At 60.3% G+C, this 55,837-nt stretch carries 60 protein-coding genes and 1 riboswitch (1 of these 61 running past the window's edge); of the genes, 25 read left to right on the top strand and 35 right to left on the bottom strand.

What is annotated here, in order from left to right:
• The first annotated feature begins 716 nt into the window (after positions 1-716).
• Positions 717-1,415, top strand: coding sequence for a histidine phosphatase family protein (locus FZZ85_RS01575; RefSeq protein ID WP_226411533.1), 699 nt, complete (start codon positions 717-719; stop codon positions 1,413-1,415).
• Positions 1,416-1,982: 567 nt separating this feature from the next.
• Complete coding sequence (locus FZZ85_RS01570) at positions 1,983-3,020, top strand: chlorophyll a/b binding light-harvesting protein (protein ID WP_226411531.1); 1,038 nt, start codon at positions 1,983-1,985, stop codon at positions 3,018-3,020.
• 184 nt (positions 3,021-3,204) lie between these two features.
• Here the strand turns inward: FZZ85_RS01570 and FZZ85_RS01565 are convergent, their stop codons facing one another.
• From FZZ85_RS01565 to FZZ85_RS01525, 9 genes are all read right to left on the bottom strand, one after another.
• Entirely contained in the window at positions 3,205-3,447 is a 243-nt protein-coding gene (locus FZZ85_RS01565) for a hypothetical protein (RefSeq protein ID WP_226411529.1), read from the bottom strand.
• A 47-nt stretch (positions 3,448-3,494) separates the two neighbouring features.
• Positions 3,495-3,701, bottom strand: a complete 207-nt coding sequence (locus FZZ85_RS01560; protein WP_226411527.1) for a hypothetical protein — start codon at positions 3,699-3,701, stop codon at positions 3,495-3,497.
• Positions 3,702-3,864: 163 nt separating this feature from the next.
• Positions 3,865-4,497, bottom strand: a complete 633-nt coding sequence (locus FZZ85_RS01555; RefSeq protein ID WP_226411525.1) for a HupE/UreJ family protein — start codon at positions 4,495-4,497, stop codon at positions 3,865-3,867.
• 7 nt (positions 4,498-4,504) lie between these two features.
• A riboswitch (cobalamin riboswitch) is annotated at positions 4,505-4,654 on the bottom strand.
• A gap of 27 nt (positions 4,655-4,681) precedes the next feature.
• Positions 4,682-4,933: a hypothetical protein gene (locus tag FZZ85_RS01550; protein WP_226411523.1), complete on the bottom strand. Its 252-nt coding sequence runs from the start codon at positions 4,931-4,933 to the stop codon at positions 4,682-4,684.
• A complete protein-coding gene (locus tag FZZ85_RS01545) occupies positions 4,930-5,238 on the bottom strand; it encodes a hypothetical protein (RefSeq protein ID WP_226411521.1) in 309 nt (102 codons plus the stop codon). Before FZZ85_RS01545 ends, FZZ85_RS01550 begins: the two co-directional genes overlap by 4 nt.
• Positions 5,239-5,272: 34 nt before the next feature.
• A complete protein-coding gene (locus FZZ85_RS01540; protein WP_226411519.1) occupies positions 5,273-5,977 on the bottom strand; it encodes a 16S rRNA (uracil(1498)-N(3))-methyltransferase in 705 nt (234 codons plus the stop codon).
• An 81-nt stretch (positions 5,978-6,058) separates the two neighbouring features.
• Entirely contained in the window at positions 6,059-6,364 is a 306-nt protein-coding gene (locus tag FZZ85_RS01535; protein ID WP_226411517.1) for a hypothetical protein, read from the bottom strand.
• 131 nt (positions 6,365-6,495) lie between these two features.
• Entirely contained in the window at positions 6,496-6,780 is a 285-nt protein-coding gene (locus FZZ85_RS01530; RefSeq protein ID WP_226411515.1) for a hypothetical protein, read from the bottom strand.
• A 25-nt stretch (positions 6,781-6,805) separates the two neighbouring features.
• Positions 6,806-10,447 (bottom strand): hydantoinase B/oxoprolinase family protein, encoded by a 3,642-nt coding sequence (locus tag FZZ85_RS01525; protein ID WP_226411513.1) that lies wholly within the window; start codon positions 10,445-10,447, stop codon positions 6,806-6,808.
• A 119-nt stretch (positions 10,448-10,566) separates the two neighbouring features.
• Here FZZ85_RS01525 and FZZ85_RS01520 point away from each other — a divergent pair, with 119 nt between their 5' ends.
• From FZZ85_RS01520 to FZZ85_RS01510, 3 genes are read left to right on the top strand one after another with little or no spacing between them, the layout of a single operon-like run.
• A complete protein-coding gene (locus FZZ85_RS01520; protein ID WP_226411511.1) occupies positions 10,567-11,523 on the top strand; it encodes a permease in 957 nt (318 codons plus the stop codon).
• A 13-nt stretch (positions 11,524-11,536) separates the two neighbouring features.
• Complete coding sequence (locus FZZ85_RS01515) at positions 11,537-12,190, top strand: TIGR03943 family protein (protein ID WP_226411959.1); 654 nt, start codon at positions 11,537-11,539, stop codon at positions 12,188-12,190.
• Complete coding sequence (locus FZZ85_RS01510) at positions 12,187-13,509, top strand: hypothetical protein (protein ID WP_226411509.1); 1,323 nt, start codon at positions 12,187-12,189, stop codon at positions 13,507-13,509. The genes FZZ85_RS01515 and FZZ85_RS01510 overlap by 4 nt, the downstream gene beginning before the upstream one ends.
• Before the next feature lie 80 nt (positions 13,510-13,589).
• Here FZZ85_RS01510 and FZZ85_RS01505 read toward each other — a convergent pair whose 3' ends face one another.
• Together FZZ85_RS01505 and FZZ85_RS01500 are read right to left on the bottom strand one after the other, a co-directional pair.
• A complete protein-coding gene (locus tag FZZ85_RS01505) occupies positions 13,590-14,546 on the bottom strand; it encodes a hypothetical protein (protein ID WP_226411507.1) in 957 nt (318 codons plus the stop codon).
• 41 nt (positions 14,547-14,587) lie between these two features.
• Positions 14,588-15,505, bottom strand: a complete 918-nt coding sequence (locus tag FZZ85_RS01500; protein ID WP_226411505.1) for a metal ABC transporter substrate-binding protein — start codon at positions 15,503-15,505, stop codon at positions 14,588-14,590.
• Positions 15,506-15,610: 105 nt separating this feature from the next.
• Between FZZ85_RS01500 and FZZ85_RS01495 the strand changes: the two genes are divergently transcribed.
• Together FZZ85_RS01495 and FZZ85_RS01490 are read left to right on the top strand one after the other, a co-directional pair.
• Entirely contained in the window at positions 15,611-16,300 is a 690-nt protein-coding gene (locus FZZ85_RS01495; RefSeq protein WP_226411503.1) for a metal ABC transporter ATP-binding protein, read from the top strand.
• Positions 16,293-17,087, top strand: coding sequence for a metal ABC transporter permease (locus tag FZZ85_RS01490; RefSeq protein ID WP_226411501.1), 795 nt, complete (start codon positions 16,293-16,295; stop codon positions 17,085-17,087). The genes FZZ85_RS01495 and FZZ85_RS01490 overlap by 8 nt, the downstream gene beginning before the upstream one ends.
• Positions 17,088-17,281: 194 nt before the next feature.
• On the opposite strand, the gene FZZ85_RS01485 is transcribed toward FZZ85_RS01490, so the two are convergent.
• The 4 genes from FZZ85_RS01485 to FZZ85_RS01470 form a co-directional block, all read right to left on the bottom strand.
• Complete coding sequence (locus FZZ85_RS01485) at positions 17,282-17,515, bottom strand: hypothetical protein (protein WP_226411499.1); 234 nt, start codon at positions 17,513-17,515, stop codon at positions 17,282-17,284.
• Between the two features lie 482 nt (positions 17,516-17,997).
• A complete protein-coding gene (locus tag FZZ85_RS01480) occupies positions 17,998-19,095 on the bottom strand; it encodes a glycoside hydrolase family 10 protein (RefSeq protein ID WP_370631110.1) in 1,098 nt (365 codons plus the stop codon).
• Positions 19,096-19,557: 462 nt separating this feature from the next.
• Entirely contained in the window at positions 19,558-20,007 is a 450-nt protein-coding gene (locus tag FZZ85_RS01475; RefSeq protein ID WP_226411495.1) for a hypothetical protein, read from the bottom strand.
• 21 nt (positions 20,008-20,028) lie between these two features.
• Complete coding sequence (locus FZZ85_RS01470; protein ID WP_226411493.1) at positions 20,029-21,024, bottom strand: ribose-phosphate pyrophosphokinase; 996 nt, start codon at positions 21,022-21,024, stop codon at positions 20,029-20,031.
• 57 nt (positions 21,025-21,081) lie between these two features.
• Between FZZ85_RS01470 and FZZ85_RS01465 the strand changes: the two genes are divergently transcribed.
• Positions 21,082-21,582 (top strand): hypothetical protein, encoded by a 501-nt coding sequence (locus FZZ85_RS01465; protein ID WP_226411491.1) that lies wholly within the window; start codon positions 21,082-21,084, stop codon positions 21,580-21,582.
• Here the strand turns inward: FZZ85_RS01465 and FZZ85_RS01460 are convergent.
• Positions 21,579-22,511 (bottom strand): LCP family protein, encoded by a 933-nt coding sequence (locus tag FZZ85_RS01460; protein WP_226411489.1) that lies wholly within the window; start codon positions 22,509-22,511, stop codon positions 21,579-21,581. The two genes, FZZ85_RS01465 and FZZ85_RS01460, sit on opposite strands and share 4 nt — an antisense overlap.
• A 79-nt stretch (positions 22,512-22,590) precedes the next feature.
• On the opposite strand from FZZ85_RS01460, the gene FZZ85_RS01455 reads away from it, so the two are divergent.
• Together FZZ85_RS01455 and malQ are read left to right on the top strand one after the other, a co-directional pair.
• On the top strand, positions 22,591-23,619 hold the full coding sequence (locus FZZ85_RS01455; RefSeq protein ID WP_226411487.1) for an NAD(P)-dependent oxidoreductase: 1,029 nt from the start codon (positions 22,591-22,593) through the stop codon (positions 23,617-23,619).
• A gap of 32 nt (positions 23,620-23,651) precedes the next feature.
• Positions 23,652-25,220 (top strand): 4-alpha-glucanotransferase, encoded by a 1,569-nt coding sequence (malQ, locus tag FZZ85_RS01450; RefSeq protein ID WP_226411485.1) that lies wholly within the window; start codon positions 23,652-23,654, stop codon positions 25,218-25,220.
• Here malQ and FZZ85_RS01445 read toward each other — a convergent pair.
• The 6 genes from FZZ85_RS01445 to FZZ85_RS01420 form a co-directional block, all read right to left on the bottom strand.
• Entirely contained in the window at positions 25,154-26,074 is a 921-nt protein-coding gene (locus FZZ85_RS01445; RefSeq protein ID WP_226411483.1) for a RodZ family helix-turn-helix domain-containing protein, read from the bottom strand. The genes malQ and FZZ85_RS01445 overlap by 67 nt on opposite strands.
• On the bottom strand, positions 26,065-26,817 hold the full coding sequence (locus tag FZZ85_RS01440; RefSeq protein ID WP_226411481.1) for a pseudouridine synthase: 753 nt from the start codon (positions 26,815-26,817) through the stop codon (positions 26,065-26,067). The genes FZZ85_RS01445 and FZZ85_RS01440 overlap by 10 nt, the downstream gene beginning before the upstream one ends.
• Positions 26,814-27,944 carry a PAS domain-containing sensor histidine kinase gene (locus FZZ85_RS01435; RefSeq protein WP_226411479.1) on the bottom strand — a complete coding sequence of 377 codons (1,131 nt, stop codon included), beginning with the start codon at positions 27,942-27,944 and terminating at the stop codon, positions 26,814-26,816. The genes FZZ85_RS01440 and FZZ85_RS01435 overlap by 4 nt, the downstream gene beginning before the upstream one ends.
• A gap of 7 nt (positions 27,945-27,951) precedes the next feature.
• Positions 27,952-28,698: a response regulator transcription factor gene (locus FZZ85_RS01430; RefSeq protein ID WP_226411477.1), complete on the bottom strand. Its 747-nt coding sequence runs from the start codon at positions 28,696-28,698 to the stop codon at positions 27,952-27,954.
• Positions 28,699-28,786: 88 nt separating this feature from the next.
• Positions 28,787-29,206, bottom strand: a complete 420-nt coding sequence (locus FZZ85_RS01425; protein WP_226411475.1) for a hypothetical protein — start codon at positions 29,204-29,206, stop codon at positions 28,787-28,789.
• A 71-nt stretch (positions 29,207-29,277) separates the two neighbouring features.
• Positions 29,278-30,927: an AarF/ABC1/UbiB kinase family protein gene (locus tag FZZ85_RS01420; RefSeq protein ID WP_226411473.1), complete on the bottom strand. Its 1,650-nt coding sequence runs from the start codon at positions 30,925-30,927 to the stop codon at positions 29,278-29,280.
• 50 nt (positions 30,928-30,977) lie between these two features.
• On the opposite strand from FZZ85_RS01420, the gene FZZ85_RS01415 reads away from it, so the two are divergent.
• The 4 genes from FZZ85_RS01415 to FZZ85_RS01405 all read left to right on the top strand — a co-directional run bounded on the left by FZZ85_RS01415 (position 30,978) and on the right by FZZ85_RS01405 (position 33,827).
• Positions 30,978-32,381, top strand: coding sequence for a lysine decarboxylase (locus FZZ85_RS01415; protein ID WP_226411471.1), 1,404 nt, complete (start codon positions 30,978-30,980; stop codon positions 32,379-32,381).
• 214 nt (positions 32,382-32,595) lie between these two features.
• On the top strand, positions 32,596-32,799 hold the full coding sequence (locus FZZ85_RS12130; RefSeq protein ID WP_370631097.1) for a septal ring lytic transglycosylase RlpA family protein: 204 nt from the start codon (positions 32,596-32,598) through the stop codon (positions 32,797-32,799).
• Positions 32,790-32,930, top strand: coding sequence for a hypothetical protein (locus FZZ85_RS12125; RefSeq protein ID WP_370631096.1), 141 nt, complete (start codon positions 32,790-32,792; stop codon positions 32,928-32,930). Before FZZ85_RS12130 ends, FZZ85_RS12125 begins: the two co-directional genes overlap by 10 nt.
• 30 nt (positions 32,931-32,960) lie before the next feature.
• The gene (locus FZZ85_RS01405) at positions 32,961-33,827 is read left to right on the top strand and encodes a phosphatidate cytidylyltransferase (protein ID WP_226411469.1); all 867 of its coding nucleotides are present in this window, start codon (positions 32,961-32,963) and stop codon (positions 33,825-33,827) included.
• A gap of 6 nt (positions 33,828-33,833) precedes the next feature.
• Here FZZ85_RS01405 and FZZ85_RS01400 read toward each other — a convergent pair whose 3' ends face one another.
• From FZZ85_RS01400 to FZZ85_RS01380, 5 genes are all read right to left on the bottom strand, one after another.
• The gene (locus FZZ85_RS01400) at positions 33,834-34,454 is read right to left on the bottom strand and encodes an LmeA family phospholipid-binding protein (RefSeq protein ID WP_226411467.1); all 621 of its coding nucleotides are present in this window, start codon (positions 34,452-34,454) and stop codon (positions 33,834-33,836) included.
• Complete coding sequence (locus FZZ85_RS01395; RefSeq protein WP_226411465.1) at positions 34,447-35,313, bottom strand: alpha/beta fold hydrolase; 867 nt, start codon at positions 35,311-35,313, stop codon at positions 34,447-34,449. Before FZZ85_RS01395 ends, FZZ85_RS01400 begins: the two co-directional genes overlap by 8 nt.
• Positions 35,310-36,410, bottom strand: a complete 1,101-nt coding sequence (locus tag FZZ85_RS01390; RefSeq protein WP_226411463.1) for an iron-containing alcohol dehydrogenase family protein — start codon at positions 36,408-36,410, stop codon at positions 35,310-35,312. The genes FZZ85_RS01395 and FZZ85_RS01390 overlap by 4 nt, the downstream gene beginning before the upstream one ends.
• Entirely contained in the window at positions 36,410-38,950 is a 2,541-nt protein-coding gene (locus FZZ85_RS01385; RefSeq protein ID WP_226411461.1) for an ATP-dependent Clp protease ATP-binding subunit, read from the bottom strand. Before FZZ85_RS01385 ends, FZZ85_RS01390 begins: the two co-directional genes overlap by 1 nt.
• A 176-nt stretch (positions 38,951-39,126) precedes the next feature.
• On the bottom strand, positions 39,127-39,642 hold the full coding sequence (locus FZZ85_RS01380; protein WP_226411459.1) for a GNAT family N-acetyltransferase: 516 nt from the start codon (positions 39,640-39,642) through the stop codon (positions 39,127-39,129).
• A gap of 3 nt (positions 39,643-39,645) precedes the next feature.
• Between FZZ85_RS01380 and lysA the strand changes: the two genes are divergently transcribed.
• The 8 genes from lysA (at position 39,646) to FZZ85_RS01340 (ending at position 46,668) form a co-directional block, all read left to right on the top strand.
• Positions 39,646-41,025 (top strand): diaminopimelate decarboxylase, encoded by a 1,380-nt coding sequence (gene lysA, locus FZZ85_RS01375; RefSeq protein WP_226411457.1) that lies wholly within the window; start codon positions 39,646-39,648, stop codon positions 41,023-41,025.
• A 22-nt stretch (positions 41,026-41,047) separates the two neighbouring features.
• Positions 41,048-41,878, top strand: coding sequence for a diadenylate cyclase CdaA (cdaA, locus tag FZZ85_RS01370; RefSeq protein ID WP_226411455.1), 831 nt, complete (start codon positions 41,048-41,050; stop codon positions 41,876-41,878).
• Positions 41,875-42,657, top strand: a complete 783-nt coding sequence (locus tag FZZ85_RS01365) for an isoprenyl transferase (RefSeq protein WP_226411453.1) — start codon at positions 41,875-41,877, stop codon at positions 42,655-42,657. The genes cdaA and FZZ85_RS01365 overlap by 4 nt, the downstream gene beginning before the upstream one ends.
• Complete coding sequence (bioB, locus tag FZZ85_RS01360) at positions 42,654-43,649, top strand: biotin synthase BioB (RefSeq protein WP_226411451.1); 996 nt, start codon at positions 42,654-42,656, stop codon at positions 43,647-43,649. Before FZZ85_RS01365 ends, bioB begins: the two co-directional genes overlap by 4 nt.
• Positions 43,650-43,923: 274 nt before the next feature.
• A complete protein-coding gene (locus tag FZZ85_RS01355) occupies positions 43,924-44,094 on the top strand; it encodes a hypothetical protein (protein WP_226411449.1) in 171 nt (56 codons plus the stop codon).
• Positions 44,095-44,161: 67 nt separating this feature from the next.
• Entirely contained in the window at positions 44,162-45,130 is a 969-nt protein-coding gene (locus tag FZZ85_RS01350; RefSeq protein ID WP_226411447.1) for a rhodanese-related sulfurtransferase, read from the top strand.
• A 48-nt stretch (positions 45,131-45,178) separates the two neighbouring features.
• A complete protein-coding gene (locus FZZ85_RS01345) occupies positions 45,179-46,150 on the top strand; it encodes a DUF952 domain-containing protein (RefSeq protein WP_226411445.1) in 972 nt (323 codons plus the stop codon).
• A gap of 20 nt (positions 46,151-46,170) precedes the next feature.
• Positions 46,171-46,668 carry a hypothetical protein gene (locus tag FZZ85_RS01340; protein ID WP_226411957.1) on the top strand — a complete coding sequence of 166 codons (498 nt, stop codon included), beginning with the start codon at positions 46,171-46,173 and terminating at the stop codon, positions 46,666-46,668.
• Here the strand turns inward: FZZ85_RS01340 and lipA are convergent.
• Both lipA and recR read right to left on the bottom strand, forming a co-directional pair.
• Entirely contained in the window at positions 46,653-47,552 is a 900-nt protein-coding gene (lipA, locus tag FZZ85_RS01335) for a lipoyl synthase (RefSeq protein WP_226411443.1), read from the bottom strand. The genes FZZ85_RS01340 and lipA overlap by 16 nt on opposite strands.
• The gene (gene recR / locus FZZ85_RS01330; RefSeq protein ID WP_226411955.1) at positions 47,549-48,160 is read right to left on the bottom strand and encodes a recombination mediator RecR; all 612 of its coding nucleotides are present in this window, start codon (positions 48,158-48,160) and stop codon (positions 47,549-47,551) included. The genes lipA and recR overlap by 4 nt, the downstream gene beginning before the upstream one ends.
• A 71-nt stretch (positions 48,161-48,231) precedes the next feature.
• On the opposite strand from recR, the gene psbP reads away from it, so the two are divergent.
• Positions 48,232-48,813 carry a photosystem II reaction center PsbP gene (gene psbP, locus FZZ85_RS01325; RefSeq protein WP_226411441.1) on the top strand — a complete coding sequence of 194 codons (582 nt, stop codon included), beginning with the start codon at positions 48,232-48,234 and terminating at the stop codon, positions 48,811-48,813.
• Here psbP and FZZ85_RS01320 read toward each other — a convergent pair whose 3' ends face one another.
• The 3 genes from FZZ85_RS01320 to FZZ85_RS01310 all read right to left on the bottom strand — a co-directional run bounded on the left by FZZ85_RS01320 (position 48,814) and on the right by FZZ85_RS01310 (position 53,741).
• A complete protein-coding gene (locus tag FZZ85_RS01320; protein ID WP_226411439.1) occupies positions 48,814-49,755 on the bottom strand; it encodes an LCP family protein in 942 nt (313 codons plus the stop codon).
• A gap of 66 nt (positions 49,756-49,821) precedes the next feature.
• Entirely contained in the window at positions 49,822-51,921 is a 2,100-nt protein-coding gene (locus FZZ85_RS01315) for a cation:proton antiporter (RefSeq protein WP_226411953.1), read from the bottom strand.
• A 62-nt stretch (positions 51,922-51,983) separates the two neighbouring features.
• On the bottom strand, positions 51,984-53,741 hold the full coding sequence (locus FZZ85_RS01310; protein WP_226411437.1) for an ABC transporter ATP-binding protein: 1,758 nt from the start codon (positions 53,739-53,741) through the stop codon (positions 51,984-51,986).
• 101 nt (positions 53,742-53,842) lie between these two features.
• On the opposite strand from FZZ85_RS01310, the gene FZZ85_RS01305 reads away from it, so the two are divergent.
• Entirely contained in the window at positions 53,843-54,082 is a 240-nt protein-coding gene (locus FZZ85_RS01305; protein ID WP_226411435.1) for a hypothetical protein, read from the top strand.
• On the opposite strand, the gene FZZ85_RS01300 is transcribed toward FZZ85_RS01305, so the two are convergent.
• Positions 54,041-54,328, bottom strand: a complete 288-nt coding sequence (locus tag FZZ85_RS01300; protein WP_226411433.1) for an RNA-binding protein — start codon at positions 54,326-54,328, stop codon at positions 54,041-54,043. The two genes, FZZ85_RS01305 and FZZ85_RS01300, sit on opposite strands and share 42 nt — an antisense overlap.
• A gap of 227 nt (positions 54,329-54,555) precedes the next feature.
• On the opposite strand from FZZ85_RS01300, the gene FZZ85_RS01295 reads away from it, so the two are divergent.
• The gene (locus FZZ85_RS01295; protein WP_226411431.1) at positions 54,556-54,720 is read left to right on the top strand and encodes a hypothetical protein; all 165 of its coding nucleotides are present in this window, start codon (positions 54,556-54,558) and stop codon (positions 54,718-54,720) included.
• Between the two features lie 20 nt (positions 54,721-54,740).
• Here FZZ85_RS01295 and FZZ85_RS01290 read toward each other — a convergent pair whose 3' ends face one another.
• Both FZZ85_RS01290 and FZZ85_RS01285 read right to left on the bottom strand, forming a co-directional pair.
• The gene (locus tag FZZ85_RS01290; protein ID WP_226411429.1) at positions 54,741-54,989 is read right to left on the bottom strand and encodes a hypothetical protein; all 249 of its coding nucleotides are present in this window, start codon (positions 54,987-54,989) and stop codon (positions 54,741-54,743) included.
• Positions 54,989-55,837: the end of a DEAD/DEAH box helicase gene (locus FZZ85_RS01285; RefSeq protein WP_226411427.1), read on the bottom strand. Its footprint extends 939 nt past the window's final position; only the last 849 of its 1,788 coding nucleotides appear in the window; its start codon lies beyond the right edge, outside the window; its stop codon occupies positions 54,989-54,991. Before FZZ85_RS01285 ends, FZZ85_RS01290 begins: the two co-directional genes overlap by 1 nt.

The raw sequence follows: 55,837 nt of genomic DNA, 5'->3' as shown, positions 1-55,837 counted from the left end.
GCATCAATTGAAACGTGGTACTGCGGCATGTGAAAGACACGTACTAATGCACAACGCGAAAATTATATTGGTCAGTTCACTCCAGCCGGAGCTGTTCAAACAATGAATCTGACGATGTCAGTTTCATTGGGCGTTAACTGGCTCTTCTTCCGTCCAGGTTCAAGAGCCAGAGTGGCATTTAAACCAAACCAGGACAATTGTTTGGGCTTATCTTTGCCCATCAATAACTGGCGTTGATGCTTTCTACTTCTCACCATCAACACAATGACTCGAAAAACAAGCCGGTTGTCAAAACTTGACGCATCGGTATTAGAAGCGCAAATGCGCTGCGGAACGAAATGGCCGATAGGCCTTGTTGATGCAATTGCAGAAGCCCATCGGACCACAGTTCAAAATGTCATTGAGCGCCAACGTATATTGAGGTCAATAGAAACACATAATCATAAATTAAACATTTATTTTTAGATTACTTCAGTTTCTCCATGTCCTTTTGAGGATTCAAAATTTCTGCAAGTGGAATAACATCTATTCCATCAACAAACAGCTTGGCTCTACATCTTTACAAAACATTTGGTGAAAATGACTGGACGCGAGTAAAATTTAAGATCAAAAAGTAGAAGCCAAAGCCATGCCGTCAACTCCTAAAAAAAAGAAAAAGGTGACAACAAAATCCCAGCTTCACTGAAAGCAAAGTAAGCATTTCAATCACTAATCTCATGTCTAAGATCCTTGTTCCATTGTTTACTGCATTACTATTGAGTGCATGTGGACTCAATAGAGAAAATGGTGCCTCCTCAAAGGGTGGTCAGGCTGTAACCCCAGCAGACCAAAAAACTAAAAAACTAGACGTTGCTCTGTCTCCAGAAGCGAATATTAACAAATCAACGTTACTTGATTCCATCAAGGATGGAGGCTATGTTATTTATTTCCGTCATGCAACGACTGAGAGGGATTATGCAGACCAAGCTGATCCTCTGATGCGCCTTGATGATTGCAGTTCTCAGCGAAAGCTGAGCACTCAAGGCATCAAAGAATCTAACGATATTGGCATGTCATTTGCTTCAAAAGAAATTCCGGTCGGTGAAATTATTGTTAGTGAGTATTGCAGGTCTTGGAAAACAGCAAACCTCGCATTTGGAGAATGGACCCAAAAAGATTCCCGATTAAACTTTTTGCCTTATGAGAATTACACTGAAGATCACATTGAACTGATGAAAAAGAATGTGATGCCTTTATTAACCCGCCCACCACTACCAGGAACCAATACAGTCATTATCGGACATGATGATCCTTTTGAGGCCGCAACAGGAATTTATCCTGAACCACAAGGAATCGCATACATCATTCAGCCCGATGAGGGAAAGGGCTTCAAGCTCATCGCTAGTTTGTTGCCTTCTGAGTGGGCAACACTATGAGCAAGACAGCTACTCTGATCCTTTATCATTTGACTTCAAAGATGTTCAGAATTTAACACTCACTTGATGCGTTGCCAACATCCAAGGCAATACAGAGCAAGATAATTCTCTTGTCGGCCTTGGACGGGTTTCGGCATAAATAAAAGTATCTATCTCTCGTAAGCGATTTCGGGAGATAGATTTTTTTCATAGATTTATAAAGAACAAGCCATGTATGACTGAAACATGGTTTGCCCAAGCCTGCAAAGCATGCGCACTCAAGAGTAATCCAGTTGGTACTACATTATTGTGGTGAGAATGTTTGATACGACATCTGCTATCAATTGGCTGCAATTAAGCATCAAATTGATACCCTTGCCAGAGCAAAAAATTCATTATGCAGCTCAAAGCATTTAAGCCAGAGAATCAAATGATTCCAATCGATAACTCAAAGGATTAAACAAAAAATGTTTCAATCAAATGATTCCATGACCAGTTAAATATGATTGACGCCTGCAAAGCTATGTAAAAGCAGATTTATTCGACAGAGAGCACTCATTATGTTTCTTATGCCGCATCTTTCTGAAAATGCAGTCTTACGGAAGTTCGTCAGTCAGTTATGACTGGTGGGCTGGAAATGCAGGAGTCGCGAAGCGCAGCGGTTCTTTCATTGCAGCCCACGCTGCCCATGCAGGTTTAATCATGTTTTGGGCAGGTGCATTCACCTTGTTTGAGTTGGCCCGTTATGACGGAACACTGCCAATGGGAGAACAAGGGCTGATTTTGATTCCACATCTCGCCGGCCTTGGTTTCGGCGTAGGAGAAGGTGCTGTAATCGTTGACCAGCAACCCCTCATCGCGATCGCAGCTTTCCATTTGGTTTCATCTGCTGTACTTGGAGCAGCTGGAATCTGGCATACGCTTCGAGCTCCCAAAGACCTTTCAGAAGCTGAGGGCCGCGCCCAAAAGTTTCATTTTGAATGGAGTGATAGCAAAAAGCTCACTTTCATCCTGGGTCATCATCTGATTTTTCTCGGCCTAGGAGTGATCGCCTTCGTCGAATGGGCAAAGCGTCATGGCATTTACGACAGCGCAATCGGAGCTGTTCGACGGGTTGAACCAAACATTGACCTCGGCATGGTGTGGGGTTATCAGGCTAATTTCCTTTCCATCAGCAGTCTGGAGGACGTGATGGGTGGCCATGCTGTTTTGGCCTTCATTCTCACGATTGGTGGTGTTTGGCATATCATCTCCACCCCTTTCGGTCCCTTCAAAAAGGTCTTGATCTACAACGGCGAGTCGATCTTGTCCTACTCGCTTGCAGGTATAGCTCTGATGGGTTTTGTGACCGCCATTTGGTGTGCTCAAAACACAACGATTTACCCCGTTGAGCTGTATGGCGATCCATTGAAGTTGAATTTCGCTTTCTCTCCCTACTTCAGCGACGCAACTACTCTTGAGGGTGGTGCCCACTCAGCCCGGGCTTGGCTGGCCAATACGCACTTCTACCTTGCATTCTTCTTCCTGCAAGGACATTTTTGGCATGCCTTGCGCGGCATGGGCTTTAACTTCAAGCGTGTTTCTGATGCGCTTGACAACATGGGGAATGCCAAGATCAGTGCCTGATTGATCTGCTATTTCTGATATACCCCTCATCTCAATCAGGTGGGGGGGTTCATTCTTTGTTTCGTCATTCCGGCAATATCATCCACATCAGCACAGACAAAAAACGGCAAAGGAGCGCAGACAAACAAGCCGATGGCAGCGGTCAGCCTCGATTGAGCTCGGATCTAACAAAAGGACCCTCAGCTCAGAACACAAATGTGGTCTTGATCAGACCGCCCAGTTGCAGAAAGCTTGAACCCCCCGGTGTGAGCTCACCCATTGGTCTCGGCAGATAGAACAGCGCCTGGGTGATCCTGATGTTGTCGGTCACTTGGAACTGATGCCACCACTCCCAGATGAACTGACCATCAGCAGGGGTGTCGACACCACGCAGACCCGACGCGAACACAGGCTGGCCCACAGCCATTCCAGCGTTGTTCCCAGCCATCAATACATAATTTCACTCCAGGCCAGCTCTCCAGGACTGACTGGTGCTCACCTGGCCTTCACGCTGGTTGTCGGATTGATTGATGCCCCACCCAGCGACAGCGAAGGAAGCCAACCACTCTCCAGCGAATGCCAGAACCCACCAAGGGCATAGGCGTGGGTCACGCCCCGATCACTGAAACGATCCGTGAAGAAGGGCGAGGCATACACAATCAGGTCTTGACCGTTCTGAACCTTCGAATAAGGGGGCAGCAACGCCGTTGATGTTCAGCTCGGCGGCATTGGCGCCAGTGGCCAGAAAGCCCAATGGCGGCGGGTGCCACCAGCGGTTGCTGAACAAACTTCATGGCTTGGAAGAGATAAAAAAACCCCAGAGGTGATCTCTGGGGTCAGAAGCCGAGAAACGACGTGGTCGTGATCAATCGATCAGAGCCACCCAGGCAAAGGCCATGCCGATGCCCATCCAAATGCCGGCACCAAGCCGTTGCCCCTGGTAGCCAAGGCGCTCAACCAGGGTCTTGGACCAGTTGCTCACCACCAGCAGCAGTACGCCTTGGCCGATCAGAAGACCCAGGAAATAGGTGAACAGAGGGGTGGGTTCCGCTCCAACGATGGTGCTGCCCAGCAGAAAACCATGCAGGGCTACCAGCGGCAGCAACCAACTGGTGGAGGCCAGCGTGAGAGCCATCAACCCCTCCACAACGAGGCTGAGGGACACCAGTGCTTCCGCCCAGGGAGCCATGGAATCCGGCAGGGGAATGAACTGCGACAAAACACTCCCGCCAAGGCCAGCAGCCACCAGAGGAATTACCCAGGCGCGGGGACGTTGCAGGCCGATGAATGCGATGGCCAGCAGAAACAGGAGGTGGTCAGGACCCAGCAGCGGGTGACCAATGCCACTGAGCAATCCCTGCAGGGGGGTGAGAGCAACGCTGTCGCCCATGCCAAAGGGATGGTGAGCGAACGCCGGACTGGCCAGAAGAAGAACCGCCAGAAACGAAGGGCCGGCGATCTGAAGCGGCCTGCGCAGGGCCAGTGGCAAAGAATGCAAAAGTCGATCCTCGTCGGTTTGATCTGGCGGGCGTTCTGACTGACGTAGGCGGAGGGCCGACGTTTCACAGCTGCGGGACAGCGGCAGATTTTCACTGCTCTTTCCCCGTTTCCTCCAGCGGCTGTTCCCCGCTGAAACCAGAACTCCACCCTACCGAGGCCCGTTCATCCCGTCAGACCAGGACTTATTCAGCCTGTGGTGATGCATCGGCAAGGTCGGTGGCGTGAAAGTTCCAGCGATCACCGTCTTCAAACCAGAGCTCCCAGGCCAGGCGGCGGCGGCTCCGTTTCAGTCGCAGCTGGCCGCCAAAACCAGCCGGAGACGGCTGATAAAGCTCGGTGATGTCGTCAACAAGGGCTCCATCCCGGGTGAACACCTGCTCCACCTGCTCGCCAAGCCGGGCCGTCAGATCGCTGCGCAGCTCATCGACCGTCACGCCTGCTGGTTCGAGAAATCGAGCACCAGATCGCCGACGTCATTACGGCTGATCTGGAACCCGAAGCCATCAACGGTGCCGGTCCACAGGCCTGCATCGAGATCCGCCTCGATCCCATCCAGCTGCTCCACCTTGTGATCAAAGAGCAGGCCGAAGCAATGGGCGGCGACCTGCGCGGCCTGGGACGCATCCATTTCATCCAGTTCGTGGGCTTCCACCGGACACCCATCGAGCAGTTCGGCATCGATGACGTTGCCGGACCCGACGTCCTCCACAAGAGCTTGCAATCCAGCCAGATCGTTCATTGCCGTCGCTGTTGAAGCAACACACGCATCCCCATCATCCCTGGGCCAGAGCGGTGGTGAGGGCCGTGTCCACGCTCAAGGTGCGCGATCCCAGACGAACGGGCTGCGCGATCACCGCCTGGGCCAACTCCAGTTCAAAAGGCACAAAACCGCCCTCCGGCCCAACCATCACCACGGCAGACCCCGGTGGAGTGTCGCGTAACGGGAGGGATGCCCCCATCTGGGCCATCCAGCAGGGCCGTCCGGCACAAAGATCCTTGAGCTGATCTTCAACAAAGGGTCGAAAGCGCCGGTGCTGATGAACCCTGGGCATCAACGTGTCACTGGCGCGTTCCATCCCCGCAAGCAGCGCGTCGTTCACCTTCTCTGGTGCGAGCAAAGGCGACTGCCAATAGCTCTTTTCAACCCGGGCGCAGTTGATCAGGTGAAGGTTGGCCACCCCGTATTCGGCCACGGTGCGGAACAAACGGCGCAGCACCTTGGGCCTCGGCAAAGCCAGAACAATGTCGAACCGATGGCGGGGCGGCGGTGGCTGCTTCAGGTCCACCTCAAGTACCACGGCTTCTGCATCCAGCGCACGGATGCAGCCCTGACCCAGATCGCCGTTCAGCTCACCAACCCTGAGGCTGTCGCCCACCGCAGCCCGAAGCACCGAACGGATGTGATCGGCCCTCCGATCTACAAGACGAACATTCCGTTCATCCAGCCAGTCCGAGGGGTTGAGGACAAGGATGTTCATGGCTGGATCCCTGGGATCAACAGCACGCCACCGCCAACAAATCCGTCAGTTCAGCACAACAATTTCCCAGGCCCACAATCCTCAGCAGTGTTCGAACACCCCGGGGATCAACTCCCGCTCGCGGCGCGCCTGAAACTCAGCGTCAGCAGCACGCAGCTCTGCAGGTTCATCCTGAAACCAGCAGCCATAGAGAAGATTCAGGATCCGATCAACATCGAGATCACGATCAGCCACGTCCTGCCAGAGGCGTTGGCTTAATTCGGCATCAGCCAGCTGAAATTGAGCCTGGGCCAGGCGTCGGGCTGCGTCGAAATGGGCCTGTTGCAACTGCCGCGACGGTGAGTCGTACTGAAGCAACCGTCCCTGGATCGTTTGAAGCAAACCCATGCCATCACCTTTGCTGCATTCAGATTGAATCCGCAAATGCCGTTCGACAATGGGGCGTCATGCTGGTTTTCAAACAGCAGCCCCAAGGTCGATCAGGATAGAGCGATCAAAGGCGCGACCTGTAGAAGTAATCAACACTGATCAAATCCCAACAGGATCCTGTCTTGGAAGGCAGCGTGATTCAGGCCAGGACGGTGCAATTGCAGGGCCGGGAGAAGATCAAGCACGAGATTGTTGGCCCGGCGGGATTCAACGCAAACGCCAACGCGATCCCCCAGGGAACGGGCCAGATGGATCTGATCCATCACCAGCTGCAACTGGAACACCTTCTGGTCGAGGCTTTTGGCGTGGGCAGCCCCGCTGAGGCTGCAGCCAAGCAGCACGCCCAACCACCAACCCTGTGATCGCATCGGCATCACACCACCAGAAGGCATCTCCCCCTCAACGTCCCATGCCGCCTCCCCCTGGGGTGAGCATGCGAATGGCCTCGCCCGCTTGGAGCTCCAGCTGCACGGCACCGGGCAGGGGATGGGCCACACCCTCACGGTCCAGCAGCAGGTTCTGGCCACAAGCACCACTGGCTCCGCCGTTGAGACCGATCGGGGCCACCTGCCGCGAGCCACTGATCAACGAGACACTCATTGGCTCGAGGAAACGGATCGTGCGCTCCAACCCGTCGCCCCCAGGCCATCGGCCCTGGCCGCCACTGCCGGAGCGCACCGCGAAGGATTCCAACCGCACCGGATAACGGCTCTCCAGCACCTCGGGATCCGTCAGCCTCGAGTTGGTCATGTGCGACTGCAGCCCCACCGATCCGGGAAAGCCCTCACCAGCGCCGCCACCACCGGCCACCGTTTCGTAGTACTGACAGCGGCCATTTCCGAAGCTGACGTTGTTCATCGTTCCCTGGCCGGCCGCCTGGGCACCGAAAGCAGCGAACAGCAGATTGCAGAGGGCCTGAGAAACCTCGACGTTGCCGGCCACCACAGCGGCAGGGGGCCGCGGATTCAACAAACAGCCCGCTGGTACGACCAGATCAAGCGGTGCGAAACAGCCCGCGTTTAAAGGGATGTCGCTGTCGAGAAGACAACGAATCACGTAGAGCACGGCCGCCCGCGTCACCGCCAAGGGGGCATTGAAATTGCCCGGCCGTTGCGGCGATGTTCCGCTGAAATCCAAACGCAAGCGTTGGCGTTGCGGGTCGAGGCTCACCTGCACCACCAGGCAGGAGCCGTCATCCAGCGCCAACTGATGCCGGGCGTCCGGTAGGCGCAACAGCAGCCGCTGAACACTGCGGGCTGCATCCTTCTGCAGCAGGGTCATCTGCCGTTGCACCAGGGTCTGCCCCTCCCGCTCCACGAGAGATTGCAGCGCCACAATCCCCGCCTGATTGGCCGCCACCTGCGCCTGCAGGTCGGCCAGCAGTTCCGGAGGGTTGCGGGGGGGCGTCGCCATGCCGCTCCACACCGCTTCCAAATCAGCGGCGAGAACCCGGCCCTGGCGCACGAACAGCTGGTTGCGAAGCAGCAGGCCCTCATCGGCAATGGTCTGACTGAAGGACGGCATCGACCCAGGAGCGATGCCACCCACATCGGCGTGATGGCCACGGCTGGCTACAAAGAAATTGGGATGATCCCCGTTGCAGAACACCGGCGAGATGGCGGTGATGTCGGGCAGGTGAGTGCCGCCATGGAAAGGGTCGTTGCTGAGCAGCGTGTCGCCGGGCTGCAGCGATACGACATCACCGGTCGCCACCTGGGCCAGCAGGTCGCGCACGCTGTCGCCCATCGATCCGAGGTGCACCGGAATGTGGGGGGCATTAGCCATCAGGGCACCCGAGGCATCGAACAACGCACAGGAGAAATCCAGGCGCTCGCGGATGTTCACGGAGCGACTGCTCTGCCGCAGCTGTTCCCCCATCTGTTCAGCGATCGCCATGAAGCGGTGGCGAAACAGTTCCGCCTGCAACGGGTCGTGGGCATCAGCATGTTCCAGCACAGGTGATCCGACCGCGGGTTGCCGGCGCTCCAGCAACAGCGTGCCCTCCTCCGCCACCCGGGCCTGCCAGCCCGGCTCCAGCACCGTGCAGCCAGTGGCTTCAGCGATCAGCGCAGGGCCTTCAATCCGCTGATTCAGCCGCAGGGCACTGCGGTCCAGCAACGGAACCTGCATCCAACCACTCGACTCCAGGTGCATCGACACCTTCGGGGATGTCTCCACCCCTGGCGTTGGTTCGACCATCTCAGCTGTGGCTGTGGCTGTGGCATCAAACTGTTGGGGTGCTGTGACCTCAACATTGAGCTGTTCGACGAGTAGGGCCTGGTCGGCATCAATGCAGTAGCCGTAGCGTTGCTGATGGCTCGCCTGGAAAGCCGAGATCACGGCATCAACGCCTTGCTCGGCGATCCAGGGAAGCACCAGGGTCTGCTCGGCAGATGGATAACGAAGGGCCAAGCTGACCCAAACCTCCGGCGCATCAGCGTTGGTGTCGGTGCCATCCCCCTGGCGACGCAAGGTCTCCTGCGCTTCACACGTCAGCTGCTCAATTTGATCGGGCAGAGCCGCTAACAGATCAGGCGAGAGGGCAGCACCGAGATGCACCTGCCGCCGGCAGCGCTGGCGGGCCTGGCCCATGCCAAAGGCGGAGAGAACTCCGGCCATTGGATGCAACAGCACCGTGTTCAGCCCCAGTTCATCCGCCAGGCGACAGGCGTGCTGACCACCAGCACCTCCGTAGGCCAACAACACCCCGCCGCGAATGTCCTCACCGCGATGCAGCGACACCCGCCGAATCGCAGCGGCCATGATTTCTACCGCCAGTTGCAACGCCCCAGATGCCACCCGCTCCGGGGTCTGCCCCAGCGCTGCCGCGAGATTGGCGAAGCGATGCCGCACCACCTCCACATCCGGTGGCAGATCTCCGGATAGGCCGAACACCGCCGGGAAGCAGTCCACCTGAAGCCTCCCCAGCAGCAGGTTGGCGTCGGTGACGGTGAGCGGTCCGCCGGCGCGATAACAGGCCGGGCCCGGTTGAGCTCCGGCGGAGCGGGGCCCAACCCGCAGCCGCTCCCCCTGCAGCTCCAGCACCGATCCGCCTCCGGCCGCCACGGTTTCAATCGGCAAACGTGGGGCCAGCAACTGCAAGCCGGCGATCTCGGTCTGCTCCTTCACTTGCCGCAAGGCCTGCTCATCGGCGGAAGCCACACAGAACACATCCGTCGACGTGCCGCCCATGTCAAAGCCCAGCACCGGTACCCCGTCAAAGCCGGCCATCCGCGCCGCTGCGATCGCCCCGACCATCCCGGCCGCTGGCCCCGAAAGGATGGTGTCTTTCGCTTGCAGTCTGTCTGGAGCCTGCAACGCTCCGCTGGAGGTCATCACCCGCAGTGGTGTGGCGGCGCCGAGCGCCCCTTGCACCTGCTGCAGGTAGCCATACAACACCGGATGCACAGCCCCCTCAACCAACGCCGTCTGCCCGCGCGGCACCAAGCGGGGCATCACGCTCACCTGATGGGAGCAGACCACGGTGCGAAAGCCAAGCTCCCGCAAGACTGCAGCGCAGCGCTGCTCATGGGCTGCGTTGCGCTGGGCATGCAATAACGCGACCACGGCGACATCCAGGCCGGAACGGCGCAGCTCCTCGAGACGTGACCGCAGCGGCTGATCCAGCACCAAGGGTTCCACCTCCTCACCCCGGGCATCGAGCCGACCGGCCAGCTCCAGCACCGTTTGCGCCAGGAAGGGGCGCTGGGGCTGCTCAAGCGCGAACAGATCGTCGCGATGTTGATCGCCGATCCACAGCTGATCCCTCAGCCCGGCATTGGTGAGCAACAGCAACGGCGCACCAGCCCCCTCGAGCAGCGCATTGGTGGCCACGGTGGTGCCAAGACGCACATCGTCGACGTCCCCCAACTCCACGGGTGGAGAAGCCGACGCCAACATCGCTTCCATGGCCGACACAGCAGGGTCTCCAGCACCGGCCTGCTTCGAGAGCACCTTGCGCACGTGCAGCCGCCCTTCTGGATCGCGACCGATCAGATCGGTGAAGGTGCCACCGCGATCAATCCAGAAGCACCACCCCATCTCAGGCTCTGGTCAACGTCGCCCCAGCCTGCCGCGCAGGTCGATCAACAAACCATGTCGACACCCCCCGATGGGCGAGCTGAACTGAGAACGTTGAAAAGTAACTGCCGCCTGAACGCTTGGACAAGCTCGCCACGGCCTGGGCGATCTTTCAGGGGTTACTGCTGGAAGCCGTTCCGTTTCTGCTGCTCGGCGTTGCCATCGCAGGGCTGGCCCGATGGACCGTGCCACCGGGTACCTGGATCGAGCGGCTCCCAAAAAACCCGGTGCTGGCACCAATCATTGGGGCCCTGATGGGCTTTGCCCTTCCGGCCTGTGAATGCGGCAACGTTCCTGTTGCCCGCCGACTGCTGGCCAGCGGGGCACCGATGGGCACAGCCTTCGGCTTTCTGTTTGCAGCCCCGGTGCTGAATCCCATCGTCCTGGCCAGCACCTGGGCCGCGTTTCCTGATCAGCCCTGGCTGCTGGTGGCCCGGCCATTGGGGGCCTTTCTGCTGGCGATCCTGCTGAGTCTGTTGCTGGTGCAACTGCCCGAGACACAGCTCCTGGCCACTGCGCTTCTGGAGGAACGCCGCATGAGCCAGCCGCTCAGCAATCTGGGGCTGCTGCAGCGCAACAGTGGTGTGATCGGCGGATCACCCAGCACCCCACGATCCATCAGCGGCAGGCGCCCGAAGGCCTGGCAGGTGCTGGACCAGAGCTGCCGCGAATTTCTCGATCTGCTGGCTCTGCTGGTGCTGGGATGTGTGCTTGCGGCCCTGGTGCAAACCTGGCTGCCGCGCAGTTGGCTGTTGGCCGTGGGGGGCGCGCCGACGGCATCGATCCTTGCCTTGATGCTGCTGGCGGTAGTGGTGTCGGTCTGCTCCAGTGTGGATGCCTTTCTTGCTCTGGGGTTTGCCGCTCAGATCACCCCAGGGGCCCTGCTGGCCTTCCTCTTACTGGGGCCCGTTGTGGATCTCAAACTCGCTGGCTTATTCACCGTGCTAATGCGGCCAAGGGCGATCCTGATCACGGCGGTCGGTGCCAGTCTTGGCGTGCTGCTGATCGGTCAGTGGATCAACCTATGGCTGCTGTGAGGGGCCGGTCGTGTTGAAGCGCGGAACCCTGCTACTGCTCTGGGGCCTGACGCTGTTGTGGAGCTTCCACAGCGGTCGGCTCGATCTGCTGCTGCGGGGAGTCTTCCATGGCCTGGTGGGGGTCACCGGCCTGGTCTTGCTGATGCTGGGCGTGTCAATTCTGCTGAAAAGAGAGAAGCAAAACGAACGCTGGCGCTGGCCCTGGCTGCTCAGCGGCGTGATGGCTGCGCTGGTGGTGATCCTTCCGCCGAGCCCCTCCTTCAGCGATCTGGCCAGCAATCGCCCCCAGGGTTTGCCCAATCCACCGGAGTTGGCCTTTGTTCTGCCCCCCGAACAACGCAGCCTCACGGAATGGGTGCGCTTGCTACGAAGCCAACCCGATCCCGATCTTGTGGTGGGCAATCCTGTTCGCATCAGCGGTTTTGTCTGGAGGCAGCCCCAGGGCCCACCGCTAATTGCCAGGCTCACGGTGCGCTGTTGCCTGGCCGACGCCACGCCCGCTGGCCTTGCGGTGGAGTGGCCGTTGTCGTTTACCCCCAAAACCAACCAGTGGTTGGCCATCAACGGAACGATGAGCGTGCAATCCCGGAACAAACGGCGCATCCCCGTCGTGATTCCCCAAAACATCACGCCGATTGCCAGGCCCGAGCGGCCCCTCGAACCATGACGCGACGGCCCTTTCTACTGATGCTCATGGCCTGCGCTGCGGTTCTGGCGCAGCACCAGCTGCTGTTGCGCCGGCCTCCGAGGCTGCTGCGCCTGGTGCCCCAGAGGGTGCAAAGCGGCAGCGCAGCTCTGGACCTGCAGTTCAGTCGCCCGATGGATCGGCCCCGGGTCATCGAAGCCACCCGAATGACTCCGGCCGTGCCCCATCAGTGGCTGGGGGAGACGACACCGCTGCGGATGGTGATCGATGCGGATGTCGTGCTCACGACTCCGCTCGAGCTATCGATCGCAGGGGACGGCCAACGCGGTCTGCCGCTGGGAGAGCAGCAATGGTGGTGGGACCCGAGGCCCTGGCTGATCGCGACGCGGCCTGTGCAGGGAGGCGAGCAGGTTCAACTGCAGACGCGATCGGGAGAGTGGATGCCGATCAGTCAGGTCTGGCACGCCATCCTCAGCGTCGTTCCCCTGGGCAACGGACGGGGTATTGCGCTGGTGGAACGCGATCAGAACGGCACCGAACGGGTGTGGTTGGACCAACTGACGCCCATCAGCACCGCCAACCGCCTGGCGACCTTGGGACCACCAACGCTGAGCAGCACAGAACCCCTGTTGAAAGGGGAGGTGCTCTTCGCACATCTCAGCAGCAATCTCAACGGTGATCTGCTGGTACAGAGTGGTGGGTTTCAGCCGGGCAGCGACCAGGTCCTTTTGCTGCAGGCCGATGGCAAACGGAAAGCTCTTGATCTGAAACCCTCAGGGCCGATGCAGTTGCTGCCGGCTGGAGGAGGCGTGGTGATGCCCAGCTACAACGGCCTGAGCATCCGGCCCCTGAAAGCAACTGAGCAAAAGCCGCAGATGCTGCCGGGGAGCAGGGAGGTTGGGGCCTTCTGCGGTGCCTCAGGGCGGGCCGTGCTGATCCGGCACTGGCCGGATTACAGGCGCTCGATCGAGCTAGTGGTTGCTGGGCAAGCGCCGAAGCAATTGCACCTCGGTGATCAGGCGGTGCTGGGGGTCGCCTGCAACAACCGCGGTACACAAATCTGGGCCGTGCTGGGGCGCTGGAAGCAGCAACGGGGCAATCACGAACTGGTGCTTTTTAGCGACGCGGGAGATGTGACACAACGCAGGGCCCTAGAGCCATGGACGCTTAAGGCGGGCAGCCCCATCCAGTGGAACCCTGTGACCAAGCAGCTGCTGATGACGCTGACGCGACCGAACCAAACCCATGCCCGAGCTGGCCTGATCGATGGCGACAGCTTGAAGCTCATCAAGGTGGTCAACACGCCTGTTAGTGAAGCGCAGTGGCTTTCTGCAGGCTGAATAACAGCCTTATCACCGTCAAAAGCAAGACAATAAAAAACCTCGCCGGTACAACCGGCGAGGCCAAAGTTGCGATCAACTCACAACTTATAGGTAATACCAGTACCTACATGGTGCTGGTAGCCATCTCCCCAGCCTTCAACATCCTCCCATGTATACACAACCTTCCAATGCGCGAAGAAATCAACTTTGTCGCTAACAGGCCTAGATATCATTATCTCACTAGCAAAATCAGTTCGCGAATCTAGATCATTTGCGTAGCTTCCTGGGGTGTAAAAACGAGGGCCAGCTTCTACCCGAAAAGATGTTTCACCATAATTAAAGCCAATTCCAACGCGGGGATCAGTGTAGTTCCCAATATAAACACCATCTACACCCCAACCCTGTCGATGATCTATTGAAAGATATGCTCCATCAATCAAATCAGACAGGGAATCGCCTAGGCCAAAGTCAACATCACCATCTCCAAATGCATAATTTACTTTGGCACCCAACTCATTCTTAATACCTTTTGATTCAAACTTTTCCCATTCATTTTCGTCGGCATGGAATTCCAACTCGTCACTTGTGACAATGTATGGATTCCAATAGGCTTGAATATTAAACCTATCTGAGTGCTTATATCTAGCCTCAAAGAAAGCCTTGAAATCAACTCTTTCACGAGTTGGATGAGCTTCGCTTTCCTCATGCTCGTGTCCCTCTTCCTCTGCGTGCGCATGGATTTCTCCATAAAAATGCTCTGCGCCACCTCTGGTCAAAGTTGGACCTACGAAAGCAGCCAAAGAAAATTGCTTTCCATCCCCAAGGCCCCAAGCAAATTCGCCACCAATCAAAAAGTCAGCCGCATAATGCTTTTCTGGATTTTCAAGATTATCGTCAAATCCAGCATGGCCCTCAACGGTAATAAGGGGAGTAAAATCGAATTCACCAGCCTTCAATTCAGAACCACTTCCATGTGAACCGTGCGCATGGACTGGAGCCATAGAAGCAAAAGGACTCAGAAACAGAGTCAGAAGAAGAAGACGAGAACGGAACATGAAACAGAAAAATTAGACGTGGAATTTGAATTGAGACTTGGTCAACGAATAGATGACCATTGAGAGTTCAATGCGTTGGCACCTGAGATATCACATGAACCACCCTGACCATTGACAATAGTGCAAACATTAAGCGTCGCCGTCGAAACAGCATTGCGACCAGCAGCAATTCCTTCTCCGTAGAGAGGCGTTGTCCAAATCGGCAAACCAGTGCTCTTGCTAATACGCTTCAGAGTTTTGTTGGCAAATGCCGCAGGAGAAAAGATGGTTTTGGCCCCTGATTCTTTAACTTCTTTGGTGATAGTTTTGAGACTGGAGGGCCGCAAAACACCACCGGTTGTGTGGCTATCCAACATCGCAATCTCGACCATTCCGAATCGATCTGCGAGATGACTGTAGGTCTTGTGATCGGTAACCATGACTCGCTGCGCGGAGGGCAAAGAGCTGAACTGATTGGCTTCCCAGGCTTGGAGAGCTTGGAAAACTTCCAAAGCACGCGCCGTGCGTTGCTCCAAGGCCGCACGATCACTGGCCGGCAGAACGGGGGCCAGAGAACTTGAGATGACCCGCACCATCGCAGCGGAATTGGCCGGGTCGTGCCAGACATGGGGGTCGCTGCCGCCATAGGACGGCAGGGCGACTTCACCGACGGCCACCACCGTTCCTGGTGACTTGAGCTTTTTGGCGGAAGGGGTCAGCCCAAAACCGATGTGAAAAACCAGATCACTCTTGGCGATCTGGCTGCGATCACTGGGCTTCAAGCGATAGGAGTGGGGATCACCCCCAGGGGGGATCAGGCAAGTGACCGAGGCAGCACCGGCAGCCAGGGTCTTGGTGAGATCACACAACGTGCCGTCGACGGCCACCACCACAGGTTGAGCCGCATGAGCCGGAACAAGGGCAGCTCCAATGGCCAGCGCAAGACTGACCCCCGCCGATCGAGCCAACACAGGACGCATAGACGACTTTGTGAGAATGATTATCATTTTGCCGAATACTTGATCCCTCGCCAACATGAGGTGTGCAAAGCCTCAAGAGGCCCAAGTCCGGCCACCGAAGAGTTGATGAGCCATTCGTCGTGCGTGCTGAGCACAACAGAGCTGTGCTTCAGCTACGGAGGTCGCAACACCGTCGACCGCGTCAACCTGCAACTCCAAGAGGGAACACTGACGGCGCTAGTGGGGCCCAACGGAGCCGGCAAGTCAACGCTGTTGCATCTGATCGAAGGGCGACTGAAACCCAGCCAAGGAACGGTCAACACCAGCAAGCCAATCGGCCTAATGCCCCAACGGGCAGCCATTGATTGGTCGTTTCCGATCACCGCCCGCGACATGGTGCAGCTGGGGACGCCCAAGAAGGGCAAAGCCACAGCAGCGGACCACTGCGAACAGCTGCTGGAACGCGTCGGCATGGGAGCCATGGGATCACGACGCCTCAACCAGCTCTCCGGCGGCCAGCAACAACGCGTCCTGCTGGCCAGAGGATTGATGCAGCAAACCGACATCCTGCTGCTGGATGAACCCTGCAGCGCCATCGATCCACCGACGCGAGGCCATCTACTCAAGGTGATGCGGGATCAAGCGGAAGCAGGTCAGACGCTGCTGGTGAGCAGCCACGATTGGGGCAGCGCCCTCGACAGCTACGACCAGGTTGTTGTGATGGACGGCCAAATCCTGGCCAACGGATCACCCAACATGGTTCGAGAAAAACTGAGCGACCTGACTTGCATGATGGGGAGCCACTGCTGTGGCTGAACCGGACATCTGGTGGCTTCTGCCTCTAACGATCTCTCTGTTGATCGGAGCAATCTGTCCAGCAACTGGAGCGTTGCTGATCACCCAACGCCGGGTGTTGCTGGCCAACCTGATGGCCCATTCCGTTCTTCCCGGTTTGGTAGTCGCCCTGGCTTTCAGCATCGACCCAAGCATCGGCGGCCTGATCAGTGGACTGCTGGGCGCCCTGGTGGCTGAACGCTTGAACCGGCGATTCAAGGGCAGGGAAGAGGGCGCTATGAACACCGTGCTGGCAGGCTTCACCGCCCTGGGCGTGCTGTTGGTGCCCCTGCTGGAGGCACGAGTGGACCTGGAGACAATTCTATTCGGCGATCTGCTGGCTGCCACCACAACAGATCTGCTGCGTACAACCATCTCAGCCAGTGCCCTGTTGGCAATGTTGGTGTGGGGCTACCGCGACCTGGTGTTCGTTGGCATCGACCCCGAGGGAGCAGCCATCGCCAAACGACCGGTGCTCTTGGTTCGGCTGATCTGCAGCCTAATCACTGCCCTCGTGGTGATCAGCGCCATCACTGCCGTGGGCGTAATTCTGGTAATTGGCCTGCTTTGCGCTCCAGTGCTGATGCACGTAGAGCGCAGCCGAAGCCTGAAAGAACTCATGCTGCGCAGCGCGAGCACGGGCCTACTTCTATGTGGCGGCGGGATGATGCTGGCGATTGCTATTGACCTACCCCCGGGTCCACTGATCGGAACACTGTGCTTGGCACTTCTGTTCACCTACAAGGCCAACACCGCAGAGCAAAGGTGATTGAGAGGCTGATTCATGGCGTTTGCTTTAAGAACATCCGATCAAGGCGTCGCCTCATTCTCCGCATCAATGTGCGCTCTTGCTCCAGGTGGTAGGTACGCCGAAAGGCCAGGAACAAAACTGTCGACGTCGACGCCATCCCCACGCTGAACAGGGCAATCAAGCTTGCATCGCTCATGGCTCCATCCACCGCGCTACTGAACAACGGCAAACCAACCACCAACCAAGGCTGCAATCAAGCCACAGGCGAGTGCTTGAAGAACAAATTGGCCTGAATCTTTTTTTTCCCAACGATCAATGGTCTTCGATGCCATACAGAATGGTTCTTTGTTCCTGATTAGCTTATCGATGTACCGCTCGATAAACTGATCATCGAGATCGAGCCGACGAAGCTTGGAGCGAATCTGGTTGAGCTCAAACTGATTCATTATTCAAATATCCCACAGCTTCACGGTTATCGAATACTGAATAGCTGTTCCGAACAAATTAATGTGGAACACATTAATGTGGAACACATTAATGTGGAACACATTAATCATGAGCCAAAGAGTCAAGCAAGAAATTACAGGCCAATCATCCTAGCGAGGTTGCATTTTTAATGCGGTTCACCTGGGAAAAAACTTGCTGCAGCCAAGTGAATCGATCGAAACTTGATTGATTAACAGCAATTTCATCAAAATCCCTAGAAGCCTTTGGAACTCTTTCTTCGCTTCGGTTGCATCACTTCTATCGTCCTTGGCCTTGTCTTACTGGAAAACCAAACACGTTGTGCTTCGTCATAGCTCTCGACATCCTTGAACGACCCATCGCTCAACCACACGCGGTAGTGGTGACGGTCATAGGGTTCGGAACTGGTTTCGGTGAACTGTTTCATGCAGTCAAAAAAATAGTGTCAAGCAGAATCCGCTGGTCAATCAGATGCAAGCCGGATGAATGCTGCGCGACGAGAATCTCGATACCGCTCCACCACATGCTTGCCCCATAACCCTTCCCAGTAGAAAAAAATCACGCCATGACCGCGCTGGCGGGCCAGGCGAACTTTTTGCTCCAAAACAGCCATCGAGGTAGTGCGCTTTCCGAATCCCGCCAACACACCAATCTGCGAAGGAATGCCCCAGTCGCGGGCTTTGCGCAGAGCCGGCTGATCCAAGTCCTTGGCGAATCCTCGAACGGAATAGGCATAGTTCTGCACCACCAACTCTTCAATCAACCCGCCAAAAGCCCAGAGCTCCCAATCCTGCAGCCAGAGGTTGTAGGCCGAACGGAAGGGGCCTGGAGACAGGCTAATTCTGGTGGAGAGGCGCTCCAGCTTGAGACGTTGCCGCAACTCACGCAAAAGAGACGTGAGTTGATTGCGGCGCCATTTCATCCACTGCCGATTGCTGTGATCCCGAGGAGGTGCCAGTCCCGTCTCCTGCTCGTACAGCGCCACGGTGGTGGGGTCATAACCGAACTGAACCGGCCAGGCGAAGTGATCGTCCAGTTGCAGACCGTCCATTGGACAGCGCTTCAAGGTTTCCACCACCAACCCGATGAAGCGGGCACGAACCTCCGGATGAGACGGATTGAGCCAAGCCATTCGATGGTTGCCGTGCATCGTCATCCAACGCTGGCCATTGGCTTTGGCCAAGACCCAGCTGGGGTTATCGCGCACAACGGATGAATCGGCCGGCTCCATCAGGCCGTACTCAAACCAGGGCATCACCTTGATGCCGAGGCGCCGACCTTCAGCGGCCAGGGTGCAGATGGGGTCAAGACCGATCCCAGCCTTCTGCAGCGTTGGCTCCACTGGAGCGAAGCGGCTGCGATGAAACGTGGTGCCGCGGCTCCAGACATTGGGCACCACGCGATTGAACCCTGCATCCTGCAGTTGCTGCATCGCAGCGCTGATGCGCTTCCGGTCGTAATAGAGCGGACTGGGGCTGTTGGTCAGCCACACCCCCATGGTGCTGCGGTTCCGGAGCAGGCGATCCAATCGAGTGGGGCTGTTGATCAGCCACACCCCCATGGTGCTGCGGTTCCGGAGCAGGCGATCCAATCGAGACTCGGCCATCAGAGGGGCTGGAAGCCCCGCCATCAGGCTGGCCAGAGCACACGCAATTAGAGGCCTCCACCGCTGAACCAACGCCGTTGAAGCATCGGGCCCCAAGGATGACTCGGATCAACCATGATCAAGCCGAAGCAAGCCCGCTCATTCAACAGTCCATGGCCCGCAAGCCAGCGATCAGCGGAACACTACGAGACATTCCAGGGGCAGCTGAGTATTTCAACGACAGCACCCACTTCACTGACGACGACAGGGATATCAGAGATTGGGTTTAGCGACGGTGGGCTTAGTGGGGTCGCTGAATGAAGGGAGGGAAGATCAATGGTTATGCATCTGATCTGAGGCTCAAAAAGGCCACCCAACAGATAAACACGCACACACCCAGAGCCACACGCACGCCCGCGTCAAGGGCGTGATCACTTTTTACCGGCAGCCCTGCACTGAAATGCGATAGCTGAAGCCTGAGGCTTCTGGGTGTGCACTGGAGCCTACTTTGAAGTTCACCTGGCTAACCGCTTTGCCACCTGGTGGTCTGAAAGGGCCAAACATGATGCCGGTACCGATTAGCGGCTTCACGGATTCATTGACCACTTGGAGGTTCGAGCCATCGCTAAACTTGAGGTAAGCCTCAATTGGGTATCTGGCCTGTTTTGATGATTGCGCCGTGAAGAACAGCTTGTAACTGCGAAAGGGCTGATTAACGACGAAATCCGTGTTCCAGTTCGTATGGCCAAGGGCCAGCCGTAAAGGATGCATCCTCGGTCTATCCACTCGCTTGGTCACGGTCGTATTGCCGTCCCCGCCAATTGGGGTTAGGAACTCACAAGAGCCGGAGGCCAAAAGTAGCCCGCTAAGACTCGCGAGAAAGAGCATGGATCTGGCTCATGGGATGGACTAACGGAACATCGAGCTCACGGAGCTCTCTTCATGAATGCGCCAGATAGCCTCACCCAGCATGTTGGCAACGGAGAGAACCTTCAGCTGAGGGAAGACCCGATCCTGTGGGATCGGAATGCTGTTGGTCACCACCACCTGCTCAAACAGCCCCTCGGAGGACAGACGTTCGCTGGCGGGGGGAGAAAACACGGCATGGGTAGCGCAGGCCAGAACCCGTTTAGCCCCTTGCTCCCGCAGCAACCGTGCACCCGCACATATCGTGCCGCCGGTGTCGATCATGTCGTCGATCAGGATCGCCGTCCGCCCCGCCACATCACCAATCACCGTGAGGCTTTCGGCCATGTTGTGACCGGTGCGGCGCTTATCGATGATGGCCAGAGGAGCATCGTTCATCTGCTTGGCAAACGCCCGGGCCCGCGCCACACCCCCCACGTCAGGAGACACCACGACCACATCTCCAAGGTCCTGCGTGGAGAGGTAGTCAACCAGCACGGGGGATCCGTAGATGTGATCACAGGGGATATCGAAGTAGCCCTGAATCTGGGCGGAGTGCAGATCCATCGCCAGCACGCGGTCAACACCGGACTTCACCAGCAGGTTGGCCGTGAGTTTCGCGGTGATTGATTCACGACCGGCGGTCTTGCGATCCGCTCTGGCGTAGCCGTAGTAGGGCACCACAGCGGTGATCTGCCGTGCGGAGGCCCGTCTGCAGGCATCCACCATGATCAGCAGCTCCATCAGGTGGTCGTTCACTGGCGCGCAGGTGGGCTGGATCAGGAACACATCACAACCCCGGATCGACTCCTGGATCTGCACATAGAGCTCACCGTCCGCAAAACGCTTGCAGACGCGGGGACCATCAGGCACCCCGAGATAGGCGGAGATCTCCTTGGCCAAAGCAGGGTTCGAAGTGCCGCTGAAAAGACGCAGGCGGCGACTGTCAGGGGCTAACTGCTCCTGATCGGAACGGGCTGCTGTCAGGAAACTGGTCACGGCGCCCGCGGAACGAATTCTGCTGTAATCCGATGGTAGAGGTGAGCAGTGCCCCCCATGTCCACAGGTTTCCCACTGTTGGTGGGTGCGGGCCCCCTTCCGGAACTCAAAATGCGTCAGGCCTGCGAAGCCCTGGCCCGAGCTTGCCGATGCCCTCTCACCACCGTGGCCAGTGGTGCATCACCCGCTGAAATCCTGCAGACCAACCCGGCGGCCACAGGGCTGGTGCGGCTCAGCGGTGACGCAGCCAGAGCGACCCCAGAAGGAGATGCCAGCTGGCTGCAGGCCCTAGCCGACTGGCGTAAGCCGGTGCTGCTGCTGACCAGTGCAGAACCCGACGGCGCCATCCCTGGAGCAGCCGCGGCCTATGCCGCCCTCTGCCGGGAACTGCACGTACCACTGCTCGGCCTGGTGCAGCTCCAGGGGCCCTGGAACGGCCCAGCACGACGCCGTGATGGCCTCAGCTGGCTGGGCTGGATTCCCGATGAACATCACCCGGATCAGGCCCAATACATCGACGCCCTCGCCCAGAGACTGCAACTCCGCAGCCTTGCTTAAGGCTGGGGCCAGAGGGGACGGCTGGCACCGGCTTTGATCTGGCGCAAGGTCTGGTCGCCGGCCCGGTCGGCCAGGGGCAGGCGGCTGATCCGTAAGGGTTCAGGGCTGGAGATGAGCGCCGCGGCCAAGCTCAGCTGTTCCGAACGACTGAGGTTGGTCTCCACCTCGGTGTTCAGTTGGTTCACCAGTGCAGGAATAACAACGATTCCACTGGGGTTCTTGACCTGTGCGATCAGACCCTCAACGAGGATGTTTTGGCGCTGGCGACGCTGGGAGACAGCCTTGGGATCGGGCAGGTGGCGCACCAGCTGTTCCGCCTGGGCGCCATTCAGACGCTGTCGCCCCGCCTGGAGCAGGACGGTGTAGCCCTGCGTCTTGTCCTGGCGCTTGTAGGAGTCGCTCAACACCACCTCCACCTCGCCCAGTCCATCCACCAGGCGGCGTAGGGCGGCTCGGGGCATCAGCACATAGCGCTTGGGATCACCCTCCTGGAGGCCAACAATGTCGCGGATGGCATCGCTGAGAAGACCGACGCCACCCCGTCGCCACAACTGGCCAAGGCTGCCTGGATCCTTCTCACCAGGAAGCTGAACGCCGAGCTCCGTTGGGATGTGGAGCACCTGAAGCGGCTCCTGGGCCGCAATGCGAAGCAACAGAAGTGCATCAGCATTGGCAGGCCCTTTGGGCGCAGCCTGATTGGAGGCCGCACCCAGCCGATCCGCATCAACACCAATCACCAAGACCGTGACGGGAACCTCTGGGTAGGGGGCCAGAGTTTCAGGCTGATCCGCACTCAGCGGAGCGCCCGCAGCAACACGATCGGGTTCAGGCCAAAGCGTCGCCAGCAACCACCCGGTGACACCAATCCCCAGCACGGCGGAACCGACACGCAGCGCACCGCGAACTCGGGGTGGCGACAACCAGTTCATTTCGCTGGACCAACCCAAATGGCGATTAGTTTCGCCCAAATCTCTAGTTCCTAGCCTGGACTCCGTGAAGCCGTCATCGATGTCCCTCCGCCACGACTACCGAAGCCGACCACCCGAACAGGTGCGCGTGGTGGTGTTCGGAGCCACGGGCTACATCGGCCGCTTTGTTGTGAACGAGCTGGTGGACCGGGGCTACCAGGTGATCGCCTTCGCCCGCGAGCGCAGCGGCATCGGTGGTCGCCAAAGCAGGGACGAAGTCATCGCCAATTTCCCAGGAGCTGAGGTGCGCTTCGGGGATGTCACCGATCCAGCCTCGATCTCGGCCGAGGCCTTCGATCAACCCACAGATGTAGTGGTGAGCTGCCTGGCCTCGCGCACGGGCGGCCGCAAAGATTCCTGGGCCATCGACCACGCAGCGACCCTCAACACCTACGAGCAGGGACGAGCTGCCGGAGCGGCCCATTTCGTTCTGCTCTCAGCCATCTGCGTGCAGAAACCACTTCTGGAGTTTCAGAAGGCGAAGCTGGCCTTCGAAGCCGCGTTGCAGGAGGACAAGGAGATGACCCACTCCATCGTTCGCCCCACCGCCTTCTTCAAAAGCCTGGGGGGTCAGGTGGAAAGCTGCCGCAAGGGTGGCCCTTACGTGATGTTCGGAGGCGGAACCCTTGCAAGCTGCAAGCCGATCAGCGAAGCCGATCTGGCCCGTTTCATGGCGGACTGCATCCATGACGAGTCCAAACGCAACCAGGTACTCCCCATCGGGGGGCCGGGTCCAGCACTGAGCGCCCGGGAGCAGGGAGAGATGCTGTTCCGCGCGCTGAACAAGCCAGAACGAATGCTGTCGGTGCCGATCGCCTTGATGGACGCACCGATCGCTCTACTGGACGCCCTGGGTCGGCTGTTCCCGGGCATCAACGACACGGCGGAATTTGGACGCATCGGCCGCTACTACGCCAGCGAATCGATGCTCGTCTGGGACGAGCAAAAGCAGTGCTACGACGCGGATGCCACGCCGTCCTATGGAAGCGACACGCTGGGACAGTTCTTCGAGCGCGTGGCCCGGGAGGGCATGGCTGGGCAGGATCTAGGGGATGCCGCACTTTTCTGAGGCAGCCATCCTTGGGAGACGAAGAGGCCCTCATGGATCAGTCCACTGTTGACCCGGCCGAGGCTGGACCTGGGCGCAGTACAGGAGTGCTGCTGCATCCCACCGCCCTACCGGGCAGCCCCGTTTGTGGAAGCTTCGGAGAGCCCTGTCGCCGATGGCTCCAGCTGCTGGCCGACCATGACATCGGCGTCTGGCAGATGCTCCCTCTGGCCCCACCAGATCCCACCGGCTCGCCCTACAGCTCTCCCTCCTGCAATGCCCTGAACCCTTGGTTCCTCGACGGCCAGGACCTGGCCAACGAGGGGTTCATCAGCGATGAAGCCCTCAGGGCCGCTCCAGGGGCTGATGCACCCCTGGAGGGAGCAGAGCATGTGGAGTTCAACCTCGCCCAGAAACGGGCCGGTGCCCTGGGGGATGCACTGATTGACGCCTGGCCTGATCAGGATTCAGCGCGACATGCCGACTTCAAGCGCTGGACGCAACAGCAGCGCTCCTGGCTGGACGACCACGCCCTTTTCCAGGTCCTACACGATCAAAACCACAAAGCTTGGTGGGAGTGGCCGCTGCCCCTGGCTCGGCATGACAACAAAGCCCTGCGGGCTTGGGCGGAGCAACACCATGACGCGCTACTTCGCGAAAAACTGATCCAGTGGCACCTCGATCGCCAGTGGCAGGCGATCCGCCATCAAGCGGCCAACCTAGGCATCCAGCTGTTTGGCGATCTGCCCTTCTACGTGAGCAGTGACAGCACCGATGTCTGGAGCAACCGTTCCTTATTCACCGTCAAAGAGAACGGACAACTCACCACCCAGAGCGGTGTGCCGCCCGATTACTTCTCTGAAACCGGACAGCTGTGGGGCTCGCCGGTGTACCGCTGGGGACAGCATCTGATCACGCGCTTCCGTTGGTGGCGGCGAAGAATTGCGCGCCAGCGGGAGATGGTGGATCTGCTGCGCTTGGATCACTTCCGGGCCCTCGCGGCCTTCTGGGCCGTCCCCGGTGGTGACGCCACCGCTGAGAATGGGGAGTGGCAGCCCTCCCCAGGTCATGCCCTGCTCCGCAAATTACGCAGGGACGCCGGTGGTGTCCTCCCCTTGATTGCCGAGGATCTCGGCGTGATCACACCGGATGTGGAGGAACTCCGCGATGCCTTCCGGTTGCCGGGCATGAAAGTGCTGCAGTTCGCGTTCGACGGCGAGCGCGACAACCCCTATTTGCCGGAAAACACCGATGGGCATCGATGGGTTGTTTACACAGGCACCCATGACAACCCCACAACCCTGGGCTGGTGGAACGCTTTGGATGCCGACAGCCGGGGCCGCATCACTGCTCGGGTGAATGGTGAGATCACGGCTCCGGCCTGGCATCTGCTCGACATGGCCTTTGCCACGACCGCAGGCCTGGTGATCGCCCCACTGCAGGACCTGATGCACCTGGACGACCGGGCCAGGTTCAACACCCCCGGTACCAGCACAGGCAACTGGAGCTGGAGGCTTCGCAGCTTTGATTCCGCGCTAGGGAATGCTCTTGGCGGCTACGGGAGCAGGGGAAGGGTCTGGGGACGGTCGCTCTCGGGAGCCGGCAAGTTGTTGACCCGGTAGATCCCCGGCCGCTCTTGATCCACAGGCAGAGGCTCACCATTCCAGAGCACCTGATCCTCAGCACCAGCCGGGGGATCCAGGCGGATCTCAATAGGAGCCTGCAACTTCAGCGTCAACCTGCCGGCACTGGCCGTAAATTGAACCCGATCTCCCCCACCGCTGGAGAGCTGCAGCTCTCTCGGCTCAGCCACCACAACCTCCAGCACACCCTGGGACTGCGGCAGGGCGTCCCGCACAAGCTCAAGCCACTGCTGAGGCGTGCGTTGCCGGACCTGTTCCAGGGGTCGCATGGCTGCGATGGCTTCGTCTGAGCCCGCAAGGTTCGGGCCTCGGGTGATCGCCTCAACGTCAGCACGCAAGGGCTCAAGGCTGAGGCTATTGCGCAGGGCCAAGTCCTGTTGTTGACGATTGATGGCCAGCAGGCTGAAGGTGATCACCACCGCATAAACGACCGTTCCCTGCCAGGTGGTGAACACATCGATATTGCCCAGGGTGAAGCGACCCAAACCCACTTTGGCGGGTCCGCGGCGGAGCAACACCGGCGGGGGCAGCAGGGGGTCGAGGCATCCACCGGGCAGGGCCAGGCGACGCTCGATCTGAGGGAGCATCGAGGCGAGATAGGCCCGCTCTGGCAGGCGATCACGCCAGCCCCGTTCCAGGGCCTCAATCACGGTGGTGGTGATCCGGGTCTCATTGGCCAGATCACGAAGCGAGAGGCCAAGTTCCTCACGGCGCCGCCGCAGCATCAGCCCCAGATCAAGACGCTGCTGCTCCTGGGCCTCAACCGTGCCGGCATCAGGGCTGGTCTCCTTACGGGGACGTCGCAACCAAAGTCCTAGACGCTTCAGTCGCATGGGCTTTTGGGCAGATCCATCGAATCAGCCCGCTCAAGCAGGGGCTTCCATTCTCCCTCGCTTAACCAGATCCAGCACCCCTCGGCAAGATCACCGAGCCGCAACCCGGCAATCGCCGTGCGCTGGAGGTCCAGCACCGGATGGTCCAGGACTTCCGCCACCCGGCGGATCTGTCGGTTGCGACCTTCCCGCAGCTCAATCTCCAGAAGCGAACGGTCGCCCCAAGCCCGCAACCGACGCACCCTGGCGGGGCGGGTCAAGCGCCCATCCAGGGGCAGACCACTACGCCAACGGTCCAGAACCGGCTCCGGTGGCACACCTTTCACCCACACCCTGTATGTCTTTGCGTGGCTGTAACGCGGGTGGGTGAGTTTCAAGGTGAGCTCACCCAGATCGGTGAGCAGAAGCGCGCCATGGCTGTCGGCATCTAGGCGACCAACGGGGTGAAGACCAGCCCGATGCTCCGGAGGCAGCAGGTCAAGAACCGTGCGGCGACCCTGCGGGTCATCGCAGCTGCAGATCACACCCACCGGCTTGTTCATCAGCAGCACCCGCGACGCACCACGGCATGGCAAGGGCTGACCATCCACACAAATCGTTTGCTGCTGCGAATCGGCCTGGTCGCCAACGCGGGCAACCTGGCCGTCCACCGTCACACGGCCGGCCTGCAGCCATTCCTCAGCCCGGCGTCTGGAGCAGAGCCCGGCAGCAGCGATCAGTTTCTGCAGGCGCTGGCGCGTCATCCCAGGGGATCTCGGGGCAGCAGCAGCTCCATGCAGGCTCCGCCGACGGGATGATTACGGGCTTCGATGCGGCCGCCATGGTTCACAGCGATCTGCTGAACGATGGCCAGTCCAAGGCCACTACCGCTGCGGTTGGAGCGCGCGCGGGAAGGATCCCCTCGATAGAAGCGTTGAAACATGCGCGTGAGATCGGTCTCACTCAATCCACGGCCATGGTCACGAATGCTGAGCAACCACCAACCGCCGCTCTGGCGCACACTCACATCAACGCTGCTGTCCTCCGGGGCGTAGCGCAGGGCATTGTCGAGAAGATTGAGCACCGCACGGTGTAAACGGCGCCGATCACCACGCAGGGGCCCGGATTCGCTGCGGTCCAGCTGCAGCATCACCCGCCGTTCCTCCGCGATCGGGCCAATGGATCCCCAGGCACTGTCCACCAAATCCTCCAGGGTGAGGGGAACATGCTCGCTGTCGTCCTGGGGCAGGCTGTTTTCCAACCGCGACAGCTCCAGCAGGTCTTCCACCAGCAGCTGAAGACGCCGGAGTTCCTTCTGCAGCCGTTGCACCAGAGCCGTGTCTTCTTCCTTGACGGCAAGTTCCAACCGATCGCTCACCAGCATCAGGGCCGTTAGGGGAGTCTTGAGCTCATGGGCCACATCACTCACCCAGCGCTCCTGTTGCTGTTGCTGGGCTTCGAGGGACTGACGGCTCTGGATCAGCACCAGCCAGCATTCATCACTACCCGGCAGAACAACGGCCTCCAGCGGGGTCCCCTGTTGATCCCATTCACAACGCTGGGGACGAAGTTGATAGCGGCTGCTGAAGATCAACTCCTCCAAGGCAGGAATGTCGAGGACATCCCGGAGCTTCATGCCACGAACCAGGCGATTGGGGGGGATGTGCAGCAGCCGTTCGGCCCGATCGTTGATGTAAGCGATGGAGTGATCCGGGGTCAGGATTATCCAGCCCTGGGTGGCCGCATCAATCCAGGCCAACAGCTGGGGAGCGTTCAAGACGATGAAGCGATCCTTGGACGCTCGCTTGGACGCCAGGGCACTTCGTCGACGCTGCAGCAGAAGCGTGATTCCGATGCCAGCTGCAAAGCCAAGTGCGGCAGAGATCACCACAGAGCCCTCAGCCGAAGCGATACCCGAAGCCGCGAACCGTACGGATCAATTGAGGAGATGAGGGCTCCTGCTCAACCTTTTCCCGCAGCCAGCGGATGTGAACATCCACGGTTTTGGTGTCACCGATGAAGTCGATACCCCAGATTTTCTCCAGCAGCTGATCGCGACTCCAGACGCGCTTGGGGTTCTGAATGAACAGCTCGAGGATCTTGTATTCCTTGGGGGAGAGGGTGAGGTCCGTGCCATCCCGGGTGACTCTGCACTCACTGGGAAACAGGCAAAGGTTGGCGTGACTGAGGGATTTCGGTTCAGACGACGATTTCTCCGTCTGACGGGCACGCCGCAGTAAGGCCCTGCAGCGTGCCACCAGCTCGCGCAGGCCAAAGGGTTTCACCAGGTAATCGTCGGCGCCCACCTCCAGCGCCAGCACCCGATCGATCTCACTGTCAAGGGCACTGATCACCAGGATCGGGGTGGTGTTGTTGATGCGACGAAGCTCACGGCAAAGATCAAGCCCCCCCAAACCCGAGAGCATCAGATCGAGCACAATCAGATCCAACGGATCTGAACATTCAGCCGTGATCAGGCTGAGGGCTGAGGAGCCATCGGCGCAGGTGTGCACCTCGAAACCCTCCGCACGTAAGGCCTCTCCAACTGTTTCCCGAATACTGTCGTCGTCTTCCACCACGAGTAGACGACTTGTGGAGACAGCCGCAGACAGGGTTGTCACGTCCGGAAACAGTGTTTGACTCATTGTGACTAATAGCCAATCTCTTTCGGGAAGAACAACGGCTTCGCTTAAGGGCTCAAATCACGAACGAAACAACCCGTTGAGACGAAGCTCAGAAGAATTCGTCGAAGTTGTCGAAGTCAACCGCTTTGAAGTTGCCCGCTTCAACCTGCTGCATCAAGCGCTCGAGCTGAGAAAACAAAGCTCCACCGGTCAGCAGCGAGAGCAGCAGTGCCACCAGCAGGGCAGCGCCTGAGGCAAACCCGAAGATCTGAAGACAGCAGCCGATGAAAAGCGTCACCCCTATAAGGGTGCCGGCATAGCTGAGGTTGATTTCAGCAGTCCCCAGTGGCAAGAGGGGGAGCCGGTCTTGCTTCCAGCTATCCAACTTGTTCTGCACCTGACGACCGAAGGTCAAGCCGCAGAGCACACCCATCAACAGACCAATGCCAGCCAACAGGTAAGGGGGCTGGGGCAAAGTCATCATCTGGAGCAGCTGCTCAAGCTCCTGGGCGCTGATCTCGTCAGGCATCGACGCCGATCTCAAAGAGCTGAGACCTTAGCGGTGAGTTCGGCAATCTCGCTGGAGTCGTGATCTCAGCATCACGCTGCCGCCAGGGGATTGAGACCCCTCAACAGCCCACCGGCCAAACGCCGAGGACCGAAGGTGCGTCCGAGCAGTCCGACTAATGCACGCACGTCGTCAGTGTGCAGACGATCGTCACGGATCAGGGTCATCAGCAGCCGCTTGCGCAGGTCAGCACCATCTCGGCTGAACAGAAGCCGCAGGCCTGCCCCGGCCACAGGGATCAGTTCCTTGCCTGGAGCGGGCGCGTCCTGACCCACCACATCCAACAAACTTTCCAGCCGATCCAGGCGCAGGCGGCCTGATTCATCAAAGATCACCTCCAGGAGCTTCTCGCGCATCTCGCGTGTGTCTCCCGCCAACAGTCGACGGGCCACATAGGGATAGGCCACAGCAATGATCCGGAAGTTCGGATCGAGCCTCAGAGCAAGACCTTCCTGGCTAACTACAGCCCGGATGATCAGGGCGAAGCGAGCCGGCACCCGGAAGGGGTAATCGAACATCAGCTCCGAAAAACGATCGGTGATCGCCTTGAAGTTGAACGATCCAACCGAGTCGCCAAGACTGCCGCCGAGCACCTCCTCGAGAGCAGGAATGATCGGTGTGAGATCGGCGGTGGGGCTGAGAAAACCGAGGGATTGGAAGTCCTTGGCCAACTCTGAGAAATCACCGTTAATCAGGTGCACCACAGCACCGGTGAGGGTGAGCCGGTCGCTGTCGCTGATGGAGTCCATCATCCCGAAGTCGACGTACCCCACATGGCCTAGATCGCCGGTGCGACCAGGCAAGGCGAAGAGGTTGCCGGGGTGAGGGTCGGCGTGGAAATAGCCGAACTCCAACAGTTGCTGTAGGCCGCAGATCACGCCGGTGCGGATCAACGCCGTTGGATCAAGACTCTGAGAGCGCAGCTCTTCGCTGTTGCGCATCTTGGCGCCATCGATCCAGGTGGTGGTCAACACCCGAGTGGAGCTGAGCATCCGCTCCACCTTTGGGATGTAGACCGCATCGTTGTCCGCGAAAAGAGTCGAAAACCGCTCGGCATTGGCCGCTTCCAAGCCGTAATCGATCTCCTCAAACAGGCTGCGGCCAAACTCATCAATGATTCCGCCCAGACCGAAGCCAAGGTTGAGCGGCAGCAGCGGCGCCGTCATCACCCCCAGAGCCCGGATCAACACCAGATCCCGTCGCAGAATGAAGTTGAGATTGGGGCGCTGCACTTTCACCGCAACCCAGTGCTGGCCCTGCAGACGGGCTTTATAAACCTGGCCAAGACTGGCGGCGGCGATCGGCGTGTCCGGGAACTCCTCAAACAACTCCTCGGCCTGAGCACCGAGTTCCTCGCGGATGCAGGCCAGGGCGATGGCATGGGGAAAGGCCGGCAGATCGTCCTGCAGGCGCGTCAGTTCGTCCAGCCAATCCCGACGCACCAGATCCGGTCGGGTGGAGAGGGCCTGCCCCAGCTTGATGAAGCAGGGCCCTAGCCCCGTCAGTGTATTGAGAATGCGACGCGCCAGCCCCTGCTGAACGGCGGGGTCACTGCTGCCTCCACGCAGCAGCAACACCAGCACAAGCCCCGCCAAGGACCACAGCACATGCACTAGGCGCGGAATGGCAACCCAGGGACGCAGCAACAACCAGCCAAGATCCCGCCCGGGGTCGTAACGCATCGCATCGCGATTAGTACAGAGAGAGACTTTAAGGAGATCAGACGGATTCGATGGCGCTTCTGCCCCAGCTCACCCGTCGAATCGGTCAGCCCCTGTTTCTGCCGGCCCATGGACGGGGGGCTGCCCTTCCGGATGGACTCCGTCAATTGCTGCGCCGCCGCGCTGGCATCTGGGACCTGCCGGAACTGCCAGCCCTTGGCGGTCCGCTGGAAGCTGACGGCGCCATCGCAGCAAGCCAACGCTCCGCCGCTGCACAGATGGGTGTGGGGCGCTGCTGGTATGGGGTGAACGGGGCCACGGGGTTGCTGCAGGCTGCACTGCTAGCCATGGTCCGGCCAGGAGAGCGGGTCCTGCTGCCCCGCAATGTCCATCGCAGCCTGATTCAGGCTTGCGTTCTTTGGGACCTGCGGCCGGTCCTGTTCGATCTCCCCTTCCAAAGCGACCGCGGCCAGCCGGCACCGGCAGATGCAGCTTGGATCGAACGGGTGCTGGAGGCTCTGCCCTCTGACGGAACACCCATCCGTGCTGCGGTTCTGGTGCATCCCACCTACCAGGGCTATGCCAATGACCCGACGGCGGTCATTCAGCGTCTGCAGCAACAGGGCTATTGCGTGCTGGTGGATGAAGCCCACGGCTGTCATTTCGCCGCAGGAGTGGATCACCCCCTCCCCCCAAGCGCCCTGCATTGCGGAGCTGATCTGGTGGTGCATTCCCTGCAGAAATCAGCTGCTGCTCTGGCACAAACGGCGGTGCTCTGGCTGCAGGGGGAGCGTCTGGATCCTGTGCGGGTGGAACGCAGCCTGGGATTGCTGCAGACCACCAGCCCTAGTGCGCTACTGCTGGCCTCCTGCGAAGAAGCCCTTCAACACTGGCAGCGCCGCAGGGGACGCCGGCAATTGCTGCGGCGTCTGCAGGAGGCTGAAGAGCTCGGCGAGGGCCTACGCAACAGCGGCGTGCCTCTGCTGAACAACCAGGATCCGCTGCGCCTAATCCTGCACACGGGACAGGCGGGAATCACCGGCCTGGATGCCGACGATTGGTTTCTGCCACGCGGGCTGGTGGGCGAATTACCGGAACCAGCCACCCTCACCTTCTGCCTGGGGCTGGCACGCCACAGAGGGCTGGGACGCCAAATACACCACCACTGGCAGAACCTGCTGCGGAGCTTCCCCGATCGCGCTGCCTTGCCAGCGTTCGAAGCCCCACCGCTGCCACTGGTCACCACCACAGCGCATTCACCAAGACAGGCCTGGACGGCGGAGCATCACCAGGTGGCGTTGAAGGTCGCAGAGGGGTGCATTGCAGCTGAATTGCTGTGCCCTTACCCACCTGGAATCCCCCTGCTGATTCCCGGTGAACGGCTGGATCGTCAGCGGCAGAGCTGGCTCGAGCGCCAGCAGCTGTTCTGGGGAGACCAAATGCCCGACACGCTTTCTGTGGTGAACGGGGGGTGAAATCCACCCCCACAGCCGTTTCAATCCATGCATTCGGCTGCAGTGGATGAAACCTCTGACATCGCTGCTGATTGCGCTGATGCTGGCCCCCTCCGTTGAGGCCAGTCCAAGCAGCGAAGAGTTCGTGATTAGGGCTATCCAGGAGAGCGAATAAACAAGAGTGATCTAGGAGGCCGCCCCGGTCAGGCCTCTGCCAGCTCCTCCTCCAAAACCGATGGCGACCGACTCAGCCATTCCAAGCAAGCTGATCGAGGTGGTTCAGGGAGCCGCGAGCTGGTCTGGCCCGGGGGACTACGGCCGCACAACTGCCAATGGTGAGCGCTTTCGCAACGGCACGCTGACGGCTGCCCATCGCACACTCCCCTTTGGCACCAAGGTGCGCGTCACCAATCTGAGCAATGGGGGGGGGTGGTGGTGAAAATCAATGACCGTGGTCCTTTCAGATACCACTGGGTGACCGATCTGGCCCATGGAGCCGCATCTCAGCTGAACATAATGCAGGTGGGAGAGGTGACGGTGAGGCTCGAGGCCCTCTCTAGGGGCGATTGATAGGGTGAATTGAGGAAGCCTCCAATCAACGTGATTCGTGAGGTTGTCCTCGATCAGAGCCAAGCACCAGCGGCCCGAGCAGCGCTGCGCAAACGGTTGATCAGTGGCCTAGGTGTAGGTGGTTTTGGCCTGCTGGTGGTGAGCTTGGGAGGGTGGTGGTTCACTGCAGCGCTGGGTGGAATGGTGCACCTCGGCCTGCTCGAGTTTTTCCGGATGGCGCAATTCAAGGGAATTCGCCCCGCCACCAAAACCACCCTTGTGGCCTGCCAACTGCTGCTGCTCACCACCCAGTGGGCGATTCAAGGCGGACTACCGGCTGATGTGGCCCATGCTGTTTTGCCCCTCTCTGGAGCCGCCATTTGCGGTTGGCTGCTGCTGCAACCGGTAACGGGTTCCATCGCCGACATTGCGGCATCGATCTTCGGATTGTTCTACCTAGGGTTTTTGCCCAGCCACTGGCTGAGCCTGCGCGGTTTGGACAACGGTCTGGAGATCACGCTGTCGGCCTGCTTAATGATCGTCGCCACCGACATCGGCTCCTGGGCCGTGGGACGGCGCTACGGGCGACGGCCCCTCTCACCGATCTCCCCCGGGAAAACCATCGAAGGGGCGATCGGTGGATTCATCTCAGCCATGCTGATCGGCCTGGTCTGCGGCCAGCTGATGGGCTGGGCCCTGCATGGCCTACCGGGGCTGCTGCTGGGCGCACTGATCGCGCTGTTCGCCCTGGTGGGAGACCTGACCGAATCGATGATGAAACGCGATGCAGGCGTGAAGGATTCCGGTGACGTGCTGCCCGGCCATGGCGGAATCCTGGACCGGATCGACAGCTATTTGTTCACCCCAGCGGTGGTTTTTTACGCGATCGCGCTGTGCCAACCGCTGTTGGCCCCATAACCAGCGCTACGGGGTGACGCTGGCCTGACCTTTGAGGGCCAACTGACCACTCGCCAGCTGCACGTGCACGATCCGAATGGCCGGATCCATCGGAAGCAGGGTGCACGGTTCATCGGCGGTCTCCGGCCGGAAGCACAACGTTCCTTGCTCAGCATTGAGGCGGAAGCGACGACGAGCAGGTTCTTGATGAGCAACAACGGGCGCCTGCAACTCGAGCAGATCCGCATCAATGCGCAGAGCCCCCAACGGGCTGAGGCCCATCAGCTGCTCAGCCATCCAGTCCCCGAGCCAGCGCCAGGGTTCGGCCAGCAAAGCGCTGTTGAGCTGACGGCCGTTGATGCTCACCTCTCCCTCCACCTGGAACGGCTGCTGCAGGGCCAGCATCTGACCGGGACTCAGCAGCTTCATGTCCACCGCAATCGGACCACTGCACAACTCCACGCTCCGCAAGGGCAGCCCCTGGAAACAGGCATCCCTCGCCCTGAGGGTCACGCCATCCAGACGCCCCCGCAGCAAAGACCAGGTGGAACCGTTCAGGGCCAGCTCGACGCTGCCAAGGCTGTCGCATTGACTGCGAATCCAAAGGCGCAGGGCCCCTGCCAGCACATTGAGAACGGGATCAGCCATTGGTCAGCAGCACATGACAACGCTCAGCCACCTTGCGGGGCTGATCGATATGGGGAAGGTGGCCGCAGGAGGAGAAGGTCTCAACAGGCTGATCCAGCAAGGCCTGAAGCGCCTGTTTCTGCGGAGCACGCAGAATCCGATCATTGTCACCCCAGATCACATGCAGTGATTGGGGGGGCAGGGGATCTCCACATCCAGCAAAACCACCACTGCGGGCGAAGGCGGCCAACGCCTCCGCCCAGCCGGGGCATTGCAGGTGCAGGGAGGCGATTTGTTCTTCCGGAGCTCCCACATCCGCATCGGGATCAGCGAAGGCCTGGCGACATAGCCCCCGCCGTACTCCGGGACGACCCAGAAACCAGGCACCAAAACGATCCAGCAGAGGCGGCACGGGCATCGGACGCCCCGTGAGACCGGCTGGAGCCAACAGCAGAAGAGAAGCCACGCGTTCGGAGTGACGCCGGGCCAACTCCACTGCCACGGAGCCTCCCATCGAAGCGCCAATCAGGCCCACTGGAGCCTCTGTGGGAAGCCGCTCCAGCAGGGCATCGAGATGCCGCAACACAGCCTCTGGACCGTAGGTCAGACCCGGGGGACGCGGCGAAAAGCCAAAACCGAAGAGGTCGGGGATAAACAGCTGAAAGCGATCGGCCAGGAGGGGAGCGAGGCGCCGGTATTCGAGAAAACTGCTATCGAAACCATGCAGCAGCAACAACGGAGAGCCCTGGCCAAGCACCGCAACCGGAAAGGGATCATCGACACCCAGGCCCGACAACGTCCACCACTGCACCTCAGCAGCTAAGGACTCGGCCTGCGGGTCAAGCAGAGCCGGCCGCAGTTGATCCAGAAGCGTCTTCAAAAGTTGATGGGGCTGAGTTCCGCAGCACCCACAAGGGCCTCCAGCAAAGCACCAGGCGTCACAGCGAAGGGCAAGTGATGCAGATCGGAACCATCGCGGCAAGCGAAGCGACACACCTCCTGCAAGTCACTGAGGCTGGCCTGCGCCAGACCAAGATCATCAAGGCTTACGGGCAGACCAAGCTGCCGCAGCAACGGCAGCAGCTGGCGATGCGCCTGAGCTGCAAGCCGGTTTCCGCCCAGACGTTCCTCCAAGCGAAGCTGCACAAGAATTCCGAAACCCACCTTCTCGCCATGGAGAACGTGATGACAGGCCTCGAGCTGGGTAAGTCCGTTGTGAACGGCATGGGCCGCAACCGTGCGGCAACGGGCACCGCCCAGCCCCCCAATCACCCCGGCGGTGAGGGCACAGGCTTCGGCGGTGCGCATCCAGGCCGCACTGCCTGGGTCTTCCAGTGCCGTGAGGCTATCGATCAGCAGTTGATCCCGAAGCACGCGAGCCATTTGCACGGCCTGCTGCACCAGACCATCGCTGCTGTCGCCACTGCTCACTGAGGCTTCGTACCACTTGGCCAGGGCATCAGCGACACCACTGGCCAGAGTGCGAGGTGGGGCCTGGCGCACCAAGCCGTGATCGAAGACGAGAAGGTCTGGGCAACGATCCAGAGCCACATCCCCTTCGAAAGCACCCTGAGGGGAATAGATGTTGGACAGAGCCGTCCAACCGGCACAGGTGGAGGCGCTCAGCGGAACAGTGATGCAGGGAAGGGAAAGGCGGTAGGCCAGCAGCTTGCCGGCATCTAGTACTTTTCCGCCCCCTGCGGCCAAAACGGCGTCGCAGCCATGGGCTTCAAAAGCCAATTTGTGAAGATCCTGCTCACAGCAGTCGAACTGAAGCTGAGCCTGAACGGGGAGAAGCCCTTGGCCCTGGAGATCCACCACCAAACGCTGACGCTGCTCAGCCGTGGAGGAACTGCGACCCAGCACCAACGGACGTGAGCAGAGGGATTTGATCTGAGGCAAGGCCTCATCCCACGCCTCATCCCCCCGCAAAACGCTTGCGGGGGCAATGGAGTGGGACGAGGTGGATCGAACCATCAGACGCTGGCACCGGCGAGTTGCGGTGCCGTATCCACCTGACCTTTGTGGCGGACCACCACCTTCTTGTTTTCGTCGACATCAACTTCGGCATGGTCGCCGTCCTTAATACGACCCGACAGCACCTCTTCGGCGAGGGAATCCTCGAGAAGACGCATGACGGCTCGACGCAGCGGACGTGCGCCATAGGCGGGGTTGTAGCCCTCTTCCACCAGGCGCTCCTTGAACGCATCCGACACGGTAAGGGTGATGCCCTTCTCGCCCATGCGGCCAAAGACCTCCTTAAGCATGATCTCAGCAATCTCCTTGACTTCGTCGCGGTTGAGCTGACGGAAGACGATGATTTCGTCGAGACGGTTGAGGAACTCAGGCCGGAAGTACTGCTTGAGCTCCTCATTCACCAGGGAACGGATCCGGGTGTATTGAGACTCCTCAGCGCTTTCACCGGAGAACTCGAAACCTAGGCCGCCGCCACCCTTCTCGATCACCTTCGAACCGATGTTCGAGGTCATGATGATCAGTGTGTTCTTGAAGTCGACTGTGCGGCCTTTGGAGTCGGTCAGACGACCGTCTTCCAGAAGTTGCAGGAGCAGGTTGAACACATCGGGGTGCGCCTTTTCGATTTCGTCGAAGAGCACAACGGTGTAGGGACGGCGACGCACGGCCTCTGTGAGCTGACCGCCTTCGTTGAAACCGACATAGCCCGGAGGCGAGCCGATCAGCTTGCTGACCGTGTGGCGCTCCATGAATTCCGACATGTCGAGTCGGATCATCGCCTCTTCGCTACCGAAGAAATAGGTGGCCAGAGCTTTGGTGAGCTCGGTTTTACCGACACCGGTGGGGCCCGAAAAGATGAAGCTGGCGATAGGGCGATTGGGGTTCTTCAAGCCAACCCGGGCACGGCGGATGGCCTTGGACACCGCCTTGACGGCTTCGTCCTGACCGATCAGACGCTGGTGGAGAGTTTCCTCCATGTTGAGAAGCTTGACCGACTCGCTCTCGGTGAGCTTCTGAACCGGAACACCTGTCCAGGAAGCCACGATCTGAGCAATATCTTCCTCGTTCACCATCGGTGAGCTGTCTGAGGCAGCCGCCTGCGTAACAGCAGTTTCACCGGTTTCAGAGCTGGCGTCGACTTTGGCCTCGTCCTTGTTGGCCTGAAGCAGAGAACGGATCTGCTCACGCAGTTCCACTTCCTTCTCGCGCAGTTCACCGGCTTTGGTGAAGTCCTGATCTCGAACGGCATCCTCTTTGTCCTTCTGCACCAAACGCAGTTCTTTGTCCACTTCCTTGGCCGCGGGGGGCAGCTTCGAATTGAGCAGACGCACCCGGGAACCGGCTTCATCGATCAGATCGATAGCCTTGTCGGGCAGGAAGCGATCCGAGATATAGCGATCGCCGAGGGTTGCGGCCGCCACAAGGGCGTCATCGGTGATCTTGAGACGGTGGTGCTGCTCGTAACGCTCGCGAAGGCCGCGCAGGATTTCGATGGTGTCGTCGATGGACGGCTCGCCCACATTCACCGGCTGGAAACGGCGCTCCAGGGCAGCATCCCGTTCGATGTGCTTGCGGTACTCGTCAAGGGTGGTGGCACCGATGCACTGGAGCTCGCCGCGGGCGAGGGCCGGCTTGAGGATGTTGGCGGCGTCGATCGCTCCCTCAGCAGCACCGGCACCAATCAGGGTGTGCACCTCGTCGATCACGAGAATCACGTTCCCGGCCGACTTGATCTCCTCCATGATCTTTTTGAGGCGCTCTTCGAACTCACCTCGGTACTTGGTGCCGGCCACCAGCAGGCCTATATCAAGGGTGAGGACACGCTTGTCTTCGAGAATGTCGGGAATGTCGCCCTGCTGAATCCGCTGTGCCAGGCCCTCAGCGATGGCTGTCTTACCAACACCAGGCTCGCCGATCAACACAGGGTTGTTCTTGGTACGGCGACCAAGAATCTGGATGACGCGGTCGATTTCGTTGTGGCGACCCACGACAGGGTCGAGCTTCGCTTCGGTAGCGAGCTGGGTGAGGTTGTTGCCGAATTCGTCGAGGGTGGGGGTTTTGGTGGATCCCTTTCCACCACCGCCTCCTCCTCCGGCGGAAACTTCAGCGGTTTCACCCAGCATGCGAATCACTTGGGTGCGCACCTTGGCCAGGTCGACACCGAGGTTTTCAAGCACACGGGCTGCGACACCTTCTCCTTCTCGGATAAGACCGAGCAGCAGGTGCTCTGTGCCGATGTAGTTGTGACCAAGCTGGCGAGCCTCTTCCAGAGAAAGCTCCAGCACCCGCTTAGCACGCGGAGTAAATGGGATCTCGACGGCAACGAAGCCGGAACCACGGCCGATGATTTTCTCAACTTCAACCCGAGCATCCTTGAGGTTGACCCCCATGGATTTGAGGACCTTGGCGGCAACGCCCGTTCCCTCGCCGATTAGGCCGAGGAGGATTTGCTCAGTACCAACGAAGTTGTGACCAAGCCTGCGGGCCTCTTCCTGGGCCAGCATGATCACCTTGATAGCCTTCTCGGTAAAGCGTTCAAACATCGCTGGGCCAATGCAGTGATGTGACCAAGCTATCAGGGTTGAGAGACCGCTGCGAGTGTTCGGTCTGTTCGGTCACTTTCCAGTCTGAGACTGGCCTGAACCGCACGAAAAATAACAATGAATCCCAGAAGATTCACCGCTTTTTTTGTCTCCCAGGGACGGGAAACCGAACAACTTCATTCGGCCGACATGGGCAACGGCGCTGACGGAATGCGACACCACTGAATAAGGGCATCGCGACCATCGGAGTAGTACCCGGAACGGGTGCCTGCGGTGCGGAAACCGGCTTTGGCATATAGCGCCAGAGCGGCAACGTTGTCGCTGGCTACCTCGAGGGTGGCGTGCACTGCACCGTGCTGTCGTGCCCGTTGCAACAGTGCTTGCAAAAGCAGACCTCCATGGCCACTGCGACGCCTGTCGGGATCCACAGCCAGCGCTGTGATGTGCAGCTCATCGGCCACCATCCAGCCACAGGCCACACCCATCAGGGCGTCGAGCTGCACAAGACCGATGCAGAGGCGACGGGGGTCGTCCAGCTCCCGCCGCCATTGCTCTCCTGTCCAGAGGCAGTTAAGCGCCCGTTGATCCAATGCCAGACAGGCTTGCTGCCAGGACGGATCAAGACGCAGGATCTGCGGGGTCAGTCCGCCCACTGCAGGGTCGATTCCTAGATTGCCCTCCGACGCCGCCACTCCGTGACCCAAACCATCACCAGTCAACGGCCTTTCGAGGCGAACATGGATGCGGAGAGCCCCAATCGCAACCTGACCCCGATCACCACAGGACTCGACGGCACCGACCGTCTTGTTGTTGGGGGGTGTCGTCTCAGCGATCTGGCCGAGCGTTACGGCACACCGTTGTATGTGCTGGATGAAGAGACCGTTCGGGCCACCTGCCGGGCTTACCGCCAGGCCCTGGAAAAGCATTACTCCGGGCCATCCCTGCCGATCTACGCCTCCAAAGCGAACAGCTCTCTGGTGATGAGCAGCCTGGCGGCCTCCGAAGGGCTGGGTCTAGATGCCGTGTCAGCCGGTGAATTGCTGACGGCGCTGCGCGGGGGGATGCCCGGGGAGCGCATGGTCCTGCACGGCAACAACAAATCCGACGAGGAGCTGCTGCTCGCCTATGCCAACAAGGTGATGATCGTTGTGGACAACCAGCACGATCTCGATCGCCTCGCCGAACTTCTGCCCGCTGGAGCCGAACCGGCACGCCTGATGCTGCGCTTCACCCCCGGAATCGAGTGCCACACGCACGAATACATCCGCACCGGTCACCTGGACAGCAAGTTCGGCTTCGATCCTGACCAGGTGGAGCCTGTGCTGCGAAGCCTTATTGGACAACCCTGGGCCCAACTCACCGGACTGCACGCCCACATCGGCTCGCAGATTTTTGAACTCGAGCCTCACCGGGATCTGGCGGCGGTGATGGCCGACAAGCTGAAGCTGGCCCGTGAGCTGGGCCATCCCGTAACCGACCTCAACGTCGGAGGTGGCCTTGGCATCCGCTACGTGGAGTCGGACGATCCTCCGAGCATTGAACAGTGGATCCAGGTGGTGGCAGAAGCCGTCACAAGCGCCTGCCAGGAACGAGACCTCGAGCTGCCGCGATTGATGTGCGAACCGGGTCGTTCCCTGGTGGCAACCGCCGGCATGACCCTGTATTCGGTGGGCTCGCGCAAAACGATCCCGAACGTGCGCACCTACGTGGCCATCGACGGTGGCATGAGCGACAACCCTCGCCCGATCACCTACCAGTCGCTCTACACCTGCTGCCTGGCCGATCGCCCCCTGGCCAAGCCAGACGAAAGCGTGAACCTGGTGGGCAAGCACTGCGAATCCGGCGATGTGCTGCTGAAGGACCTCCCCCTACCCACCACCGAGAGCGGTGACATCGTCGCCGTGTTTGCCACCGGTGCTTACAACGCCTCAATGAGTTCGAATTACAACCGGATCCCGAGGCCTGCTGCCGTTCTGGTGCATGACGGTTCAGCAGAACTGGTGCAGAAACGGGAGCAGCCGGATGACCTGCTGCGCTACGACGTTTTGCCAGAACGATTCAACGCGTTACGTTGAATGCAGTACTGAGAAGGGCGGAGTGAACGTATTGGCGGTGGTGGATCCGCGCCTGGTGCTCGACGTTCTCTTTGCCTCTTCCATCGGCTTTCTGCTTTTTTCTCGCGTCAATGAGCAGCGCACCCTCTGGCTGCTTCGAGGTTGGTTGTTTCTGGTGGCGATGGCCTGGTTTGTCCAGCGCTTCGCCAACTTGCCCCTCACCACAAAACTGGTAGACGCGCTCGTCATGGCCTGCTCGCTGTCCCTGGCCATCCTTTGGCAAGGCGAGCTGCGTCGCCTGATGGAGCTTCTAGGAACCGGTCGCCTCGCTGTATTGCTGGGCAATCCCCAGAAAGAGTTCAGCGCTTCGGCGGGAACCGTTAGCCAAATCACTGAGGCAGCGGGCCGGCTGTCTCAGTTGAGGCGTGGTGCCTTGATCGTGGTGGACCTTGGAAGCGACCTGAGGCCCGAGGATTTTCTCAATCCCGGCATCCCCATTGGTGCTGTGCTGAGTCGCGAGCTGATGCTCAACCTGTTCGCCGCCGACACCCCCCTCCACGACGGTGCCGTGCTGGTACGGGGCAATCGAATCGAGTCGGCTGGCGTGATTCTTCCCCTATCTAGACACAGCGTGAGCCGTTTCGGCACTCGGCATCTTGCGGCACTCGGCATCACCGAACGCTTTGATCGCTGCATCTGCATTGTGGTGTCGGAAGAAACAGGAACACTGTCTCTGGCGAACCAGGGCAAGCTGGAACGACCGATCACCAGTTCTCGCCTCCAGGAACTGCTCAGGGAGCTGTTCAGCACCGCCGAATCGATGCCGCCGGCACGACGTACGGTGGGTAGCGCTCCGTCCGAATCGCTGTCTTGAGCCGCCCTCCGGCCACCAGCACTGACACGGCCGATCGTTCGCTTCTGCCTGCGGACCTCGACCCAGGTCGGCTCCCGCAGCATGTGGCCCTGATCATGGATGGCAACGGTCGCTGGGCCAAATCCCGCGGTTTGCCGCGCGTGATGGGGCATCGTGCCGGCGTTGAAGCGCTGAAGTCCACCCTCCGGCTGTGCAGCGACTGGGGCATTCAATCCCTCACGGCCTACGCGTTCTCCACGGAGAACTGGTCGCGCCCCGGCGAGGAAGTGAATTTCCTGATGACCCTATTCGAAGGGGTATTACAGGCTGAACTGCAGGCCCTGGAGGCCGAACAGGTGCGGATTCGCTTTCTCGGCGATCTGAACGCTCTGCCCCAGAAACTGCAGGAGCTGATTGCCGACGCCACGGCCCGGACGGCGGGCAATAAAGGAATTCACTTCAATGTGTGCACCAATTACGGCGGACGACGGGAGCTGGTGCGAGCCGCTCAGCGTCTGGCCCAACGCGCTGCTGCCGGGGAACTGGACCCCGTCAGCATTGATGAAAACAGCATCGCCGCAGAACTATTCACTGCTGGCGAACAAGACCCCGATCTGTTGATCCGCACCAGCGGGGAACACCGCATCAGCAATTTCCTGCTCTGGCAACTGGCCTACGCCGAAATTCACGTCACCGATGTGCTTTGGCCTGACTTCAATGCCGATGCCTTGAAAGCCGCTCTGCTCGATTTCCAACGTCGCCACCGCCGCTTCGGCGGTCTTGATCCGATCAACCCATGACCCTCAGCATCCGCCACGACTGGACCATCGAGGAGATCCAGACCCTCCTAGAACTTCCCTTGATGGAGCTGCTCTGGCAAGCTCAAACCGTGCATCGGGAAGCCAACCCTGGCTACCGGGTGCAGCTGGCCTCGCTGCTGAGCGTGAAAACAGGGGGCTGCGAAGAAGACTGTTCCTACTGCTCTCAGTCGATCCACAACAGCAGTGACGTCACGGCCTTTGAGGCCCAGATGCAGGTAGAGCCGGTGCTTCAGCGCGCCCGGGCCGCCAAGGAGGCCGGTGCTGACCGCTTCTGCATGGGCTGGGCCTGGCGCGAGATCCGTGATGGCGCTCCCTTTGAGGCGATGCTCGAAATGGTGCGAGGGGTCCGCGGCATAGGGATGGAGGCCTGCGTGACCGCGGGGATGCTCACCGACCAACAGGCGGAACGGCTATCAGAAGCTGGTCTCACGGCCTACAACCACAACCTCGACACCAGCCCCGAGCATTACGAACGGATCATCTCCACACGCACCTACCAGGAACGGCTAGAGACCCTGCAAAGGGTTCGCAATGCCGGCGTCACCCTCTGCTGCGGCGGCATCATCGGAATGGGTGAAACCCTGAGGGACCGTGCCTCCATGCTGCAGGTGCTGGCCAGCATGAACCCCCATCCCGAAAGCGTTCCGGTGAACGGGTTGGTGGCGGTGGAGGGAACCCCTTTGGAAGAGCAGGCTCCCTTTGAACCGCTGGAGCTAGTGCGGATGGTGGCGACTGCGAGAATCCTTATGCCTCACGCCCGGGTGCGGTTGAGCGCCGGCCGTGAATCGATGAGCCGAGAAGCACAGATCCTCTGCCTTCAGGCGGGGGCAGATTCGATCTTCTACGGCGATGTTCTGCTCACGACCGGCAACCCGGATGTGGAGGCCGACCGCCAACTTCTCGCCGATGCGGGGGTGACAGCCAACTGGCAGGAGGAAGCGGCGGCTCGGGCCAGCTGCTCGCCCCACTGATCAGCCGACCCCATGCAACGATTGCTCCACTGGCACATTGAGGATGTCTGTGCAGGGCTAGGCAGGGAAAAGCCCGTCGATGAGGTGCCTTGATCGATCCCATCGTCATCCCCTCCCTGCTTGGTCTGTTTGTTCTGTCCGTGATCCTGGAGGCGATCAAAGACGGACAAGCAACGTCACCACAATCACCGCTATTGAGAACTGGCCGAAGGGTCCTGCGCGGACAACCCCGACTGTCACCAACCGGAAACACTGCACAAAAGACTCATTGTGGGTGTCGTCCCTGTTGAGCTACACCGTATTGGTCTGTGGCACAGCCATGAAGATCGACAGCGCCAACGCTCAACCGATGGGAAGCCTGATCTTTGAAGGGGGACACAAGCCCTTCCATGCCCTGGCCTGTCCCCTGAAACCGGCGGCGGTTCGCATCAGCAGGAAAGCCTGACGACCAACAACACGGGTGGAACGACCCGGCCTGATGCAGGCTGGAGGAATGTTGAACCCCTAACAGCGTGGACTCGAGCAACCTGGAGCCTGTGCTGGCGAAAGACAGCCGGCTCCTGGTGGCGGCGTTTTATGCCTTCACGCCCCTGAATGACGAGCTCAGGGAGACATTGCTAAGCAGCTTGCCGACCCTGGCTTGCGATGGCAGCGTGCACGGCTCGGTGTTGGTGGCCCATGAAGGGGTGAACGGCACGATCAGTGGCCCGGAATCAGCAGTTGATGCGGTGCTGGATCATCTGCGCACTTCCTTGGTGCTCGGCAACGACCACTACGCACGGTTGGAGGTGAAGCGCAGCTGGACCAACAAGCCGGTGTTCCGCCGCTTCAAAGCCCGGCGCAAAAAGGAGATCGTGACCATCGGCGTGGACAGCGTGGATCCCCGCACCAGCGTGGGCACCTACGTGGAGCCGGACGACTGGAATGCACTGGTGGATGATCCCGACACCCTGGTGATCGACACCCGCAACAGCTACGAAACAGCGATCGGCACGTTCGAGGGGGCCATCGACCCCAGCACCGAGAGCTTCCGCGACTTTCCGAAATGGGCAGAGTCCACGCTTCGGCCCCTGATGGAACAGAAGGGCAGCAAACGCATCGCCATGTTCTGCACCGGCGGAATCCGTTGCGAGAAAGCCAGCAGCTACCTGCAGCAAGAGGGCTTCGGGGAGGTGCACCACCTGCGCGGCGGCATCCTCAAGTACCTCGAACTGGTACCGGAAGCCGAGAGCCGCTGGCAAGGGGAGTGCTTTGTCTTTGATCAACGGGTGGCGTTGAACCACCGGCTGGAACCCGGCGAGCACAGTCTTTGCCACGCCTGCGGCCTGCCGTTGTCAGCCCAGCAACGCGAATTGCCGAGCTACATCAAGGGGGTGCAGTGCGTGCACTGCGTGGATCGCTTCACCGATGCCGACCGGGAACGCTTCGCCATGCGGCAACGCCAGATCGACCAACACAACATCGACCAGCAGCAGGCCTGAGGAGATCAGGCCGCATCGGACAATCCCTGCCAGGGACCACCCGATGCCTTGCCGCCGATCCTCTACAGCTTCAGACGCTGCCCCTACGCCATGCGCGCACGCTGGGCCCTGCTGGAGGCCGGACTTCTCGTGCAGTGGCGGGAGATCGCACTGAAGGCCAAACCCGCTGAGATGTTGGCGGTCTCCCCCAAGGGCACGGTGCCCGTATTGGTGCTGCCGGACGGCACGGTGATCGAGGAAAGTCTGGCGGTGATGGAATGGGCCCTTGCTCAGGCGGACCCTCGCGGGCTGCGCAACACCGGCGATGCCTCAGCGCTGATCGAGCAAAACGACGGTGCTTTCAAACATCATCTGGACCGGTTCAAGTACACCGACCGCTACCCAGGCACCAACAAAGACGAGCAATGCGCCTCCGGGCTCGCCATCCTGCAAAGCTGGAACCAGAGGATCGCTGATCAGGGCTGGCTGCTGGGCGAGCACTGCTCGCTGGCAGATGCCGCCCTCTGGCCCTTCGTGCGGCAGTGGCGCATCGCCGATCCCGAGAGATTCGACAACGACAACACCCTGGAGGACCTACATCACTGGCTCCAGCGTTTCCTGGAGGACCCCAGATTCGAGCGGCTTATGCAGCGCGCCGACCCCTGGAGTACAGGGGGACAGCAACACCACTTCCCCGCTGATGCCATCGCGGTTCCCCTGGATCAACCCCTGTTTCACCTAGCCCTTAAGGCCGACTGGCAGGCTGCCCAGGCTAGCGGCAGCTACCGCATCTCCACCCGGGGGATGACATTGGAGCAGGTGGGCTTCATCCACTGCTCATGGCAGGAGCAGGTAAGAGACACATTTGTGCGTTTTTATGCGGACGCTGGCGAGGTGCTCCTGCTGGAGATTGATCCCGCCGCGATGAACGCTCCCCTACGGGCCGATGCAATTCCCACCGGCGAACTGTTCCCCCATCTCTACGGTCCATTGCCCCTGGAGGCGGTCCGCTCGGTCGTCGCCATGACCGCGGCAGCATGAGCACGACCACCTCCCGATCGATGCTCGAACACCTGGAAGCCGAGGCCCGCGAACGCGGACTGCTGCTGCGATTGCAGGTGGGGCGCCCCCTGGGGCTGTGGAGCCTGCGGTTGGTGGTGGCCCGGCAAGCCGCCAGCGGCAGCCTGTTGCTGTTGGGGGAAATGAAGGGATGGGCCTACCCCGCTGCCACGGGCCTGCAGCTCGACACGATGCGGGTGATGCCGAAGGCACCTGCGGGCGTGGGTGATCTGATCTGGGCGGCCACCATGGCCTGGGCCCAGGAGGCCACGCCTTGTACAAAGGCCCGGTTGCTAGCCATCCGCGACGACGAGCAGCAACACCGCCGGCTGGTGCGCTACTTCCACCAACGCGGCTTCAACAAAACCCGTGATGTGGAAGCAGCGCTTTGGGATCTCCCCCTGCGCATGGTCTGGGGAGGCGCCGGGGCCCTGATGAGTAGCGATGTGGCAACCGTTCTGGACCGCAGTCTGCGGAGCTGGCGTCAGTCGGCGGCGTGATAACTGCTGCGCACCAGCGGGCCACTGCGCACCTGAGCAAATCCAAGCTCACGGGCCACCTCCGCCAACGCGTCGAACTCCTGGGGCGTCCAGTAGCGGGCCACTGGAATGTGCTCAAGCGAGGGGCGCAGGTACTGCCCCAGGGTGATCCGTTGGCAATCCACGGCGCGAAGATCCTGGAGGGTGGCGATCACCTCGTCGCGGCTCTCCCCCAAGCCGAGCATCAGACCACTCTTGGTTGGGATCTGAGGCGCCAGCTCCCGGGCCGCCGCGAGCAAACCGAGCGATCGTTCATAAGTGGCTCCCCGGCGCACCTCCCCCTGCAGCCGCTGCACCGTTTCCAGGTTGTGGTTAAAGCAAACCGGTTGGGCCCCCAGCACTGTCGCCAGCCGCTCCCGCTGGGCCATCACGGCCCGCTCCGAGTCCGCCACACCGCCCCAGAAATCGGGGGTGAGCACCTCAAGGGCGATGAGCGGATTGCGGGCCCGGATCGCCGCCATGGTGGTGGTGAACAGGCTGGCGCCGTGGTCGGCAAGATCGTCGCGGGCCACCGCCGTGAGCACCACATAGCGGAGTTGCATCGCCTCCACCGCATTTGCCACCCGCTCCGCTTCCGCGGCATCCAGCGGCATCGGGGCCTGGCCCTTGTCCACCTGGCAGAAGGCACAGCTGCGGGTGCAGATTGAGCCGCCCAATAGGAACGTCGCTGTTCCGGCGGCGTAGCACTCGCCGCGGTTGGGGCAGCGACCCTCCTCGCAGATGGTGTGCAGGCGGTTCTGCTTCACCAGCCCCTGCACCCGCTCCAACTCCGATGCGTTGCCAATCGGCCGTCGCAGCCAGTCCGGCAATCGCTCGGCGGGGGGAATGGAGCTGTACTTGCTCATACCGGCCGGCGCCCCTCCAGGGCGCGGCTCAGGGTGACCTCATCGGCGTATTCCAGTTCACTACCCATCGGCAAGCCGTAGGCGATCCGGCTCACCGAACAGAAGGGCTTGAGCAACCGCCCCAGATACAAGCTGGTGGTGTCTCCTTCCACGCTGGGGGTGAGGGCGAGGATCACCTCACTGATCTCCTCATTGGTGATTCGTTGCACCAGTTCGGTGACGTGCAGCAGCTCCGGACCAACCCCGTCCATGGGCGAAATAAGGCCCCCAAGCACGTGGTAGCGCCCCTGAAATTCACGGGTGCGTTCCAGAGCCAGAAGATCCCTGGAATCCGCCACCACGCAGATCACGCCGTTGCGGCGCTCAGGGTTGCGGCAAATCTCACATTCGGGATCAGCGGAGAGGTGGAAGCAGGTTTGGCACTGGCCAACCTGGGTGCGGGCCGCCAACAGGGCATCAGCGAACTGATGGATCTGCTCCTCCGGTTGATTCAGAAGATGCAAAGCGAGCCGCTGGGCCGTGCGCGGACCGATGCCAGGCAGACGCTCGAACTGATCAATCAGCCGGGCTAACGGTTTAGTAAAGCCGCTCAGTGGTCTGCCGCCGATGCGGGAAATGTAGGAGTTGCGGAGATCATCTGCCGCAACAGAGTTCACGACAATCAGGCCACAGAGGCAGAATGGCCCATGGATTGATCGCCCAGCTGATGCAGCTCTTCCAGTCTTTGAGTCGCGTGATCATTTGCGGCGCCCTGGCACTGATGGTGGGGGCCTGCGCAGCGGGACCAACAGCCGGACTGCAGTCGTACCAGAGCCCGGATGGCCGTTTCGCCTTCCTCTATCCCACCGGTTGGACTGAGGTTCAAGTGAGCAACGGACCACGGGTGGTGTTTCACGACCTGATCCACAGCGATGAAACCGTGAGCCTGATGATCAACAAGGTGAGCGAAGACAACGAACTGAGTGAACTGGGCAGCGCCATCGCAGTGGGAGAGCGGCTGCGCCGTGAGGTGATCGCCACCGCCGGCAGCGGCCGCACCGCGGAGCTGGTGGGAGCGCAGGAGCGAGAGGTGAATGGCCACACCTTCTACGACCTGGAATACGCCGTGCACTTGGAAGATCGGGACCGCCATGAGCTGGCGACTGTGGTGGTAGATCGCGGCCGCCTTTACACCCTGGCTACCAGCGTCAACGAAGAACGCTGGAGCAAGGTTGGTGATCTCTGCGGCCGGGTGGTGCACTCACTGACCCTGCTGATCTGATCAGAACAGGAATCGGAAGCGTTGGCTGCCAACACTGGCATCGCTGCCACTGCTCGACTTGGCCGGCCACTCGGTTTCCAGATAGCTGATGCCATCGGCATTGAACGGAACCGCCTTCAGACTGGAAGCCTTCAGATCGGTGGTGCCCATGGCGGTGACCAATCCACCCAGTTCGATCGGCCCCAGATCCGTCTCCAAGGCCTGGCCCGCAGCGGTGATCAAAGCCGGCAGGCGGATCAGATTCTGCGGTTGTTTCATCTGCTCAAACAGACCCTTCAACGCCAGCTGCTGCCGTTCCAGCCGGCCGAAATCGCCGCGGCCGTCGTTGCGCCAACGCAAAAAGCCCTCCAAATCCTTGCCCCTTAACAGCTGAGGGCCGGGCTGCAGGTCGATCAACAAGTTCTGACTGCGGTCGATGTAATAGAGGCGCTTGGGAACATCCACTTCGATTCCCCCCACCAGGTTGGCCAGGGTTTCGATCGCATCCAGGCGCACCACGATGTGGTGGCGGATCGGTCGGTTCATCAACCGCGACAACTCCCGCTCCACAGCCTCCACTCCGCCGTAGGCCATCAGTGCATTCAGCTTGATGCCACCGAAGCCCTCAGCATCGATGTAGCTGTCGCGGGGGATCTGGGTGATCGACGTGGTGGTGCCATCCACCCGCACCGTGAAAATCACATCAGTGTTGTTGCCAGTGCGGTCTCGGCCCAGCACCACCACCTCCCTTGCCCCGAAGCCGGTCCAACCAACAAATGGGTTGGCAAGCGGCGCAGGCTTAGGCAGCGCGAAAGGCTGATCTGCCGTCCTGGACGGCGCCATGATCAACCGGCTCAGAGCAACCGAAAGAGTCAGGCCGCCGCTGAGACCAACCACCACAGCAGCAACCACCGGCCATGTGATGGCCTCAGATGACGCCTTAGCAGAGGGGGGTTGTGTCATGGCATGCACGCTAAGCAGCATCTTGGCGCGCTCGTCCCATCTCTGGTAGAGGGACGCAGACCTCTGTCAAACCAATGGATCGCTGATCACCATCGAGGCGCAGGGGAGCTGGCGGATCAATTTGCTGATGCGATCACTGCCTGGAATCGGCAGACCAGCCACCCGCCTGCGCTGGGTGCGCAGGATCACCAGATCGTGTTCGCGGCTGAGGCGATGAATGGCACCATCGATACCCGGCCCCCGCAGAATCACTATGTGGAACCGCTCCTCTGGAATCCCCGGCGGACGCCAGCGAATCAGCTGCTGTTCCATCCAATGACGGTCCTGGCCGCTGAAGCGGGGGTCGTGCACATGCAGCAGGGTGATCCGAACGCGCTGATCCTCCGGAGCTGAGTTGATCATCCGCAGCGCCAGTTCGAATTGCTCGCGTGCGCTGGCGGAGAGGTCTTTGATCGGAACAAGGATTCGGCCCAGGCCGCTATCTGTCTCATGCCCCAGGTTCACTACCACCACCGGACAGTGGGCCGTGCGGCAGACCCCATCAACGATGTCGCCCATTAGCCAGGCCCGGAGTTGATCGGTGCGGGCTGCACCGATCAGCAACAGATCCGCGGCCTGTTCCAAAGCTGTGCGGCTCATGCCGCCGGCAATATCTTCATCCAGCCGCAGCAGGCTGCGGCTGGGCACAGCCAACTGGGCACCGATGCTCTCCGCCGTGCTGAGGCGTCCACGCGCTGCGGCAATGGCCCTGTTCAAACCACCGCGCATCTCTTCGAGGCTGGGATTCACCATCGCCAGGGGAAGCAGCAACCCTTCAGCCCCAGCCGAACCCTGCACCAGGCGGGCCGCCATGCTCAACAATCCCTTCTCGGTGCTGGGGTTGGCCACCGGCACAACGATGCGCAGGGGGCGCTGGACGACCTCATTGACGCCATCCAGCACCGCCGCCTCCTCACCGAAGCTGACCGGCACCGCATCGGGACTGGGATCCTTGAGCCGTGTCACCGACTGCTCCGTGAGGATCGGCCCCAGGGTGGCCGTCACCACCATCACCGCCAGCACACTGTTGAGCACGGTCTGATTGAGCAGACCCGCCTGGTAGCCGATGAAGGCCGTCGCCAGGGTCGCCGCCACCTTGGGCATCGTCAGCGACCACATCATCAGGATCTGGGCGCGGCGGTAACCGAACAGCCGTCCGCTCAGCCAGGACGCCACACCCTTGCCGCCAATAGCGCCCACAAGCATCAGCGCGGTGAACTGAAAGTTGCCCAGGCTTTGGCCGAGGCTGCCCAGATCAAGCAGCAATCCCAAATCGATAAAGAAGATCGGGATGAACAGCACGCCACCCACAAAAATCACCTGTTCCTTCACCCGGCCCTCGGGCAGCACGGAATTCACCGCCAAACCAGCCAAGAAGGCGCCGACAATCTTCTCCACTCCCGCCAGCTCAGCACCCAGGGACGCCAGGAACAGGGCCACCAAAACAGCGAGCACCATCCGGTTTTCATCACTGATGCCTTGCAGCACCAGGCGCCGGCCCAGCCAGCGGATGCCGATCACCACTACCAGAGCGAAGCCACCGATCTTGAGCAGCAGCAGGCCCAGGCCAAGGCCACTGAGGCTGCCCTGGCCCAGCCCCAGTCCCACCGCCAGCAGCAGCAGGGCCACGATGTCGGTGAAGATCGTGCTGCCCACGCTCACCACCACCGCCTCGTCCTTCTGGGCGCCGTAACTGCGCACGATCGGATAACCGAGGGGAGTGTGAGTCGCCATCAGGGCGCCGAGCAACAGGCACGACACCGAGGCGAAGCCCGCCATCAGGCCGATCGACACGCCCGTTCCCACACCGATCAACAGGATCAGCAGGCCATAGATAAAGGAGCGACGCTTGACCCGGTTGAACTCCTCGAGATCAATCTCCAGACCCATCGTGAACAGCAGATACACCGCCCCGAGATCGGAGAGCAACCGTACCGTTTCGCTGCTGCTGTCGACCCAGTTCAAAGCGTGGGGACCCACCACCACGCCAGCCGCCAGCAACCCCACCAGATCGGGCAGCCCCAGCCGCCGGATCAACGGCGGCACCGCCGCACTGATCGCCACCAACAGCGAGAACACCCCGAGGGGGTGATGCATCACGTGGCTGATCGAGGCCTGCATGGCCATGGCTCCACTGCCGGCTTGCGGACCCAGCATGGTCGCCGAATCTGCCGGCAACAACAGCTGCTTCAGGAAGCGATAACCCCTTCGCCGGCCTGCACCTGCCAGAGGTTGGCATAGACCCCACCCTGGGCCACCAGGCTGTCGTGGCAGCCCTGCTCCACAATCCGGCCCTGGTCCATCACCACAATCCAATCGGAATGGCGAACCGTGCTGAGACGATGGGCGATCACCACGGTGGTGCGGTGCAGGGTGATCTGCGCCAAGGAGCGCTGGATGGCGGCTTCGGTGTCGTTGTCCACCGCTGCGGTAGCTTCATCGAGCACCATCACCGGGGCATCCTTGAGGATGGCGCGGGCCAGGGCGATGCGTTGGCGCTGTCCGCCCGAGAGGCGCTGCCCCCGCTCCCCAACCAGGGTTTCGTATCCCTGGGGCAAGGCATCGATGAATCCAGCGGCTTCCGCCAAGCAAGCAGCCTGCTCAATCGCCACCGGATCGGGATCTGAGACCCCATAAGCGATGTTCTCGGCGACGGTGCCGTGGAAGAGGTAGACGTCCTGACTCACCAGGGCGATGCAGCGCCGCAGGTCTTGAAGCTGCAGGGTTTCGATGGGGACCCCATCCAGGCAGATACTTCCGCCATCTCGCTCATACAGCCGCAACAACAGCTTCACCACCGTGCTCTTGCCGGACCCCGTCGCCCCGACAATGCCGAGGGTCGATCCCGCTTGCACGGTCAGATCGAAGCCCTGCAGCAGTGCTGATCGGCCGCCATAGGCGAAATCCACCGCTTCAAAGCGAATCTCACCCCGCAGCCGCTGCGGATCCACAGGCACCGTTCCTCCCTGGATCAGAACCGGCGTGTCGATCAAATCGAGCACCCGTTGCGTGGAGGCCATCGAGCGCTGGTATTCATCCAGGGTTCTGCCAATGGCGGTTAACGGCCAGAGCAGGCGCTGGGTAATGAACACCAGAACGCTGTAAGTGGCCACCGGCAGTTCCCCGGCCAGGGCCTTGAAGCCACCGATCAACAGGATCGCCAGGAAGGCGAACAGAATCGCGAAGCGGATCAAGGGGATGAAGGCCGCCGAAAGACGAATCGCCCGGGCATTGCTCTGGCGGTAGGCCAGGCTTTCTGCTCGCAGCCGCTCCAGTTCCAGAGCCTCAGCGGTGAAGCTCTTGATCGTGAGCATCCCCCCCAGGTTGTTGGCAAGCCGGGAGGCGAGGTCGCCCGCCCGGGCCCGCACCTCCCGGTAACGCGGCGCCAGCTGGCGCTGGAAATGCAGCGATCCCCAAAGAATTAGCGGAATAGGCAGGTAGGCGAACAGGGCAACCTCCGGCGCCACCATCGCCATGCCGATGCCCACCACCAGAACGGTGGTGATCAACTGCAGGATCTGATTGGCACCGCGATCCAGAAAGCGTTCGAGCTGATTGATATCGTCATTGAGCACCGCCATCAGGCGACCGGTGCTGTCCTGCTCGAAAAAGGCCAGCTCCAGCTTCTGAAGATGGTCGTAAGCCTCGACCCGCAGGCTGTGCTGGGTGGTTTGCGCCAGGTTGCGCCAGAGCACGTCGTAGAGGTACTCAAATAGCGACTCCGCCGCCCAAATCACAAAGGTGAGCAGAGCCAGAAACCAGAGTTGCTGGCCTGCGGTCCTCAGACCGAAACCCGCCAACACAGACTGGTCACCGCGCACGACCACATCAAGGGCCAGACCGATCAAGGCGGGTGGGGCCAGATCGAACAGCTTGTTGAGCAGAGAGCAGCTGATCGCTGCAATCACTAGGCGACGCTGCGGCGCCAAATGACGCATCAGCCGCATCAAGGGGGAACGATTTGCTGAAGCTTTCCTGAGGGTTCGTTCCGACACGGTTTTCACCCCTGAAGACGCACTACAACGGAACCACAACTGAAGGAGGTGCCATGAGCCGATCGAGGTCGTTCAACCGCTTTCACCGTTACCTGGCGCGCCAGAAACGCCGCGGACTGCGGGACGTGTTGCCCAAGTTCCAGGACCCCCGTGAGCAACAGCAAAACCCAGCAGACAGCAGTGATGAAATGCTGAGTCGGCTGAGCTTGCGTGAAGTGGAATCGGACCTGATGGAGGCCGAGGCCTCAGCCTCAGCCGCGGTAACCGCCACCACCACCGCGGGGGCCACCTGAGCGCTCCCGAGGGGTAGCTTTGCTGACGCGGATCATGCGGCCCATCCACTCCACGTCCTGAAGATCGTCGATGGCTTTTTGCTCATCGGCATCGTTGACCATTTCGACGAAAGCGAAACCGCGCTTGCGGCCTGTCTCACGATCCAGGGGCAGGCTGCAGTTCTTGACCTCGCCGTACTCGTTGAAGAGATCAACAAGATGATCTTGCTCTGCCTGGAATGAGAGATTGCCGATGTAGATGGTCATGGACCGTGGAACCGTTGAACTTGATCGATCGCTTGAGCCGGTTCCGAAAGCTCGGAGAGGACCAATGCTCAGGCGTGAACCCGATGACGTTACAGGGCAGTCGCACGAATCAACACAAAAAAAAGAAGCAATTCCGAAGACTCGCCCGCAACCAAGCCATCCACTCCATTGTCAGAAGACCATGACATAAGAGAGAGATGGCATTTGAAAGCCTTTGTTTCCAAGCCATGACCTGGACCGCCGATGGAGAGCTGGATCCAGTGGACAAGCTTCTGCTAATTAACAACTTGATCCGGCAGGCCACGCCTAGAGAGCAGATCGAGTTGATTCAAGTGGTGGAAAAGTTGGCACTGCTTCAGCCCGAGGCCACCGTGCAAGTGAGCCATCTCTGACCCTTTTTGATCCCCGGGGATCAGAGGCCGTAGGCCTCAGCTGCCTTGGCCTTGCAGGTTGCTTGGGCCGTCTGGATCCCTGCCCCGTTCTGCACCTCCAACAGAAAACAACGGCAGGTGTCGGCCACCATTCCCTCAGGGGGAACAGTCACAGCCCTCTGCAGCTCGGCCTTGACGGCCGTTCTGCAGAACTGGGTGATCAGGCTGTTGTCCGATGCGGTTGCTGACAAAGGGCCCAGAACCAGAGCAAACGCCGGAAACACACGCATCAAGAAGCCTGACTGATTTGCAGTTCGCGGTTCATCACTTTCAGGCAACGCAAGCTGTTGAACACTTCCTCGGGCATGCCCTTGGGCAGATCCACCAGGCTGTGATTGTCAAAAATCTGGATGCGGCCAATCATTCGGCCCTGCAGACCGGTCTCGCCAGCGATGGCGCCCACCAGGTTGCCCGGCTTGACCCGATCGCGGTGACCCACCTCAACCCGGTAGCGCTGCATGTTCTCCTCAGGAGCCCGCGCCGGACGCTCGCGCCGCTCACGGCGCTCGCCCGAATTGCGTTCGCGATCTCGGTCGCGGTCGTTGCGACGGGTGTTCTGAATCCAGTCATCGTCTCCCTTGCGCAGCAGCGCATCGGGTCCGATTGCCAAATTCAGCGCCGCCATGGCCAGTTGCTCGGGGCTGAGCTCGAGCTCCGTGGCCACTCGCTGCATCAACTCCTGGAGCAGGGCCGCTTCATCGGCTTCAGGGCGTTGCTCCTGGGCTGCCTCACTTAGACGCTTACGCAGACGGTCCAACCGGCCCTGGTTGATGGCCGTATTACCGGGCACCTCCATTGCTTCGATCGGCTGACCCGTAGCCCGCTCCAGGTTGCGGATGAAACGCCGTTCCCGTGGGGTCACGAACAGAACCGCTTCTCCGGTACGTCCAGCGCGGCCCGTCCGGCCGATGCGGTGCACGTAGGCCTCGCTGTCGAACGGCATGTCGTAGTTGATCACGAGACCGATGCGTTCCACATCAAGACCCCGCGCCGCAACGTCGGTGGCCACGAGAATGTCAACCGACCCACTGCGAAGGCGCTCCACGGTGCGTTCCCGTTGGTTCTGAGGAACGTCGCC

It is taken from the genome of Synechococcus sp. MU1642 (genome assembly GCF_020514115.1).
Lineage (GTDB): Bacteria > Cyanobacteriota > Cyanobacteriia > PCC-6307 > Cyanobiaceae > Parasynechococcus.
The sequence above is the reverse complement of the archived record's forward strand: the minus strand, read 5'-3'. Positions and strand labels throughout refer to the sequence as shown.

Excerpts from the sequence above, each read along its gene's own strand:
- psbP (WP_226411441.1), top strand. The coding sequence starts at position 48,232 with ATGGCCCATGGATTGATCGCCCAGCTGATGCAGCTCTTCCAGTCTTTG.
- FZZ85_RS01415 (WP_226411471.1), top strand. The coding sequence starts at position 30,978 with ATGGCGCTTCTGCCCCAGCTCACCCGTCGAATCGGTCAGCCCCTGTTT.
- lipA (WP_226411443.1), bottom strand. The coding sequence starts at position 47,552 with ATGAGCAAGTACAGCTCCATTCCCCCCGCCGAGCGATTGCCGGACTGG.
- FZZ85_RS01425 (WP_226411475.1), bottom strand. The coding sequence starts at position 29,206 with ATGCCTGACGAGATCAGCGCCCAGGAGCTTGAGCAGCTGCTCCAGATG.
- FZZ85_RS01385 (WP_226411461.1), bottom strand. The coding sequence starts at position 38,950 with ATGTTTGAACGCTTTACCGAGAAGGCTATCAAGGTGATCATGCTGGCC.
- FZZ85_RS01565 (WP_226411529.1), bottom strand. The coding sequence starts at position 3,447 with ATGGCTGGGAACAACGCTGGAATGGCTGTGGGCCAGCCTGTGTTCGCG.
- FZZ85_RS01530 (WP_226411515.1), bottom strand. The coding sequence starts at position 6,780 with ATGCCGATGCGATCACAGGGTTGGTGGTTGGGCGTGCTGCTTGGCTGC.
- FZZ85_RS01510 (WP_226411509.1), top strand. The coding sequence starts at position 12,187 with ATGACGCGACGGCCCTTTCTACTGATGCTCATGGCCTGCGCTGCGGTT.
- malQ (WP_226411485.1), top strand. The coding sequence starts at position 23,652 with ATGGATCAGTCCACTGTTGACCCGGCCGAGGCTGGACCTGGGCGCAGT.
- FZZ85_RS01540 (WP_226411519.1), bottom strand. The coding sequence starts at position 5,977 with ATGAACATCCTTGTCCTCAACCCCTCGGACTGGCTGGATGAACGGAAT.
- FZZ85_RS01570 (WP_226411531.1), top strand. The coding sequence starts at position 1,983 with ATGCAGTCTTACGGAAGTTCGTCAGTCAGTTATGACTGGTGGGCTGGA.
- FZZ85_RS01575 (WP_226411533.1), top strand. The coding sequence starts at position 717 with ATGTCTAAGATCCTTGTTCCATTGTTTACTGCATTACTATTGAGTGCA.
- FZZ85_RS01535 (WP_226411517.1), bottom strand. The coding sequence starts at position 6,364 with ATGGGTTTGCTTCAAACGATCCAGGGACGGTTGCTTCAGTACGACTCA.
- FZZ85_RS12130 (WP_370631097.1), top strand. The coding sequence starts at position 32,596 with ATGGCGACCGACTCAGCCATTCCAAGCAAGCTGATCGAGGTGGTTCAG.
- FZZ85_RS01480 (WP_370631110.1), bottom strand. The coding sequence starts at position 19,095 with ATGGGGGTGTGGCTGATCAACAGCCCCACTCGATTGGATCGCCTGCTC.
- FZZ85_RS01390 (WP_226411463.1), bottom strand. The coding sequence starts at position 36,410 with ATGGTTCGATCCACCTCGTCCCACTCCATTGCCCCCGCAAGCGTTTTG.
- FZZ85_RS01340 (WP_226411957.1), top strand. The coding sequence starts at position 46,171 with ATGCTCGAACACCTGGAAGCCGAGGCCCGCGAACGCGGACTGCTGCTG.
- FZZ85_RS01525 (WP_226411513.1), bottom strand. The coding sequence starts at position 10,447 with ATGGGGTGGTGCTTCTGGATTGATCGCGGTGGCACCTTCACCGATCTG.
- FZZ85_RS01455 (WP_226411487.1), top strand. The coding sequence starts at position 22,591 with ATGTCCCTCCGCCACGACTACCGAAGCCGACCACCCGAACAGGTGCGC.
- FZZ85_RS01300 (WP_226411433.1), bottom strand. The coding sequence starts at position 54,328 with ATGACCATCTACATCGGCAATCTCTCATTCCAGGCAGAGCAAGATCAT.
- FZZ85_RS01500 (WP_226411505.1), bottom strand. The coding sequence starts at position 15,505 with ATGCGTCCTGTGTTGGCTCGATCGGCGGGGGTCAGTCTTGCGCTGGCC.
- FZZ85_RS01295 (WP_226411431.1), top strand. The coding sequence starts at position 54,556 with ATGACCTGGACCGCCGATGGAGAGCTGGATCCAGTGGACAAGCTTCTG.
- bioB (WP_226411451.1), top strand. The coding sequence starts at position 42,654 with ATGACCCTCAGCATCCGCCACGACTGGACCATCGAGGAGATCCAGACC.
- FZZ85_RS01315 (WP_226411953.1), bottom strand. The coding sequence starts at position 51,921 with ATGGCCATGCAGGCCTCGATCAGCCACGTGATGCATCACCCCCTCGGG.
- FZZ85_RS01485 (WP_226411499.1), bottom strand. The coding sequence starts at position 17,515 with ATGAATCAGTTTGAGCTCAACCAGATTCGCTCCAAGCTTCGTCGGCTC.
- FZZ85_RS01290 (WP_226411429.1), bottom strand. The coding sequence starts at position 54,989 with ATGCGTGTGTTTCCGGCGTTTGCTCTGGTTCTGGGCCCTTTGTCAGCA.
- FZZ85_RS01310 (WP_226411437.1), bottom strand. The coding sequence starts at position 53,741 with ATGCGGCTGATGCGTCATTTGGCGCCGCAGCGTCGCCTAGTGATTGCA.
- FZZ85_RS01505 (WP_226411507.1), bottom strand. The coding sequence starts at position 14,546 with ATGTTCCGTTCTCGTCTTCTTCTTCTGACTCTGTTTCTGAGTCCTTTT.
- FZZ85_RS01460 (WP_226411489.1), bottom strand. The coding sequence starts at position 22,511 with ATGAACTGGTTGTCGCCACCCCGAGTTCGCGGTGCGCTGCGTGTCGGT.
- FZZ85_RS01320 (WP_226411439.1), bottom strand. The coding sequence starts at position 49,755 with ATGACACAACCCCCCTCTGCTAAGGCGTCATCTGAGGCCATCACATGG.
- FZZ85_RS01305 (WP_226411435.1), top strand. The coding sequence starts at position 53,843 with ATGAGCCGATCGAGGTCGTTCAACCGCTTTCACCGTTACCTGGCGCGC.
- FZZ85_RS01545 (WP_226411521.1), bottom strand. The coding sequence starts at position 5,238 with ATGAACGATCTGGCTGGATTGCAAGCTCTTGTGGAGGACGTCGGGTCC.
- FZZ85_RS01430 (WP_226411477.1), bottom strand. The coding sequence starts at position 28,698 with ATGAGTCAAACACTGTTTCCGGACGTGACAACCCTGTCTGCGGCTGTC.
- FZZ85_RS01400 (WP_226411467.1), bottom strand. The coding sequence starts at position 34,454 with ATGGCTGATCCCGTTCTCAATGTGCTGGCAGGGGCCCTGCGCCTTTGG.
- FZZ85_RS01475 (WP_226411495.1), bottom strand. The coding sequence starts at position 20,007 with ATGCTCTTTCTCGCGAGTCTTAGCGGGCTACTTTTGGCCTCCGGCTCT.
- FZZ85_RS01465 (WP_226411491.1), top strand. The coding sequence starts at position 21,082 with ATGTCCACAGGTTTCCCACTGTTGGTGGGTGCGGGCCCCCTTCCGGAA.
- FZZ85_RS01495 (WP_226411503.1), top strand. The coding sequence starts at position 15,611 with ATGAGCCATTCGTCGTGCGTGCTGAGCACAACAGAGCTGTGCTTCAGC.
- FZZ85_RS01440 (WP_226411481.1), bottom strand. The coding sequence starts at position 26,817 with ATGACGCGCCAGCGCCTGCAGAAACTGATCGCTGCTGCCGGGCTCTGC.
- FZZ85_RS01445 (WP_226411483.1), bottom strand. The coding sequence starts at position 26,074 with ATGCGACTGAAGCGTCTAGGACTTTGGTTGCGACGTCCCCGTAAGGAG.
- FZZ85_RS01420 (WP_226411473.1), bottom strand. The coding sequence starts at position 30,927 with ATGCGTTACGACCCCGGGCGGGATCTTGGCTGGTTGTTGCTGCGTCCC.